Here is a 57,671-nt window from a genome sequence, read left to right as displayed (position 1 = left end):
TCGGCGGATGGGCCAGAAACCAGGCGATCCTCGGCGCCTCCGAACACTGCATCGCCACCCATCCCTCAGACATGGCTGTCGCGCTGGCAGCACTCGATGCGCGGGTAAACATCCTGGGCCCCAACGGCAAGCGCACCATCCCGATCACCGAGTTCCATCGGCTGCCCGGAGACGACCCCACCCGCGACACAGTGCTTGAACACGGCGAACTGATCACCGCGATCGACCTGCCCTCGATCCCGATGGCGACCCGCTCGGCGTATCGAAAGGTGCGCGACCGGGCGTCGTACGCGTTCGCGCTGATCTCGGTCGCCGCCGCACTCGAAGTCGCCGAAGGCCCAGGCGGGCCGACTGTGACCGACGTCCGCCTCGCGTTCGGCGGCGTTGCGCATAAGCCCTGGCGCGCCACCCGTGCCGAGGCTGCCCTCCGCGGCAGCGCTACCACCGACGAGGCCTTCCGCGCGGCCGCCGAAGCCGAACTCGCCGACGCCGTTCCCCTTGAAAGCCCGCTCGGCGGCAACGGGTTCAAAGTTCCGCTGCTCATCGGCACGGTCACCACGACACTGCGCCGCCTCGCCAAGGAGGGGTCGTGACCTCGATCGATGCCGACGCCATGGGCACCTCCCTCCGCCGGGTTGAGGGCCCGGCCAAGGTGACGGGCAGCGCACGTTATGCCGCTGAGGCCCCCATCGCCTCACCCAGCGGGCCACCGTTGTATCTGCGCCCAGTGCAGGCGACCATCCCGTGTGGACGGATCACCCACATCGACACGTCGGCGGCGCTGGCACTGCCCGGCGTGGTTGACGTACTGACCCACGACAGCCTCTCCGCATCCGGATGGCCGCCGCTGATCAAAACGGATAATTCCGAACTCTTCGTGCTGCAGGACCGCGACGTGCGGTACCGCGGCCAGTACATCGCCGCAGTGCTGGCGGAAAGTCTCGAGGTCGCGCAAGAAGGCACTGACCTGGTCACCGTGACCTACACCGAGACCAGGCAGCACACGGCCTTCAGCGAACACGCCTCCGACGGCTACACGGCGAACGTACTGCCCACAGCGTTTCCCGCCAGCTCCGCCGCTGGCGACCCCACTGCTGCCTTGAGCGACGCTGCGGTCACGATACGGCGGACCTACACCACTCCGGTCGAGCACCACGGCCCGATGGAACCGCACACCACGAAGGCGCGCTGGGACGGCAACCGGGTCGAGGTGCACGAGTCCAGCCAAGGTGTCGGAGAGGCTCGGCGGTCGATCGCGCAGGTCTTCGGCCTGGAACCCGAGGCGGTGACGGTCCGGTCGTCGCATGTCGGCGGCGGATTCGGCACGAAGGGGTTCCTGCACGCGGGCACGATCCTCGCGGTTCTGGCGGCACGGCAAGTCCCCGGCCGATCGGTGTGCTTTGCCTTGTCGCGCCGGGAAATGTTCGAAACCGTCGGCTACCGGCCCGCCACCGTCCAGCACCTCGCCCTCGGCGCCAGCGCCGACGGCAGGCTCGTCGCGATCACCCATGACGTCGTGGCAACCAGCGCACGCTCGGGGGAATTCGCCGAGCCCGCCGCTGCGATCAGCCGCACGATGTACGCCGCGCCGCACCGGCGGACGAGCCACCGCCTCGTGCCACTGGACCGCAGCGTCCCAACCTACATGCGCGCCCCTGGCGAGGCTCCGGGCAGCTTCGCGGCCGAATGCGCCATGGACGAGCTCGCGCTGGAACTCAGCCTCGATCCCATCGAACTACGAGTGCGCAACGAGCCGTCCGTCCACCCCGAGTCCGGGCTCCCGTTCTCCAGCCGCGGCCTGGTGGCTTGCCTGCGCCAGGGCGCCGAGCGCTTCGGCTGGGCAGGGCGCGACCCCGCGCCGCGGTCCCGGCTGAGCGATGGATGGTGGCACGGCACCGGGGTCGCCGCGGCAACATACCCGACCAAGCGCTTTCCCGGTTCGACCGCGAACATCCGCTTCGAGCGAGGCCATTACCTGGTGGAGATCGGTGCTGCCGACATGGGGCAAGGCGCACGCACAGTGCTTACCCAAATCGCCGCGGACGCCCTCGGAACGGACGTCGAAAGGGTGACTGTCGCTATCGGAGACACCGATCTTCCGCCCGGGTCGCTGGGCGGGGGCTCATCCGGCACCACGTCGTGGGGATCAACCATCGTCGAGGCCGCCGGCCATTTCCGCGACAAGTGGGGCAATGACGCGGAGGACGGCGCCGAGGCCGACGCCATCGGGACCGAGAACCCATGGGACGGCAAGCTCGAAATGGACTCTTACGGCGCGCAGTTCGCCGAAGTCGCCGTGCACGCCGACACCGGGGAGATCCGGGTTCCGCGGCTGCTCGGGGTGTTCGCGGCCGGCAGGATCATCAACCCGGCACTGGCCCGCTCGCAACTGTGCGGGGGCATGATCTGGGGGTTGTCCATGGCCCTGCACGAGGAAAGTGTCGTGGATCCGCGGTTCGGTCACGTAGTCAACCACGACTTCGCCAGCTACCACATCGCCTCGCCCGCCGACATCGGCGTAATCGACGTGGAATGGATCGACGAGGACGATCCCTATGTCAACCCGATGGGCGCCAAGGGCGTCGGCGAGATCGGCATCGTCGGGGCAGCGGCGGCGATCGCCAACGCCGCCTTCCATGCGACCGGCGTCCGGATCCGCTCGCTGCCCATCACCATGGACGCATTCCTGTGATCGTAAGCGTTTCGTCAAACGGCAGAAATCCCCCGGCTGACCGGCGAACAAAACTCCGCACACTCTCGCGGAGGGTCTGCGGTTTCGGCTGGTCCCAGGCGTGTCCCGGAGCGGCCCAGAAACGGGGTCGCTCCGAGAAGTCGCACCTCAGATCGCCAGGGTCTTCCGGAGGACGTGGCTGGCCGAACGACACAGGAACTTCCGGTTCGTCGCCCGCCGTCGCCGCTCGTCATCCTTCGCCCCTCAACGCATCTCCGGGTTCAGCGTGGTCGTCGAGGATCGATCTGAAAAACCTCGAACCTCCGCGGCCAGCTGGCGGGTGAGTCGCTGGCCCGGTCGGCCGCCCACCGTCATCGCGATCTTCTCCACCATTCCATGCAGCAGCGGAGTCCGTCGCGCGTGCGGCGAGGTGAGCCCAGTGGCCTGTTCGGCGAAGGTCTGCTTCGAACATTCTCGCTGCCGCAGAAGAATCGCCGTGCCTGCAGGCAGATCACCGTCTTCTGACCCCTGCCACCGGGCCTGACAGGTATCGGCTGTGAACCCGTTCTGACCTGTCACCGCAGCCGGCGCAGGCAGCGTCGGGCGCGAGAACGCTCGCCAGCAGTCGCATAGCTGCCAGAGCCTGAATACTCCCCCACAGACGGCCGGATAGGACCCCGCTGGTGGCCACTGGGTTCCTCTGAACGGCCAGGTATCTCTCTTGTGGACAGTCCAGGACGTCGTGCGGCGAAGCAGCGCGACGTGAAGAGCAGCAAGGAGACCGTGGCGATCCTCCAGACCTACGACCTCACGGGGAGGTACCGCGCGACAGACCGCCGTCGCGGCGCAAGGAAACATCTGCGTATCGCGCACGCAAAGCTGTCGGAGATCGGGTTGGAAGCGTTCACCCGGGGAAGTGGCCGTGGCCGCTCCAAACCCACCTATGACCGCCTGACCAGGCAGGAGATGCATATCGCGCGCCAGGTAGCGGCGGGCGACATCGAACGAGGTGGTCACGCACTTGTTCCTCAGCCTGCGCTCGGTAGACGCCCACCTTCGCGACATCTTCGCCAAGCTCACGCCGCACCGACCTCGACGTCCTCGCACGCCAGATGCCCTTGGTACGCAGGCGGCTCCTACGCAGGTCTCACGGACGCGAGCCGTCCTCCGCCACCAGCACGATGGTCGTAGTTCGACCACACCGATTGCACGAGGGTCTCCGCTCCGGAGGCTCTCCTCAGGAGAGGACCTCCCATGTTCGCCACCCCTTCCGCCCAGGCCGTCGACACGGCCGCTGGCCCCGCCTCGTGGGCGGACCGCATCGGACGCACCCTCCTGGCGCTCTGCGCGGCCTCCACCCTCGTCGCGTTCGCGGACGGCATCACCCGCATCGGCGACGCGCCCGCGGAGTACGTGCTGACGGAGTTCTGGCGGACGACCGCATACCTGGTGTTCGCGGGGCTGTGGGCGTTCCTCGCGGTCGCGCCGCGCACGCAGCGGGGCATGTGGGAGCTGCTCTTGCTGCACAAGACCTTGGTGACCGTGCAGGCCATCGCCTACATCGACCTGCCCTACGCCGTACGGACGGCATGGATCGACGGGCTCCTCGTAGTGGCGACGGTCGTGGCCTACGTCCTGTGCCGCGGCTGGTACGCGTGGCGGCGGCCCGAGGCACCGCAGGTCGCCCTCGACGCCTGAGCCGACCACTCCCCCGCACTGATCCGACCGGAGATCACCAAGCCCACGTCCCCATTGCCTGCCCGGACCATCCCGGTGGCGGCATCCGCCACGGTCGTCGGCCGGTTCGCCATGCTGGCAGCAACTCCGCTTGCCTTCTCCCGCGCGACGAGCACGGCTGTGGTGGTGGAGCGTCGCGCTCACCTTGCCGAACGGGCCTGACCGGAGCGCGTGCGTGTCACAGCGGCATGTCCCGGAGCTGGCGGCGCGAGGCGATCCCGAGCTTGCGGTAAATGTTGCCCAGGTGCGTCTCGATAGTGCGGGGGCTGAGGAACAGCATTCCGGCCACCTCCTTCGACGTCGCCCCGGTCGCCACCTTCCTGGCGATCATCCGCTCCTGAGCGGTGAGGCCGCCGAGCGGATCGGTGCTGGCGGCGCGGGCGCGCTCCCCGGTGGCGAGCAGCTCGCGGGATGCCCGGTCGGCGAAGGCGTTCGCGCCGATGGCGGTCAGGAGCTGGTGGGCGGCGCGGAGTTCGACCCTGGCCTCGGCACGCCGGCGATTCCGGCGCAGCCACTCGCCGTAGAGCAGCCGGGATCGCGCGTAGTACACGCGCACCTCGCTGCGGGACAGTTCGTCCACCGCCTCCCGGTAGTGCGCCTCGGCGGACGGGCCATCATCGAGCAGGGCCCGCGCGAGCAGGTGCGCCCCGACGGCCCACGGGGTGGGGCACGCGGCGGCGATCGCCGCGAGCCGATCCAGCGAGCCGGTGGCGGCCTCCGGCCGCCCGGCGCGGGCCGCGGCCTCGACGAACTCGTGGTCAATCTGCCAGAGGGTGTGGTTGCCGACGCTGCGCTGCTCGAGTGCCACCTCGCACGCCTCGATGGCGGCCTCGTAGTCGCCAAGCCCGTTGCGGACCACCGCGGTGGCGTACGGCTCGTTGAGCAGATCGCTGCGGCCGGTGCGCCGACCCAGCATCGCCCGCAGTTCGTCGTACCGGACGCTGTCGCCACGCCACGCGAACAGGATCAGCTCGGCGTATCCGAGACTGATCACCCCGGTGGCCTCGTCGATAGCCAGTCCCTCCTCGACGGCGGCCTCCGCCGCGTCGAACCGGCCGAGCGCGGCCTGGGCGATGGCGTGCATCCGCAGCGCCTGCGCCAGCACGGGCACCGCACCCTGGCGGCGGGCCAGCTCGACTTGCCGGGAGGACAACGCGCTCATCGCCTCGCTGTCACACAGGTCCAAGGCCATCATGCAAGCGAAATCCAACCACCACGGGCTTGTGGTCTCCGCCGCGGCCGCCTCGGCGAACGCCGCCACCGCGCGGCGCATCGCGGGGATCACCTGCCCGACGGGCAGCAGGATCTGGTCGAGCTCCGCGTCCAGGAGCAGGTCGACCGGCCGTGGTGGTTCCCGGTCCGGAGCTCGCGCCCGCATACTCCTGGCCAGGCCCCGGAGACGACCGGGCCGTCGCTCGAAAATCATCGAGGAGGAGAAGGCCTCCAGGTAGGTCTCGCGAGCAGCGTCGACATCGAGGTCATCGGCCGCCTCGGTGAGGGCGGCAGCGGCTTCCGTGCTGCGCGCGGTGAGATACTCGGAGGAGGCGCGCAGCAACCGCACCTGTGCGCGGTCGGCCGGATCGGTCGTTCGCCGCTCGGCCTGCTCGATCAGGTCCCGGGCGGCGGCCAGCTCACCGGCCCGGAGCATCCCGCGGGCCGCCAGGAGCAGTCGCTGCGTCCGACGCCGGGTTTCGGGCGTGATGTGCGCGGCACGTTGGAGCATCGCCGCCGCCGCGGCGTGGCCACCGCGAACCACGGCCCGGTCGGCCGATGCCTCCAGCTCCGCCGCGACGTCCTCGTCGACATCGACGACAGCGTGGGCGCGGTGCCAGGCGCGCCGATCGGGATCGCTCCCGGCGTCCGTCGCCTCCGCGAGAGCAGCGTGGACGACCCGGCGCGTCGCGGGGCTCGTCCCCCCGTAGGCCGCGGACCGCACCAGGGGGTGACGGAACCGCAGTCTGGGTCCGAGGACGACGAGCCCGGCGTCCTCCGCGACGGCCAAATCGGCGGCATCGAGCCCGAGACCGGTCGCCGCACGACGCAGCAGGCCGACGTCGCCGACCGGCTCCGCCGCGGCCAGCTCGACCACGGACCGAGCCGATCGCGGCAACCGGTCGAGACGCCCGACATACCGCTCCACCAGCAACTCGACGACATCATCGCGTGGTCCGGCGTGCTCTGCGGCGCCCAGCCCGAGCGGCCCGGCATCCCGGGCGAACTCGACAAGGGCCAGTGGGTTGCCGTCGGCCTCGGCCACGATCCGCTCGACGATCTCCTCGTCCAGTCCGGCCCGGGCCGTCGCACGCAGCAGCGCGGCCGCGGCCGGATCGCCCAACCGCGGCAACGACAGCTGGGGCAGCCTCGCGAGACCCGGGACCGAGCCCGCCTCGCGCGCGACGAACAGGGCCGCGACGGGCTCCGCCGCGATCCGGCGGGCGACGAACGTCAGCACCTGCATCGACGCCGAGTCCAGCCACTGCGAGTCGTCCACCACGCAGCACACCGGCCGGTCCCCTGCCGCGTCCGCCAGCAGCCCCAGAACCGCGAGCCCCGCCAGCATCACGTCCACCGGCGCGGCCGAGCCGGGTCCCGCGGACAAGCCGAACACGGCTTCCAGCGCTCTGCGCTGCGGCTCCGGAAGGTCGGCGCGCCGGTCGAGGACGGGCGCGCAGAGCTGGTGCACCCCGGCGTACGGGATGTCGCTCTCGAACTCGGTGCCGGTCGCTCGCAGCACCAGCCAGTCGTCCAGCCCGTCGACCGCTGCGTTGACGAATACCGACTTGCCGGCACCGGCGCCCCCGAGCACCAGCAGGGCTCCGCCCTCGCCACGGGCCGCCGCTCCGGTCAGCCGCGCGATCCGGGCAAGCTCGTCCAGCCGGCCGACCAGCTGCTGCATGTCCGACACATCCGATCCGCGTTCACCGGGTGATCAAGGCGGAATCATTCCACAGCGCGACCGCGCGCCTACGCACCCCGGTACCTGCGTAGTTCTCCCGGACGCGGCCCTTGCCCGCGTCGCGACATCGTTTCCGTCAACGACAGACGCACTTCGATCACCTGATTGACGAGGACAACGATGAAGAGCAACGGCCAGGCCACCGGAGACCACCGGCACCCGGCGCACGCGGCCACGACCGTCACCGAGATCGTCCTGCCCGGCGAGGTCGAGACGGACGGTCTGCAGGTCCGCACCCGCGAGTTCCCGGCACCCGCCGCGGGCCAGGTACTCCTGGCGATGGAAGCGACGGGGATCTCGTTCGCCGAGCAGCAGATGCGGCGCGGGAAGTACCCCAACCAGCCGGCGTTCCCCTTCGTCCCCGGATACGACGTGGTCGGCACCGTGACCGCGACCGGGCCGGGAGTCGACACCGCCCTGACCGGGTCCCGGTTCGCCGCCGTCACCAAGATCGGGGGCTGGGCGAGCCACCAGCTGATCGACGCCGCGGACCTGGTGGCGGTGCCCGACGGCCTGGACCCGGCCGCCGCGGAGACGGTGGTGGTCAACGGCATCACCGCGTGGCAGATGCTGCACCGCTCGGCGAAGGTGCGTCCCGGGTCGGTGATCGTCGTGCTCGGCGCCAACGGTGGCGTCGGGTCCACGCTCGTGCAGCTGGCCCGCCACGCGGGGATCACCGTGATCGGCACAGCCGCGCCGCGCCACCATGACGCCGTGCGCGAGCTGGGCGCGACGCCGGTCGCCTCCCGCGATCCCGAGATGTACCGACGCATCCGCGAACTCGCCCCGGACGGCGTCGACGCGGTTTTCGACCACATGGCCGGGGTCACGCTCGCGGACTCATGGAAGTTGCTGCGCCGCGGCGGAGCGCTGGTGGTGTACGGGACGGCGGCGACCAAAGACGACGGGAACAACTCCCAGCTGCCGTTCCTGAAGCTGTTCGCGCGGCTGGGGCTGTGGCAGGCCGCGCCCAACGGCCGGAGCGCGACGTTCTACAACTTCTGGGCGGGCCGGAGCCGGAGCCCCGGCACGTTCCGCACACGGCTGCACGAGGACCTCACCCAGGTGCTGAAGCTGGTGGTCGACGGCGTCCTCGTCCCGCAGATCGCCGCCGAGTTCCCGCTGACCGAGGCCGCGGCCGCGATGGCGCACGCCGAGTCGGGGACCGTCCGCGGCAAGGTCGTCCTGCGGCCGGCGGCGGGGCGGCCCTGACCGGCTCCGTTGCTCATCAGTCCCTCCCGACCACGTCTTTCCCCGCCCCATCCCCGCCACGGAGGCAACCGCCATGACCAGCACCGGCCTGCCCGCACCGGCCGCCCCCGAGACCACCGCCGTCACGATCGCCAGGAGCCCCGGAGAGGTCGACAGCCGCGTCACCTACGTCAGCTTCGCGGCCGCGTACATCCTCGGCCACGGGACCGCCGCGGTGTCCAAGGGTCCCGACCCGCTCGTCGCGATGCCGGGGTGGGTGCCTTTGGCCGTCCTCGGCACCGGGCTGGTGGTCGGCAGCGTCAACGCCGGCATCGCCGCCACCCGCGCCCGGCGTGGCGCCCCCGCACCCGACGCCCGCAGCGGGCAACTGCTCGGCATCTCGTGGATCAGTGCGTTCGTCGGGGTATTCCTGGCCGTCACCGGCCTCACCACCAGCCTGGGCATGCCGCAGCTACAGGACATCCTGTGGCCCACCGTCGCGGGATTCGTCGTCGGGCTCCTCTACCTGGGCGAAGGTGCCGCGCGTCGCAACCTCCTGCATTACGGCCTGGGGACCTGGCTCACCCTCATCTCGACGGCCGCGCTGTTCCTGGGCGTCCCGGCGCTGCTCTGGGTCCTCGCCGTCGCCGGTGGCGGCGGGTTCGCCGTCGCGGCCTTCCTGGAACGCCGCCGCCTCGCCACGCCCGCAATCCGCAACCGACGTCCGGCTTCCTGAGCCGGGAACGATCACGACCGACAGGAGAGAATCACATGATCTACCACGGCAACCGCGTCAAGATGAAGGACGGCGTCTCCCCCGAGGAAGCACGCGCAGCGCTCGAGATGATGCAGAGGTCGGCCAGCGAGATCCCAGTCGTCAAGTCCTGTGTCGTCGGCCAGGACATCGGCGTCGACTGGGACTTCGGAGCCGTGTTCGTCCTAGAGGACCTCGATGCCTACTGGGAGTACCTCACCCACCCCGCCCACGCCGCCGTCGAACGCGCCGGCCTCCCCCTGATGGCCAAGTTCGAGTCCTTCGACATCACCGACGACCTGGACCCCGGCTTCCAGGCCAAAGTCGCCGAACTGCAGCGACGCCATTACGAGACCGACCCCGAAGTGACGGCCATGGTGGCCTCCTTGCCGGTCAATCTCGGCAGCAGCGCGCTCTCCGGCACCGACCAGGCCTAGGCCGGGCCTCGGACAGCACATTTCAGTGTCCGTCCGGGACCACTCGCGTTTCCCGGTGAGCGAACCGACGCCGGCTCGCCCTCGCCCTTGTGCCTGCGCAGCCAGCGGCGCCTCCGTCGCCAATGCTGACTCCTCGAGAGGAACGACATCGTGACCGAGATGGAGCCCCGCCCGGGTCAGGCGCTCGTACGCACGGAAGCCTTCGGCGTCTCCATTGCCGCGTGGCCGTTGCCGCAAGGCAGGCGATGCGACCGGTCCCCGTTCCGTTTCGAGCCCGGCTACGACGTGGTCGGTGTCGTCGAGGCCGTCATGGAGACCGGCGGTGAGCGGGAGGCAGCACCGGTCCGCCCCGGTCAGCGCGTCGCCGCGCTGACCGGGGTCGGCGGCTGGCCGGACCGGGTCGTGCTCGCGACGGCCGACCTCGTCCCCGTTCCCGATGGGATCAGCGCTGAGGAGGCCGAGGCCGTCCTGGCCAACGGAGTGATCGCGCGAAGAATGCTCGCGGTGGCCGCTCTGGCACCCGGCGACGTCGTCGTGGTGCTGGGCGCCGACGGCGGCGTCGCATCGCTGCTCGTCCAGATGGCCCGCCGGGCGGGAGCCGAGGTCATCGGGGAGGCACCGAAACGCCACCTCCCCTTCGTGCGCGAACTCGGCGCCGTCCCGGTCGACCGCGACGGCGACCTCGCCGCAACAGTGCACGCGATCGCGCCTCGCGGCGCCGGCGCCGTGTTCGGCCACCTTGCCGGCCCAGCGATCGGGCAATCCTGGTCCTTGCTGCGCAAGGGCGGCATCGTCGTGTCGTCCGGTCACGATGGCAGAGGCGAGGCCAGGTCGCCGATGCCGACGCTGTTCGCCCGGATCACGGCCGGACGCCTGCTGCCCGACGGTCGCCACGGCGCCATGTTCGCCGGACGCCGACGAGATCCGCGCCAGTTCCACGCCGAACTGCGCGACGATCTCGATGCCGTGTTCGAACAGGTACGACGCGGAGAGTTCACCGCCCACATCGCGAGGGCCTTCCCGCTCTCCCAGTCCGCGGACGCGCTCCGCTACGCCCGGTCCGGAGTCGCCGCCGGGCAGATCGTCCTGGTCCCGGACGAGGCGTGAGTCCGGGGTCGGGTGCGCATCCGGCCCGCCAGGCTGGGGAATGAACCCCCGGCAGCCAGGCGGCGGCCGATACCGATGGCGCCGGTCAGGCCGGCGAGGCTGGCTCCTTCGCAGGCCTGCTCCCAGAAACCACGAGGGCACGCCGGAGCGCCCTGTCGGCGTCAAACCCCCTGCGCCGGCCGACGGAGGCTTTCTCGTGTTCGGACACGCCGTCGAACCTACCCCATTTGGTACCGATCGGTACTGAACGGAGTAGGGTCTTATTCAGTACCGATCGGTATTTAACTATTTGGAGGTCAGCAGCATGGGACAGTTCGTGGACAAGACGGCGGTCGTGACCGGCGGAAGCAGCGGGATCGGCCTCGCCGTGGCCAAGCGCCTCGCCGCCGAGGGCGCGCACGTCTTCATCACCGGCAGACGCAAAGCGGAGTTGGACGCGGCCGTCGAGGTCATCGGCGCGGCCACCGCGGTGCCGGGCGACATCTCGGACCCTGCCGACCTGGACCGGCTCTACGCCGAGGTCCGCGCCAGGGGCAAGGGCGTGGACACCCTGTTCGCGAACGCCGCGACGGCATCGTTCGTGACGCTCGAGCAGAGCACCGAGGAGGACTTCGACCGGATTTTCGGCGTCAACGTCAGGGGCACGCTGTTCACCGTGCAGAAGGCGCTGCCGCTGCTCAACGAGGGCTCCTCGGTGATCGTGAACTGCTCCACCCGCGCCGACGACGGCGTCGAGGCGTTCGGGGCCTACGCGGCCTCCAAGGCCGCCCTGCGCTCCTACACCCGGACCTGGGCCAACGAACTCAAAGGGCGGGGCATCCGGGTCAACGCGATCTCGCCGGGCACGATCGACACCCCCGGGATCGCCGGCATTGTCGGCGAGGAGAACGCCGAGGCGGCCAAGGCGGGCTTCGCGGCCCTGGTTCCGATCGGACGGATGGGAACCGCGGACGAGGTCGCCGCCGCGGTGGCCTTCCTCGCTTCGGAGCAGAGCAGCTTCATCCTCGGCGCCAACATCTACGTCGACGGCGGCGAGAAGCAACTCTGAAACACCACCGCGGTGCGCACAAGTTCGCCGCCGCTCAGGCCCCCACCTGACAAGCGACCTGCCGCTCGCGGGATCGGCCGAACTCTCTGCCGACGGTGCCGCGTCCGGGGGTTCGACCCGAGCCTGCCGCTGACTGCACCGTACCGGGCGAAGTCAGCCGAGCTGGATATCACGATGCGCACCGTGCAGGACTGGGTCGCCACCTTCCATCGCCGCGGCGATGGAAGGTGGGCTCGGCGGTGGGTGCACACGACTTTGGCGGTGATGGTCGAGCACACCGAGTAGCCAAAGCCGTCCCAGACGATGGTGATCGACCGAGCCAGTGCGCGGGTCGTTGCCCGTTTCGGACCGAAGCGGCGGGGTGCCAAGCCGCGCAGGGGCATTCCGCGTGCTCCTGACCACCCGGCCACCACCGTGTGGTCAGGAGTCACCGTCGGAAACGCCGAACCGTTTGACGGCGTATGGCTTCGCATAACCAGCACCGCATCCAGCACCTGCCGCGTCGCCGCAGACCCGCCGCCGTGAAGACTGGGCTCGCCGGCGAAAGCCCGCTCGTGCGGGAGGACTTCGTATTGCTGGGCGAGGGCGCGTTCACGGTTGTCGAATGAAGTCCCCAATTCAGGAAACAGCCGCGCTCAGCAGTGATTCGGGAACCAGCGCTGACCGATGTGACGAGGTTGTGGACGAGCCGGTCGCCGCTGATGTCCCGCTTGGGGCCGGCGAGGTGTCCGCTGTGTTCCAGTCCAGCGATTCCGTGGACGCTCGGTCAGGAGGGCGCCGGTCTCGCGCGCGGCGTGTTGACCGCTGACCACCTGCACCATGCCAAGGAAGGTGTGGGGTTTCCAAAAGTGTGCCACCGGTTTCACGCGGCTCGCTCGTACTCGTCGATCAGGCCTCCGGGAATCCAGCGTCGCCCAATTCGCTGAGAGCTGCGGTCTCACCGCGGGGTGGGTCGGCCGGCGCCTGTTGCAGTCCGGGACGTACTCGGCGAGCACGGCTCGCAGATGCCCCTCGTTGAGGATCAACATACGGTCGGCGAGTTCGGTTCTGGGTGTGAGCACGAACCGCTCGACTTAGCAGTTCGCCCGTGGACAGCATGGCGGGAATCCGTATCGCCTCGATACCCACATCTCCCAGGACGGCATCGAAGGAGACCGCGAACTGGCCAGCCCGGTCGCGGATAAGAAATCTGAACTCGTCGACTCGATCGCCTGGATCCATCACGAGTTTGCGGGTCTGCTGAGTGATCCATCTGCCGTCCGGTTCGTTGTCGTGCCGAGGATGCGGACGTAGCGGCTGCCGACCTCCAGCACGAAGAACACGTACGTCCGTTTGAGGGGAGCGCGCAGTCGACGTGGAAAAGTCGCAGGCCAGCATCGTCGAGGCCTGCGCAGGAACTGCCGCCACGTCGTGTCGGCATGCCAGGCCGGGGCCGGAGCCGGCGACACAACCCGGCATTTGCGAGCCCGAGACGAGCCCGAGACCACCGCCACACGACGACAGCAGCCGACACACCACGACACCGCCGAAGCCCCGCGACCACACGAAAGGGTCTTGTCCGACATCACTCGACACCACCCGACAGCTCAAACCGTGGACTCTTAACCAGCGGGTTCGGGGTTCGAGTCCCTGATGGCGCACAGTTCTGAATCGAAGCCCATCTGCAGGGTTCCTTCATCACGGGGATCTTGCCGGTGGGCTTTGATCATGAGTGGGACCGGCGTGGGGCCGAATGCGGCCGCACCCGTCGATGTTGCTTCTTAGCCACCCTTCCCCGGCTGCGGCGTCCCTTTCCTCGTCTGCGCTGTTCTCTCCTCCCTCGTTCTCGCAACGCGATCGCGGTGTCGCGGGCGGCCTCCAACACCAGCGCCGCGGTTGCCTCGGCAGCGCGGTGAGCCAGACAAGGCAGCACGCTCGTGTAAGTGTCCGCGGTGAGCACAATGCTGGAGTGCCCGAGCATCGCCTGCACGACCTTCAGATCGTTGCCCGCAGCCAACGACAAGCTCGCCGCGCCATGCCGCAGATCGTGCAACCGGACCGGCGGCAAACCCGCCTCTACCAACAATCTCGTGAACGTGTGCGTCACATATCCCGGGCTCAACGGCCCGCCGTCCCGGTTGGCGAACAGGAACCCGACCGGCCCACCACCGTCACCGTGCCGCCGCTGCGACCGAAGCACCCGCAACGCCGCCGCCAGGCCATGATCCAACGCCACCGTGCGCACGCTCGCCTCGGTCTTCGGCGGACACACCACCGTGCGGCCACCGCGGTCCTGGACCTGGTGCGACACCTGCACCACTCCGGCGTCGAGGTCGAGATCGCACCACCGCAGCCCCGCCACCTCACCACGCCGCAACCCGAGCAACGCCACCGCCAGATACAGCACGTACAACGGGTGACCGCGAGCATGCTCCAGGAATTCGGCCGTCTGTTTCGCCGTCCACACCGCCACCGGCGGACGCTCCCCGGTAGCTCGCCAATGCGCCACCCGCGCATCCGTCCACACCACCGCGCGCGGCCGCCGTCCCGAGGGCAACTCCACCAGATGCGCGGGATTTCGCTCGATCAACCCGACCCGGATCGCGCCGTTCAACGCCGCATGCAGCGTGCCGCGGATCCTCACGAACGTCGCCGGCGACAACGGCCGCTGTCGCGTCGCGTTCGCCCGGACGAGCCCGACGAACATCGCCTGAACCCGCGCCACCGTCAATGACCGCAACGGCACGCTCCCCAGACACGGCTTCAGATAGTCGTTCACCTGCTGCGTGTACAGCCGACGCGTGTTGAAACTCAAGCTCTGCCTCATCTCCAGCCAAATGTCCAACCACTGCCCCACCGTCACCGCACCCCGCCCCGGAACCACATCCGCCCCCAGCAGATACGCCCTGGCCTGCTCGGCAGCGGCACGGGACCGCAAACCGCCGCGGCGCACCCGATGCCGACGACCGTCCCGGCCACACGGCAACTCCAGCGAGAAATACCAACTCCCATGGCCCCGCTCCCCCAACCGAGGACAACGCCCGCCACCCGCTTCACTTCGCGTCTTGCAGCCGCACCGCTTGTACACCGCCGCTCGCCTCATCACGACCTCCTTGCCGGACACCCCAGCGTGCGCCTCCGTCTCTTCAACCACCACACGCTGCTCGCGGGGATAGCCTGGGCGAATAACCAGCGCCCCCAGACGCCGCCGCAGAGTCAAAGTCACCGTCGAAGCGATCGTCGACATCACCGACGAGAACGCACTCGAACAAGCCGCCATCGCCGACATCGAAACAACACAGTTCTCCGTTTCGCCCGGCAGCGACCTCACTGTCGCGCAGGTCCGGCAGCAAGAGCAGGACCACATCCGCGGCGACGCCGTCGCCGCCGTGCAATGGTTCATCGACTCCGGCGCGGTGATCGACGATCACCCCGGCATCGAATTCGCCGAAGCCACCGAGTCCGCCATCGAGATCGACGAACACGACATACCACTCTCGGTCTGGCCGCAGTTCGCAGAACTCTTCCCCCTGTGCACCTGCGGCGCGGACACCTGCGACCAGTGCAGCGGCTTCCAAGTGACACCACGAACAGCAGCAGCCCTGTGGACTGCTGCCGGTCTCCTCGCCGACCATGCCTACGACGATGTGCTCGAACACGGCGACCAGCACGCGGACGACGCCGGCAGTTGGTTGGTGTTCGACGAATTCCCGCGGATCACCTGGCGACAGAACGTCGTCTGGCGACGACAGGCCGCGCGCTCCTTCGACGACCTCAGCAGCGACCTGGCCGCCGGCGACTGGCCCGAACCCCGTTGCCCAGCCGAAGAAATGGCGCTGCACCTCATCCTGCGCTACGCGGAATCCGCCGTCGACGACGACTGGGCCAGCCTCACCGGACGCTACGCGGACCTGCCGGAGCACAAGGACGACCACAACTGGAACATGCTCACCGAAATACTCTTCCAAGACACCGACATACTCGCGCTGTTCAGCAAACGACTCGACGGCATCGAAGACCCCGCCACCGACCAAAACCGAAAACTCGGCATCGGCGACTACCGGCCCCAAGCCTGGTTCGAATGGTTCCTCAACATGGAACCGCGGGACACTGGACGACCCTTCCGCCGCTGAACGGGATGAACGCCAGACTACCGTCGAACTTGCTCATCATCCCCGGCATGTGCTCAGCCCGCATACAGAATCGCGGTCTTTACTTGTACACGGAATCCGCATCAGGTCCTGTCCCGATGGCTGCCTGGCCGTCGTAGCCGTTCCCCGCCGGTTTCGACCGCTTGGCGGTGTCCACGTACCCGCTGAAGTCGGTCAGGTGCGAGACCGCGAGCGCGCGGACCCCGGCGCGCTGGGCGACGGAGCCGACTTCTCCCACCAGGGTGCAGGCCTCCTGCATGTGATTTTTCACCACGGCGGACGTCCCGGCCTTGGCACGGCCGACAACGGCACCGCATCGGCGATGTCTCGAGCTTGCGCTCGCGAACCCGGCGCGCGTGCGCAAGCCTGCGCTGGGTTAACGCGTTCCGTCCTCGCAAGAGGGCTACGGCCACATCGCCGCGCACTAGCAACACAATCATGGTGGGGTTGACCCCAACATCCTGGCGCAAGCGGCGTGTCGTCAGCACAGACTCGACCGGCACTATCGCCAACGGCGTCGTTGGCCGACACCCCATTCCGGCTGCCCTGGCCGGCCTCCTTCAGGTCGCAGATGACGCGGTACTTGTCCAGGAAGCCTCCATTGTCACCGGTATGCGGATGCTCCACGAGCACGCCGGCCTCATCGTCGAACCATCAGCGGCACTCGGGGTCGCGGCGATCATCGAAAACCCCGGGGGGCTTCGTCGGCCGTGGCCGGCGACGGGGTGTTCGCGTAGCGGCTGACGAACTCGCGGATCTCACAGGCGACGAGGTCGGGAGACTCGTATGGGGCGAGATGTCCTGCGTCCGACAGGAAGACCAGCCGGCCTCCGGGCATCGCATGGACGTCGGCGATCAACTTGTCCTGCGGGGCGATGGTGTCTCTGCCGCCGATGACGTAGCACGTCGGCACGGCGATCTCGGGCAACTCCTCGAACATGCTCGTGTAAGCACCGCCGCCGGTTCCGAGCCAGCTGTGCCAGAACTGCTCGGTGACCGCGCTGGTCATCGTGTGTACGACGTCGGTCGTCTTGCTCGGCTCCAGCGAGATGGCCCCGATGGCCTGCGTGATGGCTTCGACGTCACGGAAGGACTTGTGGAACCCTTCGATGACTGGATCGCCCGCCTCGGTACCGCCCGCGTTCCACGGCATGAGCGCCATGACCGCGGACACCTGACCGGGCCGGTCGAGAGCGATCCGCACGCTGAGCGCGCCGCCGAAGGAGAGACCGACGAGGGCGAAGCGTTCGAGGCCGAGCTGATCACAAGCGTCGATCACCGGTTCGGCGATCCGGGCGAGGCTTGATCCGTCGGCGGGCGCGTGGACTGAGCCCGCGTGGCCCGGCAGGTCCATGAGAACGAGGCGATAGCCGTCGAGCAGGGGTGCCACCTCGGACCAGCAGTTGAGCGAGCACCCGAGTCCGGGCAGCAGAACGATCGAGTCCGGTCCGTTTCCCCGCTCCTCGTAATGCATGCCGTTGGTCGTCGTCGGCATGAGATTCCTCCGTATGTCACGTGATCCGGGATGTCGGCGGCCGCCGTTACGCCAGCGACAGGCTCGAGCGAAGTGCGGCGAGCAGATCCGCCACCTCGGAGAGCCCGGTAGCAGTGCCGAAGACATAGAAGTCCGGGCGAACCAGCACGGCCACGACGCCGGATTCCTTGAGCCAGCCGCTCAGCGCCTCGCCCTCTTCCCGGACCCCCTCGACGCCGACCACCACGGACCGCAGTCCGATCGCGCGCTCGAGTTCCGAGACGGCCTCGGTCGTCGCCGCGTCCAGTTCGACCAAGCTGAAGAGAGTGAACCCGCTGCCGAGGACGTCGTCGGACCGCTCGGTCTTCCCGTTGCCCGTACGCAGAAAAGGCTGTACGGCCAAGTGACCGGCCAGCGGTTGTCCGTCTTGGAAGCCTGCGCCGACAGGCGGCTCGAACGGCGGCGGAAGCTCGGTCGCCGACCGCATCTCCGCACGATGCCGCGCAGCACGAACGGGGTCGGTCTCGCAGACGACGGTCCCTACCCGGACCGACTCTTCGATGTAGGCGATGACCTGTGGCCTTCTCGAGAGCGTGTACAAGTCCAGCAGGTCCGGACCCGCGGCGCCGGTCAGCACGAGATCGAGCATCCAGCTGAGGGTCGCGGCGTCCCGGATGCCAGAACTCATGCCTTGTCCGAGGAACGGCGGCATGACGTGGGCGGCGTCGCCGGCGAGCAGCACCGACCGGTGGCGGAACGTATCGGCCACGATGGACCGGAACTGGTAGACCGTCCGCCGGATCACCTCCCCCTCGTGCGGGCCGATCCAGGGCCTGAGCAGTTCCCAGACGCGTTCGGGCTGCACCATCTCGGCGGGATCGTCGTCCTCGAGGAGCATGAACTCCCAGCGGAAGTACCGGTCGGCCACCCGGCCGAGGTGGTTCGGCCGCGCGGGGTCGAGCACCTGGCCGGTGTCCGGGATGTCCAGGGCCGGGGCGCCAGGCCTTGGCCGGACGTCGACGACCAGCCAGTCGCCCCGGAACCCGAGTTCTCTCGCCGGAGTTTCGCAGAGCGTCCGCACCGCGCTGTTGGCGCCGTCCGCCCCGACCGCGTAGCGAGCGGTGACCACGCGTCCGTCCGCCAGCGTAGCCACCACGTGGTCGGCCTCCTGGCGCAGGCAGACCAGCTCCGCGCCGAACCGGACGTCCACAGTGGACGCTCTGCGGACCGCCGCGTCCAGTGCATCCTCGAGTTCCGGTTGGTAGAAGTGGTACGAGGCGTCCCAGCCGGAGGGAGCGCTCCATCCCCTTGGCAGACGGGAAATCACGCCTCCGTCGGGATCGAGGAATTCGTATACCCGCGCTGGTTCGGCGATGCGCCGCACCTCGTCGGCGATGCCCAAAGATTGAAAGACGCGCATGATTTCGTGATCGAAGTGTCCGGCCCGAGGCGTCTCGTAGCGCCCGACCCGGCGTTCGCACACCAGCACGCGGTGCCCTGACGACCCCAGCAGCGCAGCGAGGGTCTGGCCGACCGGGCCGTACCCGACGACGAGGACATCCGCGTCCGGCGCGGCCGTGGACGCGCGGGGTTCATCGGCAAGCTTCATGTGTCCCAACCCTTCCCTTGCACAGCGGCGTGCAGGCGTCGGAAGATCACCTCAGGCGGCGTCGATGTCCAGTACGATCCGGCCGCGAGCGCGGCTGGCCGCGTGGAGCATCCGCCACGCGTCGGCGGCCTGCTCCAGAGGGAAGGAGCGATTCACCGGGACGGACAGCTTCCCGGACTCGGCGAGCGCAGCCACTTCCGTCAGCTCGTCGGCGTTCGCGCGTGCCCACACCAATTGGCCGCCCTGATCGGGAGCGGTGATGTCGGCCACGGAGGCGACCCGCGCGGGATACTTCAAGACCTTCCGCGAGACGGCCACCGCGTCCCCGCCGTAGAAGTCGAGCGCCGCGTCGACGCCCGCCGGCGCCAGTTCGCGCACCCGCTCGGCCAGTCCTTCTCCGTAGCTGACCGGTGTGGCGCCGAGTTCGCGCAGGTAGTCGTGGTTGCGCTCGCTGGCGGTGCCGATGACGTTTGCGCCCCGGTCGGCGGCGATCTGCACGGCGAGCGTGCCGACGCCGCCTGCGGCCCCGTGGATCAGGACGGTGTCGTTCTCGCCGATGTTGATGCGTTTGATGGCTTGGTAAGCCGTCAGCCCGTTCAGCGGCAGACAGGCCGCGTGCAGCCAGTCCCAGGACGCCGGCTTGCGTGCCAGCGTGCGGGCCGGGGCGGAAACCAATTCGGCGTAGGTGCCGTTCTGCGCCCAGTCCTTGACGACGAAGCCGATCACCTCGTCGCCGATCTCGAACTCGGTGGCGCCGAAACCGCGAGCCTCGACGACGCCGGACATCTCGAAGCCCGGGATGAGAGGGAAGTGGGTCACCATGATGCCGTCGAGAGTGCCGACGGCGATCTTTTCGTCGCCCGGGTTCACTCCGGCTGCCTTGACCCGGACGAGGAACTCCCCGGGCGCGACGGCCGGTGTCGGCTGTTCCGTGAGTTCCAGGTCGTCCGCGCCGCCGTGCCGCGGGAGTGCGATCGCTTTCATGGCCACCTCGATGATCTTGTCGGGAGTCGGATGTGTGATCGCCTGCGTCACGTGCGGCCGAGCTGGGCGCGGAACCAGTCGCAGACGAATTCCGTGCGCTCGGCAGAGTGGTTGTACATGGTGTGCTCGCCGTCGTCCCAAACCCGCAGGGTGGGATGCGCCGACAGGTCGAGGAACACCTTCTGCTGGTCGAGGCTGACCAGCGGGTCGTTGCCGCCGTGCAGCACGAGCATCGCCGCGCTTGTGCGCTCGGCCGCCGGGTCGAGCCACAGGGTGCGGAAGACGGCTGCGGCTTCGTCGTCGGTGTCGACGCCCAGGAGCGCCCGCGATTGTTCGCGTGCAGTCCGGAACGGCAGCGGCTCCGGCTTCGCGCTGGCCCCGTTGACGCAGCACGCGCCGAAACGGCTGTCGTGCACCGCGGCACGGGCGGCGAGCAGTCCGCCGAAGCTGTTGCCCCACACCCCGAACCGGCCGTCGTAGCCGGTACGGGCACGCACGGCGTCGAGGACAGTGCTGAAAACTCGGTCGACGTTCCCGTCGAGGTGGAGTCCGCCGGCCATGCGCGAATCACCCTGGCCCGGTGCCTCGAGCAGAAGAGCGGACAGTCCCCGTCGGGCCAGTGCTTCGGCCTGCTGGTGAAAGGCCGGGCCCCAACCGCTTTGCCCGCCGACAATGACCACTGCGGGGCCAGGACGATCGCCGGTGCGGCTGACGAACCAGGCGGTGCAGTGGCTCTGCCGGAACGGGATCGACAGCCGTTCCACGCGCAACTCGGTGTCGAGTTCGGCCGCGGCCTCGTAGGCCCGGATGAGCTGGGCGTAGAGCGCGCGTTTGGCCGGGCGGTCGGTGTTGAAGGCCATCTGCGCGAAGATCAGGCAGGCTGTTGCCCGGCGGTAGCACGCGGCCGCAGTCTCGACATCACCGCGGCCGGCGGCCGCCTCCGCGCGGGCCGACTGCGCCTCGGCCAGCCGAGCCGCGACTTCGTGCCACGGTTCCGAAACGGCCGCGTTGGCCAGGCGGACGGCGTCCCCGTGGTCCATGCCGTAATCGAGCATCCGGGACATCGGCATGGCACGCAGCAGCGCGGCCCGGAGCTTGACCGGGTCCTCCGCCGATACGGGAGCGTCCATCAGCGCGCGGCTTCGCCGGCGAATCGCGGTCGGCTTCCGCCCTCTTGCCCTGTCGCGCCCCGGGCTCGCAACGGAACGACCGGCACCGCCTCGGTGACGGTGTTGCGCAGCTCGCCGAGACCTTCGACCGCCGCGACGACCTCGTCGCCCGGCCGCAGCCAGGGGTAGGCCGCCGAGCCGTGAGTGCGGGACAGTTCCAGGATGCAGCCGGTTCCGCAGGTGCCGGAGCCGATCACATCGCCGGGCCGCACTTCGGCACCGCGGGAGGCGTAGGCGATCATCTCGCCGAACGACCAGTGGATGTTTGACCACACGGCGCGGGAGTAGGGGGCATCGTTGACCGTGCAGGACATTTCGAGACGATATCCGTTGCCCTCGCGGAAATCGGCGATCTCGTCCGGGGTCACGAAGTACGGGCCGAGGCTCGTCGCGGTGTCCTTGCCTTTCACCGGTCCCATCGACAGCTTCATCTCGCGCTGCTGAACGTCCCGGCCGCTCCAGTCGTTGAGCACGCAGTAACCGGCGATGGCGTGTTCGGCGTCCTTGGCGGTCAGGTCGCGGCCGCCGCGCCCCACCACCGCGGCGACCTCCAACTCGAAGTCGAAACGCTCCGCGCCCGGCGTCATCGCCACCGGCCCGCAGCCCGTCACGGCGTAGGGATTGGAGAAGTAGAAGACGGGCAGCTCATACCAGTCCGGGTCCATCTCGAGGCCCCGCCAGGCGCGGCCTGCCCGGACATGCTGTTCGAAAGCATAGAAGTCGCGGACTGTCGGAGGCGTCGCGATCGGCGACAGGGCAACGATGTCCGGCAGCGGCACGGCCGTGCCGCTGCGCAGCGCGGTCCGTCCAGCCGCGAGCAACTCGCCCTCGCCTGCCTCGATGAGAGGCAACAGGTCCGCCACGCCGTCCACGACCCGGACCAGGTCGCCGTCCACGACGCCGACGCGTGCGGACATCCCGTCCGCGTAGCGAACGAACTTCACTGCCTTGCCTCCTTGGTTTCGGCGGCATCGGCCGCCATCGCTTGTTCACGCGTCCAGGCGCGGTAACTCTCCTCGGTGAAACCCGTCGCGCCGTGGCGCTCGACCGAAGTCCGGATGGCGTCCAGAAGCTCCTCGGGATCGGTCTCGATGTCGATGTGCTCGACGAAGGGCTGTCGTGCCACGAGCCCGGTCTGCCAGTAGACCTCACACCGGTTGCCCTCGGGGTCGTAGAAGTAGACGCCGATGGCATTGCCGTGCGAGACGATCATGTCGAGCCGGACGTCGTGTTCCCGGAAACGTCGATGGAAGCCGAGAATGTCCTCGAAGCGCGCGCACCGGAACGACACCTGCTGGATAAGTTTGACTCCGACCGGCGCGTCCCGGCCCTCGGCTAGGAGCAGTTCGTGATGCTCGGTGTCCGGCCGGGCGGACAGGAACCAGATGCCGAGCCGTTCGTCATGGTCGGTGACCGTCAGTCCGAGCACGCCGGCGTAGAACGCCAGCTGCCGGCTCACGTCGTGACAGCGCAGGCCGACATGGCCGAGTTCCGCGATGGACGGCGCTGGAGTCGTCACGCCGCTCCTTCAAGGCAGTGTTCTGCAGAACAGATCATGTTCTGCATGGTAGGCATGATCTCGCGCCTCGTCAACGGCGATGTTCTGCCGAACAGTAAATGTTCTGCTCATCAGAACCACGACAAGGCGGGCACATCGACGGAATGGCGGCTGCGGACTGACTCGCGAGATCCGCCGAGACACCGAGGGGGCCTCCGGCTATTCTGGCAGCCGAAATGCAGTTCAATCACCAGAACAGCCACGCCGAACTGGCGACGGCGAGATGGAGGGGTTGTGGCAGTTCCGGCCGCCTACCCGGTGGAAGCGATCGACAACGCCGCGCGGATCCTGCTGATGCTGGTGGATAACCCGTCGTTGCGAGTTGCCGACGTGTCCGCCGAACTCGGGGTGGCCAGGTCGACCGCTCATCGGATGCTGACCACCCTGCAGGCTCGCGACCTGCTCCGCCAGGACGCCCAGACCAAGAGCTACGGACCTGGGCCCGCCCTGGCCAGGCTCGGCATCGCCGTGATCGGGGCAGGCGCCCTCCGCGACGAAGCGCGTCTCCTGCTGGAAAAGCTCGTCGACGACACCTCCGAAACCGCGCATCTGCTCGTGCTGGAAGGCACGGAGACCGTCTTCGTCGAAGGCGTGGAGAGCCGGCAGGTAATCCGTGCCGGGCTGCGTACCGGGCAGCGAGGCCCGGCGCACGCGTCTGCCGCGGGGAAGGCTCTGCTCGCCGAGCTTTCCCGCGAAGAGCTGCGGCGCCGCTATCCGGGCGCCCGGCTGCGAGGCGGAACTGAGCGCGCGGTGAGCACCCGCCGGGCACTCGAGGCCGAACTCGAGAAGGTAAGAGAGACCGGCTACGCCACCAACATGGAAGAAAGCGAATGGGACCTCTGCGCGGTGGCCGCCACGGTACGGAACCGGCAGGGCGTGGCCTGCGGTGCGCTGTCTGTATCCGGCCCGGCGAGGCGGGCTGGCGCCAAACTCGCCCTCCTCAGCGCCGCTGTCGTCGCCGCGGCCACCGAACTCGGCGCGCGCCTCGGTTAGGGCACAGACTGAGCACACCCACGGGTGAAGTCAACATGAAACGGCCGCTGAGAAAATAGAGCGAGCCGTGAGAGCGGCACCGCCTAAGGGACAGTCGTTCTGCACGTCTCCCCCGAGGCAGCAGCCAGCGGCCCTCTCGCGCTCGTGCGCACAGGTGACGTCATCAGCCTCGACGTCGCTGCCCGCCGCATCGACGTCGAACTCAGCGACGAGGAGCTGGCCGCGCGACACCCCAATGCCAGCACGATCGCAGGGTTCGCAAACCCGCGACGCGGCTGGGAGCGACTCTACATCGATCACGTCACGCAGGCCGACACGGGCGCGGACCTCGACTTCCTCGTGGGCTCGAGCGGTTCAGAGGTCAGCCGCGAGTCGCATTGAGCAGCGACCCGCGCCACCTCCCCCGGCACCAGCCGTCGATCCTGGATCCCCGAGGGGCCAATGCATCGGCACCACTCAGGCCCGGCGTCGCCTCTCATCGAGGTCCGCGGCCACAGGAAGCAGGGTGCGGGGTTCGGGCACTCCGGCCGCCGCGGCCTGAACTCGTTCATCGCCACCGTCTTGCCGCGCGTTCTCCGTCCGCGGACCGGCGATCAAGCTCGTCCGCGAACAGCCGTCGACGGACCGCGTAGCGCGGCCGGGCCGGGACTGCTCGCCGGTGTTGTCTCCGCGCTGGCCGTGAGTGCACCGGCCGGGGTCGGCACGCAGGCACGCGCTGCCGCCGCTGACACGGAGTCCGGCGTCGTCGAAGGCGGTGGTCCAGGAGCGAGCGACGGCGGCCTGCGCGGCGGTGAGCGGGATCAGGCCACTGCAGACCGCGTCTTTGAGCTTGTTCTCGACCGCGTCCTTGGGGTTGGGGATCTTCCCCGGCTCGACCCAGAGGTTGCGCGGGTCGTCAGGCGCGCCGCCGAGTTCGAGGGAGACGAGGTGGTCGTATTCGCCGGTTTCGCCGGACGGCAGGACGTACGCCTTCGCCGTGGTGTCCTTCATGCGGCCGGTCTTGCCGGTGGGCGGCCGCACGGTTTGGTCCAGCCGCTCTTGCACACCGTGCTGGCGATATTCGCTTGGGAGACTTGCGGATTCACCGCTCCGGGGGTGCAGGACGGGTCGGGCGTCGGTTGCCCGTTGCGGTTGCCGAGGCGGCACGAGCCCGTCCGCGGAAGCGGCGTGGAGAAGCTTCCGACCGACAGCGCGGCACTGTCGGCGGCCGGGGCCGATGCCTTGCCGCTGCTGGGTTGCTGCCCTGTCGCGTGACTGGGCGTGCACGCGGAGCACGCCACGATCCCCGCGGCGACGACCCCGGCAAGACCTACCGCCCGAAGCGGACGCAAACCCTTCTTCAGCACATTCTTCCCTTCACAGCAGCAATAATCACGCGCACCCGGGATCCGGGCGGCGCACAGCCTCTCCGCTGCCGCGGGACGTCAGCGGCAGCGAAACGCGCTGTAACGCGGAAATCCCCCACGCACAGAGGCCGCGTGTGCCGCTGTGGCCGAACATTTCCGACGTTGCGGCATCAACTACACCCAGCCGAGGCGGCAGAGGCGGCTGCAGCGACGATGCGCAGCACGCTCGGTCCCGGCGGCTGCCTGTGCCATAGGCCGAGACGAAGCCATCGTTCCTGGAACCAGAGCTTGTGCCGAACCAGAGGCGCACCAGGGCTCCTGGCTCAAGTCGGGATCTGGTACGTCATCATCGAACGCGCCCCTGTCTGCCGCACCAGCTTCCGCTCTTGCAACGATCTCCGTGTGCGGTTGGGTTCGTGTCGCGTTTGGCATGGCCGATTTCGGAGAGCCAGGTTCGCGACACATGGTGCTCCTGCGCGGCGATTACGCCAAGGGTTCGGCCCGGTGAAGGTCGTGGTGTTGGTGCCGGTGCTGCAGGGGTGTCCTGCCGAAGGCACGTTTGAAGGCTGTGATGAAGGCGCTTTCCGAGGTGTAGCCGAGCTGTGCTGACAGTGCGCCTACTGGTGTGTCGTGGTGGGTGAGTTCGTATGCCGCGATCCGCATGCGCCACTCAGTCAGGTACGCAAGTGGCGGGACGCCGGCGACGGCGCGGAATCGCGCGGCGAAACCGGTGCGGGACATCGCGGCGAGGCGGGCGAGTTCGTCGAGCCGCCACGTGTGGGCCGGGTTCTCGTGCAGGGCCTGCGCGGCCGGGGCCAGCCGCGGGTCTGCGAGGATCCGTAGCCGGCCTGCGGGCAGGGCGTTCGGCTGCGCCAGGTATGCACGCAGGATATGGACGAGGAGCAACTGCGCGAGCTGATCCCGAGTGAAGCTGCGACCGGGCCGGTCGTGGCCCATTTCCGTGTCCAGTTCCCGCAGCAGCCAGTCGAGAGCCGACGCCTGCGGGTGCGCTGCCGAAATGTGCATTAGCGGCGGCAATGCCTGCACCAGCAGTGCCTCACCACCCGGTTCGACCGTCACTTCTCCGCCTATGCCGGAGAATTCGTCCGCTGTTCCGATGCGATGGTCGGGCACCGTCATCGTTTCGGCATCGATCGGCAGCACGTCGGCATCGGTGCGCAGGACGAAGGGATGAGCCCCGTTCACCGCGATCGCCTCGCCGGACCGCAATTCGCCTGACTGCCCGCCGGAGGTAAAGGTGCAACTCCCGCGCCGTACGGCGATGATCTTGAGCCGGCCGCGGGCCGGGAAGCGCAGCGCCCACCGGCCACTCGCCGACAGCTTTCCGGTGAGGTGGCAGCGAGCCCCGGCGAGGGCGAGGACCTGCGACAGCGGGTCGGGATGCCGGTCGGCGAGCATATCTGTACTTTCGCGCGAAAAACGTGGACGCCAGACTATTCATCGTACACGTTGCCGGGTGCACGCTGGGGTTATGAACCTTGCTTCGTACCGCACTCTCGGCCGGACCGGTCTTCGGATCAGCCCGCTGATCCTCGGCACGCTGACCTTCGACGAGCCCGGCTGGGGCTGCGATCAAGACACCGCGCTGCGCCTGCTGCACCGCTACGTCGACGCCGGGGGAAACACCCTCGACACAGCCAACGGCTACGCGGGCGGCCGTGCGGAACAGACCATCGCGAAGTTCCTCCGGACCAACCCGTCGCTGCGGGAAGGGCTGGTGCTCGCCACGAAGTTCGCCGGCAACCTGCACCCCGGCGACCCCAACGGAGGCGGCACCGGCCGCAAAGCGATCCTGCGGCAACTCGACGCGTCACTCACCCGGCTGGGCACCGATCACGTGGACCTGTACTGGCAGCACTACTTCGACCAGCACACACCGATCGAGGAGACAATCGGCACCCTGCAGGACCTCATCACCGCAGGCAAAATCCGCTACTACGGCCTGTCCGACACCCCCGCGTGGGCCGTCGCCCGCGCGGCGAGCCTCGCCGAAGCCCGGGGCTGGGCCCCGGTCACGGCGATCCAGGTGGAGTACTCGCTGCTGCAGCGGACCGTCGAGGGCGAGCTGTTCGGCGCTGCCCGGGCCCTGGGCATCGGCGTGACGCCATGGGGCCCGCTCGCTGGCGGAGCGCTGTCCGGGAAACACACCCGAACCAGTGCCGCCGAGTCAGGCCGCGCGGACTGGGCGAGCACACGCGCACGGCTGACCGAGAACACCTTCACCCTGCTCGACGTACTGCACGAAATCGCTGCCGAGCAACAGGTTCCGATGCCCGCCGTCGCTCTCGGCTGGGTCAACCACCGCCCGGAAGTGACCGCGACCATCATCGGCTGCCGGACGCTCGACCAACTGGAGAACAACCTGGCATCCCTCACCGTGACACTCTCCGCGGAACAGCTCGCCACGCTGGACACCTTGACCGCTCCGTCCTTGCCCTTCCCCTTCGCTTTCCTCGACAACAGCGCGGCTGACCTCGCCCAAGGCGGCGCGACGATCAACGGGATCCCGTCCCGAAACTGGCAACCGTCCCACTGACCAGCACCAGCCACCGTTCACCACCGACGCCACCCGCGGCGCAGACGGGCCGTCCTCGAACAACAGATCATCGTCAACCAGGAACGGCATCCCCTCCGGGATCACCGACCGTTACTCGACGTCCCGGTACTGCCACCCCGCGACGACAAAGACTCAAGATCACGAGCGGCCACAGCAGAAACATCACACGACACGGCGCAAAGCCCAAACCCCCGGACCGCCGGCGTCTTCAGGCAGGCACCAACCGCCATTGCGGCTGGGTCGGCGAAGCACCGCACGTACTCACGAGCGTACTCGGGCCGAACGCGCGTTACGGCCACCGTTCCTCACGGTAGTCCAGGTGATCCGAGGGACCGCTCATCCCGGGCCGCGACGGCGGACGGCACAGGGCGGATCTTCGCGGATCGGTCCCGTAACACGCACCGCGTCCCGTGCGACTGCTCCAGAACAGTCCGAGCGACTGGAGAACGAGATGACCAATACCCGCCTCATCGCCGGTGTCAGCGCGTCGGTGCTCNGGTGCTCGCCCTCGCGTCCACCGCGACGGTCACTTACGTCGCCACCCGACCGTCGGGCATGTCGCTCGGGGTCCCGTCGTCGTTGATCGCACCGCCCACGAAGACGTTCATGCTGACCGGCATCCTCACGATCGAGAGCGACTCATCGGATGTGAGGACGAACGACACCGGAGCGGCGGACAGCGACTGCCAAGGAACGGGCGGGTACTCCGACCTCACACCAGGCACAGCCGTCAAGGTGTCCGACGGGGCCGGCCACGTGATCGCAACGGGTTCGATCACCAGCGGCACCGCCCAAACCAGCTACGTCTACGACCACAACGTCGTGACCGGATGCCAACTCGGATTCACCGTCAACGACGTCCCCGACGGACTCCCGTCCTACGTACTGACAATCTCCCACCGCGGAGACCAATACCTGACAGCCGATCGGGCGCACGCGCCGATCTCGCTCACCATCGGCGGCTAAACAGACGGTTGAGACGGCGGCCTCGTCCGGTAGTTGGCTGCAGCGGCTGGTGCAGATGCCTCGGGCTCGGGCGAGAGTTGGGCCGCGCGGACAACGACGGCCCTGCCAGCGGCCGTTCAGAAGCCGGTCGACACTGCTGGTCTTGGAGTAAGGGGCGGTGACCGCATCTGGTTCACCTCCCCCTCAGGGTTGCCGCGTGGTGTTCCTGCTAATGCTGGCCGGCATGGGAGTCGCAACCCTGTACCAGCACTGGCAGGGCTAGCACCGCAATCACAGGCGGCGGGCTGTTCCTTGACCGAGGAACGGTCCGCCGCTTTCTGCTCCTGTTCCGCCTCCTCACTGTAGGCCCGGCCCCTAGGCAAACAGGGGAAGAGGGTCAGGCCATTCGTGTGATTTCGTCGACCCAGCTTGACCCAACGCTTTTCCTTGCTGTTCGGGCACCTTCACGCCGCCCATGACGCGCTCGCGGCTACGCCCGCGTGGGCGGCGAGACGGTCGTCACCTGGCAGTTGCCGCTCGGCGAGGGAGAGACGGGTTCCGCGGATCGCTTCAACTGATCGGCCGGTAATCACTGACTAGGAGACGGAGGTACGCGGACCTCTCGCGCGCGGAGCGTGCCCTCGAGTCCTCGATTCCCATTCTCACGGACATTACGGCGTCCCACCAGGTCGTGATGCCACCGCAGCACGATATCCGAGCTGACCACAAGCCGAAGCCAACGCAACACCGCTCGAGACAGCGGTGCCAGCAAACGCGGACAAGAACAACCTCTCCTCAGGCTCAAGCCGCGGGCACTGGTCGCCGAGCTCGAATGACACGATCAGCCGCCGGACCGGCCACGAGTGTCTGAGCTCCCCGGCGTCCCAGGCCAGCTGCGCGGTGGGAGCGCATCCGAGGGATCGGTCCGCCGATGGCGTGGTGTCTGGCAGGGCTAGGCAGTGTCAGCGCGCAACTGGGCGCGCTGTTCGCGAATGGTGTTGACCAGCGACCAGGTGAGCAAGGGTTCGACTGCGAGCGCCCGACGCGCCTCGGCGAGTGTCGGCAGGGCTTCGGCAGACAGAGCGTCCAAGGTGGCCTCGTCCAGGTCGTCGTCGAAGATTTCCAGGATGGCGGCGCACAGGTGGCAGAATCCGGCGGCTTCGCGGCAGGTCCGGACAAGCTCGGCGTCGTCGGCGGCCTCGGTGCGTGCACACAACGCCGCAGCCAGTGCGTCGAGCCGCTCGATCAGGTCGTTGTCGTCGGGATGGGTGAGGTCGCCGACGGTGTTGAGGGTGACGATGACCTGCGATGCCAATTCCCCCGGCGGATGCTGGTGCACGGTGAAGGTGAATGCACGTAGTTTCGCCGCGACGTCGGCCGCGATGATCATGCGGGTGACGTGCGCGAGCTGCGGGTACGACCGGAACATGCCGCCCGGGAACGCTTCGCTGCCCGACATGTGGTCCAGCTCGATGTCCAGCAGCGTGGCCGCGGCTCGCTCCAGTTCCCGGGGGATCCCGGCCGAAAGGGCGTAGCACAGGCACGCATAGGGGCTGGGCAGGCCGATGAGGCGGTGGTCGAGCCAGTCGTGGGCTTCGGCGAGGGTGAACGGGTCCACGGTGATCATCGCGGTGAAGGCGCTGTCGAGGGCGTCGCGGACCGGTATGCCGCGCAGTTCGAAGGAGGCGAGCGCGTCGTCGGACACCGAGATCAGGAACACGCAGTTGTCGACGCCGAAGACGGTTTTGATCTCGTTAATGAATTCGTGTGCCTGAGCAGGGTCGGCGAATTTGTCCAGTTCGTCGATATGGATCTGCTCGATGTGTTTCAGCGGCAGCTCGTTGTCCCGGTCGCGCTCGGGTATCGGCCGATCGCGCCAGTCGTAATACCCGGAACGGGACACGTTCAGGGCCCGGCAGGCCACCGCGACGTCGATTCCGTCAGCGGCGAGTTCGTGGACCAGCGGGAACGTTACTTTGGGAGGATGTTCTCCCGCGCGAAGTATGCGGCGGCCCGTTTCAGGATCTCGTTTTCCAGTTCGAGCTGCCGGTTTTTGCGGCGCAGCTCGGCCAGTTCCTTCTTTTCCGCGCTGGAGAGCCGGGTGGCCGAACCGTGCTCGTCGGTGTCGGCCTGGGCCATCCAGTTGCGCAGGCAGGACTCGCTGATGCCCAGATCTTTCGCCAGCGCGGCGACCGGTTTGTCGCCCAACCGGGCCAGCTCGACGGCACGCTGACGGAACTCAGGCGGGTGTGGTGCAGGCACGAGAACATCCTCCCTGGTGACCGGCGGTCACCTCAGATGAGGTGTCCGGACAACCGGGGGAAGCTCAGACATTTGCGAGCCCGAGGCGAGCCCGAGACCTCCGCCACACGACAACACCGGCCGACACACCACGACACCGCAAGCACCTTGCGACCAGACGAAAAGGCCTCGTCCGACATCACTCGGCACCGCCCGACAGGTCAGACCGTGGACTCTTAACCAGCGGGTTCGGGGTTCGAGTCCCTCATGGCGCACCCTCACTCCCCAGGTCTTGAGTTTCATCGACCTGGGGATTTTGGTTTTCTGGAGGAGTTTCTTCCGGTTCTGGACTGTCCATTGTGGTCGTTGGCGAGCCCGAGGCGAGCCCGAGACTTCGCGCCGACTGACGCGGGATGATCGCCGCCGTTGCTTCCGCCGCCGCGAACGCCACCTGAGGCAGGACGGTCGTGTAGGTGTCGGACGTGACGGTGATCGAGGAGTGCCGCAGCATCCGTTGCACGACCTTCATCTCGACACCCGCCGCGAGCGCGAGAGTCGCCGCGCCGTGGCGCAGGTCGTGCAGCCGGATCGGCGGGAGCCCCGCTTGACGGGACAGCTCGTAGAACACGTCCGTGACGTGCGCCGGGTGCAGCGGCGAGCCGTCCCACTGGGTGAAGGCCAGGTCGTGTTCTTTCCACTGCGACCCGAGACGCGCCCGGTCCGCGTCCTGCACGGCCAGATGTTGTGCGAGCACCAACGCCGTGTCCTGGTCGATCGCGACCGCGTTCACCGACTCGTCCGTCTTCGGCGACGACTCGCCAGTCTCCCAGCCCCACTGCACGATCTGGTTCGAGATCCGCACCTCACCCGCGGCAAGCCCGATCTCCGAGCGCCGCAGTCCGCACGCCTCGCCCCGCCGCAAGCCGATGTGCGCGATCAAATGGAACAACGGATACAAGGGATGGTTGATCGCGACGTCGAGGAAACGACCGGTCTGCTCCGGGGTCCACACCATCACCGGGCACGGGATCGCCCCTGTCCGCTGCCACTGCAGCACCCGCTCCGGGGTCCATACCAACGTGTGCGGTTCCAAAAGTCGCTCACCGGCGCTCACCAGCGGCTTTACGCGGCTCGTTCGTATTCGTTGATCAGGCCCCAGAGAAGTCGCTGTCGCTTGATCCGCTGAGCGTTGAGGTCTGCCGCGGGGTAGGTGGGCCGAGGTGGGCGAAGCTGGCGAGAACGGTGCGGCCGTCGACCGTTGTAGTGCCGGACGTACTCGGCAAGCACGGCCCGCAGATGCCGCTCGTTGAGGATCAACATACGATCGGCGAGTTCGGATCTGGCTGTCAGCACGAACCGCTCGGCGTAGCAGTTGGCCCGTGGACAACGCGGCGGAATCCTTATCGTTTCGATGCCCACGTCCGCCAGGACGGCATCGAAGGCGGCCGCGAACTGGCCAGCCCGGTCGCGGATGAGAAAGCTGAACTCGTCAACTCGATCGCCGAGCGCCACCACGAGGTTGCGGATCTGCTGCGTGGTCCATCTACCGTCCGGGTTCGTGGTCGTGCCGAGGACGTGGACGTAGCGGCTGCCGACCTCCAGTACGAAGAACACGCAGATCCGCTTCAGGGTGAACGCGCAGTCGACGTGGAAGAAGTCGCAGGCCAGCATCGTCGAGGCCTGCGTGCGCAGGAACTGCCGCCAGGACGTGTCGGTGTGCCGGGCCGGCGCTGGAGGTATACGCGCACGCTTCAGAATCCGCCGTATCGTCGAGGCCCCGACCCGGTGGCCAAGCTTGAGCAGCTCACCCTGGATCCTCTTGTAGCCCCAGCTGTGGTTTTCTGTGGCCATCCGCTCGATCAGCCCGGCGATACCTTCGTCGACGGGTGGACGCCCGTGCCGGTGTGGATATGTCCACTTCGCGGCTACCAGCCGACGGTGCCAGCGCAGGATCGTTCCCGGGGTGACCAGCCGGTGTGTTCGCAGCGTCTTGGGCATCAGCCGGACCAGTGCGGCGAACACAGCCCGGTCGGCCCAGTCGAGGCGAGGTTTCGGGTTGCTTCGGCGCAGTACGGCGACCTCGTGGCGCAGCACCAGCAACTCGATGTTCTTGGACGCCGACGAACGACCGAACAACACCAACAGACCCAGCAGCCGGAGGAAGATCAGATAGAGCAGACGCAGCGACATGCCCGGCGATCATGCCCTACCCGCCGAAAGAGCAATTGCCGCTGGTCAGAATGCATGATCAGACTTCTGGAACCCCGCAGCCCCATTCGTCGAGCGGCTTGCACTGAACGGGCTTCGAGAGCCGGAATAGATTGGCCACGCCTCAGGACTCCTTGTTCTGGGTGATGGGTTCAGCAGCCGCGGCCGCCGCGGACAGCTCGGATTCGGCCACCACCAGCGGGCGGACCGAGTTCGTCAAGACTCGTACTCCTCCGTCCGACGACGATGGTCGCGGGGCGGCGGCATGCGAGTCCATCTCACGATTCCACACACCGGAACCTCGCCGCTTCGACCTTGGAACAGGCGTGCCAACGTGGCCTTGGCAAGGGCTGTCACCGACCCCTACCACGCTCACCGCACCGTGGAACCGACGAGTTGGCGGTCTCCCGTCCATCGGCCCAGGACATCTACCGACGCCTCGAAGCACCACAAGCCACCGAGATCCAACGACTACTGAAACGCACACAACCCACAACCCACGCTGCCCAGCACAAATGAATGAGAACCCGCCGACCGTCAGATTGTCGGTGACGGCCGCGAACCGGTCGTCGCGCGGCGCGGCGGTGGAGGCCACAGGTCCTCCAGCTCGATGATCAGGTTGCCGGTCTCGCCGACCAGGGCGGACGGAAGACGCCTCACCGATCGGGCCCCAGCGTTCCCGAACACTTCGCCCGGGCCGGCCCGCTCCTGCAAAACCGGGGAACTCGATCGGGTAATCGGCCGGTACGGCAAGATGTCCTGGTCAACCTGACGACGACGGAACGAACCAGGAGTACCGGTGCGACGCAAGCCGCTGCATGAAGTACGCGACGCCAACTTGCGACGTGCGATCACCGCTCGCGCCAGGGAAAACGACCCCTCGCTGCACTACGAGTCCCTCGTAGTGCAGCGAGGAAATTCCCGTCAGGTGATCGGCTTTCCGCCCGTCGAGTGCGGGCCCGGAGCCCCGGCCACGGCAGCCCAGTGGGCACGCGCACTGCGCTTGCGCCCGTCCGGAGGAAAACATGCCGCGGACGTAACCTACCGGGGGATCATCGACGGCTGCGAGGTCGTCATCTACTCCAGTTTCGAAGGCATCAGGCTCGGCAAAGGGAAGACGGCCGCAGGCTGGCTTCGAGCTCCTCGGCCGGAAAGCCGGAACAACTTTCCCGTCGTCGTCGCCAGGCGTGCCTCCCTGCTGGACGAGACGCACATCATCCCGATGAACCAGACTCCGACCGGAAAACACGCCGCAGCGGACTCCCTGCGCCCGTCGACCGGCACGCGGCGACCGTTGGACGGGTGCTTTCGCGGAGATCTGCTGGCCTGAACGCACCGAGTTCCGCACCTGCTGAGCCCGGACGGATTCAGCGGGCGCTGGCCGAGCGGCTGCACCCAGTCCACGCGGCGACATCCGTACGCATTGGCGGCCGCGTTCGAACGCGCGGGAATCGTCCTCATTTCGCGGAAACAGGCCAGCAAACGCGGTTGGATCAACAAGGCGGGCCGATTGAGCGATTTCCTGCAAGCCGCGTCCGACTAACTGCGGCCGACGAGGCCTCGACCCTCCTAGAATGCACCACGCGAGAGTTTTGCTCGTGTCGGAAATGCGGTACCAAATCAGCTCAGACCGCGTTTCCCGAGAGTGCGGAACAGCCGGGTCTTGGCTTCGGCCTCTTGGAGCATCCAGTACGCGCGATCGCGCCAGACAGCTGCCGAGACAGCGACGCCCATGCCAGTGAATCGGCCCTGGCCGCAGGCGGAGCTGGTCCGGGCCAGTCGCGGGCCTTCGCGCCGTCAGCGCTGAAGCCGGTCTTCCCACCAGTCGTGCAGGGGGTCGTTCCGGCGAGCAACATAACGAGCCCTGTCCCGGACGTCTCTGAGCATCGCGCCTGTTTCTTCGGGCGGAAGCCCGGCTGCAGCTTCGAAGTCCCTGAGGAGCTCCGGGGTGCCGACCGGCTCGGCCAGACCTAAGCTCTTCATGACGCGACGGGCTTTCCGATCATCGGTCGCGGCGGAAATGGACCGATGGTGTGCAGTCGCGGCGGTCGCGGCTTCGCCGTCGTCGACGTCCGCCGCCAGTTCGACGTACATGTCGTATTCCGCCTCGATCAGCCAGAGAACCTCGGCCACCAGGGCTTGCCCGCCTCCGCCGTGCGCGCGCCGCACGATCGGCAGGTCGCCGGCGAGTTCGATGCTGCCGCATTCCTTCGCGGCCGGTACCACCATGAGGTACTTGAGCTCGAGCACCTCCTCGATGTCGCGTGAGCGTCCGGTGGCCGCGAGGTTGATCGCGATGCAAGCGTCGAGCAACAGCGGAGACGGCACGGATCACTCCACGCCGTCGAGGAGGTCGAGCACCTGCATCTCTCCGTCGTCCCCTACATCCGTGGTGGAGGTCAAGCGCTCGAACTCCTCACGCGCGCCGACGATGTCGGTCCCGAGATAGCGGGCGAACTGCGACTCGGTGATGTCTCCGTCGACGAACAGCTGCGTCGCAAGCGTGCGGTAGTGATACGGCAGCCGGGAGCCGTTGTCGGGAAGGTTCGGCAACCGCAGTCGCTCCGCCGCGGCTCGCGGCTGGAAGTTGTTGTCCTTCAGCCGATCCCAGGTCGCCGGGCGCACCAGCGCAAGGTCTTCCAGGCGAAGGCAGAGCGCTTGAGCCGATACCCGGTAGGCGTGCGCGAGCTGGACGATGGTCGCCGGAGTCGGCTTTCCTCCGTTGTCCCGGCTGAGTTCGTGGAAACGACGGGTAATGCCGTTGCGGGGCATCAAAAAGTTCCCGGCGAAGGCCTCGGCGAACCGTTCGGTGTCCGGGATCCTGCCCCGTGCGCCGATCGGGGTGACTTCGCTGCGGTCGCGCGAGGAGAGGTAGTGGGCGTATTCGTGCGCCATCGTCCATCGCCGTCGTTCGGCTGGGTGGTTGCGGTTGACACCGACGCAACCGCCGAGCGGATCGACGTAGATGAACAGCCCGGCGATCTTCGAGGGCAGGTCGAGGAAGAACACCCGGAGCCCGACTTCGACTTCGAGCATCTCCCGGAGCTGCTGGATCGGCCCGTCGCCGAGCCCGAGCCGGTTGCGTTCCTCCGTCGCGAGGTCCTCGCCGGCACGGTCGGGCGCGAGATAGTCCAGCGATCTGCTCGCGGGCTGTCGGCCGGGCAGTCTCGATCCGGATCGCCGCAGCAGATCGACGTAGTTGTCGGCCAGTTCCTCCAGCTCGGACACGGCGGTCTCGAGCTGTTCGCTCTTGTCGGGCCCGGTGGTGAACGCCGTACGGAACTTGGCTCGGATCGACGCCGGCGGCGCGGTCGGGCGCAGCAGGGTGGCGACGTCGCGCCCATAGGCGTTCGCGAGTTTGACCAGTTCCGGCGGACTGACCGACCGGGTGCCCTTTTCCATCGCGATGAGTGTCGGCCTGCTCACGCCCAGCTCGGCTGCCGCCTGTGCCTGGGTGAGGTTCGCCGCCTCGCGGGCACCCCGAATCCGCGAGGCGAGCGCCTGGGCCGATTCGGTCTGTTCCATCGTCTTTCCCGTCGTCACGAAGCCAATTCCTGCCCGCTGAACCAGTCTCCGACCGGCACGTCCATCGAGGCCAAAACCTTAGGCCACTCGCGGACGTAGGCGCCGAACAGCCTCAGCAGACGGTCCCGGGGCACGAACTCCGCAGCTCCGGCGATCTCCGGGAACTCCTCCACGAAGCCGCTCCACGGATCCTGCTCGGCCAGCCGCGACTCGATCCGGGAAGCCTGCCACAGCATCGCGGCCAGCTCCGGCGTCGTCCGGTCCGGAATCCGCCGGAATCGCTTCCCCTCGTCGAGTTTCGGATACCGCGAAGCTGTCACCGCCTGCCGCCGCAGCAAGCACGAGGTGCAGGTGCCGCAGGGCGGATGCCCGCTGATCCGGGACGCGAATCCCGTGTCGCAGGACACGCTGCACGCGATAGCGTGCTCGTATTCCGGCGGCACAGCCGACACCGCCTCGGCCTTGGTCAGGCCGAGCAACGGCGTTTCCACTGCGAAATCCTGACCGGTGAGGGTCCCGGCCAGCCGGGCCATCGCCTGCACCGTCCGCGGATGCGCGGACCGCGTCGCCTGCGATCCGACCTGGGACCGCAAGTAGGGCAGGTTGATCGCGCCGATCCCGTTCTCGAGGAACCACAGCCGTCCCTTTCCGAGCGTGATCGCCACCGCGATGCCCGCGGCGAGAAAGAGCAGACCGCGCGAGCGTTGGGAATTCTCCTGCTTCGCCCCAGGAGCTCGGGTCCTGGACTGGGTGAGGTTGACCCGGAAACTGGCCGCTGGCAGGACCTCGCGGGACACGCCGCGGAGTCGGGACAGGACGCGCTCCTGGACCCCAGCCATGTCGTTGTTCGTGCGCACGCTGACCGGCAGCAGCGGCGGCCCGCCCAGGCGGAGAGCCAGCCCCGCGGACGAGTCGAGGCCGCCGGAGAACAACACCGGCTCGATGTCATCCGGCAAGGTGCTCACCAGGTATCCCTGGCCTCCGGTGAGCCTGTCGCGATCCGACTCGCTGAACGAGACGGACCATTCGTCGTCGGTAAGCCATGCGAGCAGTTCCGCCAGGTCGGTCCGCACGGACTCCCAGCGTTCCCGGCAGCGCACCGGGATCGTCAGGTCGATCTGCCGCGCCCAGTTTTCCCCGCGTTCGAACCCCGCGTAGCGCGGTCGGACCACGCTGCGGTCGACGGCGTAAACGGCGGCCGCGACTTCCAGCAAGTCCGCCGCGAGCGGGTCAAGTTGACGGGACAGCACGTCGGGGACGCCTTGTCCGTCCAGCCGAGCGTCCACCCCGAACTCGATGCGTCTCGCCGCCCGGTCAGACGACGAGCGAAAGGCGATAACGCTTCGCGAGACGGCGCTCACAGCTCATCCAAAGCAGTGCCGAGCAGTTCGTCGAGCGGTTTGGCAGCGGTTCTGCGGTTCGGAGCCCTTAGTCCGATGCCGGTCGGATGCGCCAACCACCGGATCGCCAGCTCCTTCATAGGGGTGGAGTCAACCACCCTGCGCAGCGCAGTCTGCAGTTCCCCCGCCGTGAAGTGCCCCTTGCCGACAAGAGCAGGCACGTCGTGGTCGATGCCAGCCGCCACGATCCGGCCGATCATCTGGCGCGCCAGCAGCTGAGCGGCCTGGGCCGGAGAGACCAACTGCATCGAGTTCTGCAACCGGACCGCAAGTGCCTGGATCGAATCCGACAGCATCCGGTCGACCACGGTCGCCGACGGCTTGGGGCGGGCCACCACCGCAGAGTCGACGGCGACGGCTGCGAACACCTGTTGCGCAGCCGCTGCGAAGTCAGGCACCCCGCCGGACGCTCGGATGGTCTTGGCGACAGCGGAAGCTGCGCTGTCTTCGATCTCGATGTCCGATGCACCCGACTTCAGCAGGTTGGCAAGTTTGCGCCACTTCGCTGCCGCGTGCCAGGCGATGTAGTCACCATCAGGCACGTGCACCTCCCTGACTTATTGACATCGATAGTCGCTCAAGACCTTGATGGATGTCAATAAGTAAATCAGTGAAAGGTGGTCTCGCCAGCCACGATGACTCGCCCGCCCAAAACTGTCAGTCGGGGGCCGTACAGTCCGCAACGACCCGTACACCTGGAGTCAGGTGTCCTGGCGACGAAGGCGAGAGTTGAACCCTTGCCTGGACCACGCGATCACCGACGAAAGAGGCGCTGTTGGCCTTGAGCCTTGGCCGTTGCTACGCGTGCGGCTGCCCCAAGCAGTCATGAAGATGAACGGCGACCTCCCCGTCGCCACGGCCAGGATCGCCCACATCCGCGCGGCGAGGCCGGACGGCCTGCACTACGACGACCAGATGACCGACGACGACCGCCACGCGTTTCGCAAATTGATCCTGCTGTGCACCTCTCACCACGGGAGTGTCGACGGGTCCGGAGACCGGAAGCGCCTACTCCGTCGAAGAGCTCACCAGCTGGAAGACCGAACGCGTAGGCGCTCTCGCCACCGACCTGAGCGCCCTGGCCGAGAACGGCCCCGTTCGGCAGCGTCAACGCCGTGTACCGCTGGCTGACCTGGGGAACCATGCAGTTCGGATCCCTGGTCGGCGGCCTCGCGGCGGAAATCGCCGGCGTCCGGGTCGTGCTGCTGGCCAGCGGAATTGTCGCGTCCGCGGCCGCGCTGCTGGTGCCGCGTTCGCGTGATCCTCAAGTCGAGGCTCCGAACACCTCCGAAGAACCCGCGGGAGAGCCTCGATGACACTCGACGCGCCGCCGACCGCTGTTCCGTACTTCGCGCAATGGGAATCTCCGAAATTGGTGGGGCCCATAATTCGCGGCGAGATGTCCGTGGAGGACGATCCGCGCCGGGCCGGCTCCGGAGCCGACAGCCCGCAGGAGTACGCCTTCTGGAGCTGGCGCGCCTGCGGCATGGCGTGTTTGAAGGGCATCCTCGCCGCCTGGCACGGCGTATCCGCGACCACGATCGGCCTCGGCCGAGAGGTTCTCGCCGCAGGCGGGTACCGGCGCAGCTCGGACGGCCTCGACGGACTCATCTACGCGCCTTTCGTGGATTACGCGCGCACTCGCTGGTCGCTCGACTCGCGAGTCGAGCCCCGGCTGGACGTCCACGAACTGCATCACGCCGTCCAGGAAGCCACTGGGCCATGGCCTCGGTCAGCCCGAAGATCCGCCGCCCCGGCGAAACACCCGCGAGCAAGAGCGGTCACCTCGTCCTCGTCCACGCGGCCACTCCCGGCGCCCTGGTCTTCCACAACCCCTCCGGCGACACGCCGGAGAGCCAGCGCTCGGCCGCGGTGCGGGTGAACGACTTCACCCGCTTCTACGCCGAGCGAGCCATCCCTTTCACCTCGCCCAGAACACGCTGACCACCACAGGGACGGGGAAACTCATACGCGTCGCGGTCATCGTCAGCAAACGGCCCCAGGAAGCCGCCGTCACCCGGATTTCCGGGGACAACATCTGCCGCGCTCTCGCCATGCTCGGCCACGAACCGGTCATAGTCGAAGCGTCGGCCCGAGCGTGGACAGCACACGGCCAACGCCTCACTCTCGAACCCGGACGCGGCCTGGCTTCCTGCCAGGCCGCCTTCCCCTGGTGCCTCATCTCCAGATGACTGCTGGCAGCCCTCGACATCCCTACACCGGCCCGACAAAACGTCAAGCGGGACGGAAAAATTGCGTCACTTTCCCGGCGATGCCATTCGGGCGAGGTGTAGCACCAGCGCAGCGGCGGAGCTCGACTGCTCGGCTATGCGCGAAGAAGCTGAGCCAGTTTTTCGGTCTCGCAAGCAAGAATGACCATTCTGCGCGCGCTGCGGTAGCCGAGTGCGAGATTCACGTTGACCATGTACGAGTTCGCTGCTGTCGTCGAGGTCATGACTTGCTCGACTTCGGGCCGCTCGGTCTGCAGCCACCGCAGCATGGCAGCCTTCGCGCAGAAACCCAGCGAGTGCCCGCGATGCTGGGCGAGCACGGCGATGTCGCCTTGGTAGGCGAAGTTCTTGCGATGCGGGTAGACCTGCAGCTCCGTGAAGCCAACGACCTCGTCGGAATCTTGTCTCACGATCGCGACTACGCGGTGATCGATTTCGCGGTGCCGGCGGTCTGCTTCGGACTCGCGGACACGCTCGGCGGTCCAGGCCGGAAATCGGAATGCGGAACGGCCGAACGGGCTGTCCGCGATCGCTCTCCGCGCCTCGGCGTAGGAGGCCAGCAGTTCGTCCGGAGCGAGGCCGCACCAGGAGACCAGTCGGTAGCCGATCGGTGGCTCGACTTCCCACACGGAACGGTCGACGGTGCTGATCGACAGCATCTGGAGCACTGTCGTGCTGACCGCTTCGAAGCCGCGCGCGGTTCCGAAAGACGCACCGGCACCCCCCTCGGTGATGTTCCAGCATTCCACGACTGTGCGTCCGCGTACCCGCAGCTCCGGCGTTATCGTGCGGAGGACTGCCGTTCCGATGCCGCCGCGGCGGGCCCGGGGGTGCACGGTCAGCTCGAGGAGGCCCAGATGACTGTTCTCGGCCTCGGGGAAGTACGAGGAAGCGAGGCCGACGACGTGGTTGCCCCGACGCACTGCCCAGCGCAGGACCTGGCCAAGACCCGGTTGCGGGTTCTTGAGCCTGCCGACGGCTTCGTCGAACGTCAGTACTGGGGCTTCCGGATTGTCGAGTCGGCTGCTGGACGCGATCACCTCGTAAACATCCTCGAGCGTCAGACGGTCTGAATTCGCCGGATCGATCGGTTCGACCATCGCGTGAGAGGTCATCAAGCCCTGCCGTGAGTTTCTGTAGAATCGCGGATGATTTCTGTTCAGCTGTGCACTTGCCCTCTGTCATGGCGATGTCGCCGTCGAGCGAGGAGGGATGCCTGTGCGACTGTGCGAGGGAGATCGTCAGCAAGGCGATCATTACCAGGCCGAAACTGGGCAACCCCATCACAACGATGATCGCAGTGTGCAGGGCGATGCCCAAGACCACGGAAAACACGCGCATTTTGTGCGTGCCGAGGGCACATGCGGCCAGCACCAGCTGAATGCCGATTACCGACCAGGTGAGCGAACCGATGATCCAAGGCGATTCCAGCAGCGGGCTGAGCGATCGCCGCGCGCTGGGCGGCAGGCCGTTGACCGGGTCGAAGAATACATAGTAAATCGCGCTGCCGTGCGACCAGGCTTCGTCCATCAGCTTCGACAGTGTCACGCTGGCGTAGATGATGCAGATTTGCAGACGAACGGTCATCACTGTGGCGAGCGCGAACCCACGCCAGGGCGGAGCGAGCGGCCTCGAAGGTGCTGTCCACTGCCAGCGACGGCCATCGCCGAGGCACAGCGGGATCGCGAGCAACGTGGCGATCTTCGCGACGCTGTCTCCGCCATCGGGCACGGACATGCTGACCGCGAGCCCGAATGAGACGTACCAATGCGGAACGCAAGTCCACTTAGGCCGGTATCCGGACGCAACGACGGCAAGGACGACGACCGCCGTGATTTCAGCGGCACCGAAGCTGCCGGTGACGCGGTTGCTGATGCACCAGGGGGAAAGCGACCTGATTCCGTCGCAGTGCGCGCCGCCGTCCTTGCCGGAGACATCTCCAAAAAGGCCAGCGGTCGGGGTAAACAGCAGTTCGGTAAGCGTGGCAACCGCAAGCAGGGTCCGGCCGATCGCAAGAGGAAGCCCTCGAGGGTCGTAACGGCCGGCTGCATCCAGCGTCGACCGGGCCGCCCTGGTCAACCACCGCATTGCAGGTCTACCAAAGCGATTCGGTCGATGACTCGTGGGATACCGCGCAGCGTCGACAGTGTGACGCGTGCAGGGCTGGCCGCTGAAACCGCGATCTTGCCGCACCACGTCCGGTTTTTCGAGAAATTCTTCATGCGGACGTAGCGGCCGGCATCGAAGGCTGGCTGACAACTGGAAGGGGTCTGCGCATGACAGCCCTGCCAGTACTGCTCCGGAACCAGGCTCGCCAGTTGAGTGAGCTCGTACTGCTGTGTGTCGCCTGACCGGTCCAGTCCGCCGAGACGGTCGGTAAACTTCGCGCGACTCTGTTCCACGAAGCCGATTGCGTTCGGCTTCGTGGTATCGTCGATGACTTTGTATCCCACAAAGACGTCGTCACGGGAAAGTCCGGTGAAGAAAGACCACCCTTGTGGCCACAATAGTGAATACGAGTGAAGTCGCTCGCTCAGCCAGCCCGTCGACGAGCCGGAGACGGCTCCGGAGAGGCTAGTGAAAACCAAGGTGAGAAGCAAGGTGGTCGCTGCAGCCACGAAACTCTTGCCGCTAGCGTCCAGCGCGGTATTGCGACTTAATCTTCTCCGCATTCGGCGTGCCGTCGAATCAGCTCACAAAACCGTCTCTACACCTACGGCAGCGGGTTTGCTATCCGAGTTCGGACTGGCGGAGCCCGACGCGGTGAAGAAGAACGCGAAGGCGACGGCGACGGCGATCGCTAGGCCAGCAAGAAAAGACCTCTTCATAGAAATTCCCTCCCTCGTTTAACCACGCTCGCTGAGCGTGATCAGCGACTTCCTATAGCACTCGGCCTACTCGATCTCTACCCAACTGCTACCCCTTCGCTGAAGGCCGATGGGTGCTGCGGTCCGGCCGCTTGCGACGTCGGCCGGGCCGCCATGCGGAGCGGTTGCTCCATCTGGCTGATCATGGGAACTGGACCGCATCGCTCGGTGCAGTACAGTTCGAGCTGGCTTCGCTGCTGGCTCGCTCGGTGCAGGACAAGCCGGCGGGCGGGCGCGGCCGGACATCTCGCACCGGCCGTCGGGGCCGAACCTGTCAGTTCTCAGCCGGAAACCGTTCGACGTTGACGACCATGTGGGTAGGCTTGCGAGCTGGACTCGGTACCGGTACTCGCGCTCGCGGGTGCGTTCGGTAGGCGGTCAGTAGAGCGAGAGGGGAAAGTGGCAGTCGAATTCTTGGCACTCGGGCCACTCGAAGTGCGTCACGCAGGACAGGCGATAGCCATCAATGGCATGCGGCAGCAGAAGCTCCTTGCGCTCCTGTTGCTGAACGTTAACAGCACCGTCTCGGTGGACTGGCTCGTTGACGAACTCTGGGAGGCGCCGCCCAAGTCGGTTCGCCAGCAGATTCACAACGCGGTGGCCGGCGTGCGCCGGACACTGTCCGGCTACCCTGGATTGCAGATTTCGACAAGCCCTGCCGGGTACCTGCTCGAGGCCGAGCGCAGCGCGATCGATTTGCACGTTTTCAGCGATCGCATCAAGAACGTCGAACGCATCGACCCGATGGGCTGCCTCGACAACTCTGTCGCCGAATTGAGAGAAGCGCTGGCTTTATGGCGGGGGCGGGTCCTGCTCGGCATAACGAGCCCTGCCATCGACGCGATAGCGACCAACATGGAGGAGCGGCGGCTTGTCGCTCGCGAGCGCTTGGCGGCGCTCCGGCTGGCTTCCGGCGAGTTCGCCACCGTCGTCGGCGAACTGAGGGAGATGGTCTCTCAGTATCCGTTGCGAGAGTCTCTGCGTTACAACCTCATGCTGGCGCTCTACAAGGCAGGCTGGCAGGCGGACGCGCTCGAGGTGTTCGACCATGCGCGCCGCGAACTCGCCGAAGAACTCGGCGCTGATCCCGGCCCGCAGTTGCGGGCCTTGCACGCGGATATCCTGCAGGGAGCCCGAGATATCGGCGTTCTGGTCAACGGCGAGATCAGAACGCTCGAAGCGCCCGGCACGCACTCCTCAGCACTGGCCGCCGAGCGGCCGGCACAGTGCTATCTGCCCAACGACACTCGGGACTTTTTCGGCCGGTCGGACGAGCTCACCGACCTTCTGGCGGACATCGAAGTCTCGTCGCCGACAGCGCTGTCGATCTCCGCGATCGGCGGGATGGGCGGAGTCGGCAAAACGGCTCTCGCGGTACATCTCGCACACCGCGTGCTGGCGGATTACCCGGACGGGCAGTTCTTCATCGATCTCCACGGTTTCACGCTCGGCGTCGAACCGCTGACGCCTGCGGAAGCACTGGATTCGCTCCTGCGGGACAGCGGTGTCGCGGGCGAACTGGTGCCGCCGGCGCTGGAGGGGCGGGTGGCCCGATGGCGGGCCCATATGGCCGGCAAACGCGCGATTGTCGTTCTTGACAACGCAGTCAACGTGGAGCAGGTGCGCCCGCTGCTCCCGGGGACGGCTGGCATCCTGGTCGTCATCACCAGCCGCCGCAAGCTCGCCGCGCTGGAAGGAATGACGTCCATCGACTTGGACGTGCTGCCCCATTCGGACGCGATCGAGGTGTTCCGGCTGGTCGCGGGGAAACGGCGGACGGAGGCCGAGGCGGAGGCGATCTCCAACGTGGTGCGTCTTTGCGGCCGCTTGCCGCTGGCGCTGCGCATCGCTGGTTCCCGGTTTCGCGAACGTCCCGCGTGGACCGTCGCCGATTTGGTAATTCGGCTGGAGGGGCAGGCGCGGCGCGGCAAGTTTCTCGAAGTCGAGGGCTGCAGCGTCGCGGACGTGCTGCGGGTCTCTTATCGCTACCTCCGGCCGTTGGGGAAGCGCGTCTTCCGCATGCTTGGCCTGCACCCCGGCGCTGATTTCGACAAATACGCGGCGGCCGCACTCGCCGGTATCTCCGCGGAAGAAGCGGAGGAGACACTCGAGGCACTGCTGGACGACAACTTGGTCCGGCAGGATGTGCCGGGGCGGTACTACTTCCATGATCTTGTTCGTGACTGCGCCCATGAACTGTGCGTAGACGTCGACAGCCGTGAGGACCGAGACCTGGCGCAGCGCGCGCTTCTCGACTACTACGTGCACGCCGCATTTGCTCACTGCGAGCCGCTCAGCCGAATCGAATTAGGGATGCCGCAAGCGGAACGACCCGCCTTCTGGACAGACGCCGAGGTGCAGGCCTCGACATCGGCCGGCGGGTTCGAATACGAGTTCGGCAATATCGTGTCATCGGCCCAGTTTGCGGCCGAGCGAAACTGGCACCGGACTGCGTGGCAGCTCGCCTGCATGGTCCAGCCGTATCTGCGAAGCCGCAACTACGACGGTAACTCGCGAAAGTTGTGCGAACTGGGCGTCGCCTCAGCGCGCTCGGACGGCAGCGAGCTGGCCGAGTCGATCTGTCTGCAGGGATTGGCGGCCGTGCACCGGGAGCGCGGCTCGACGGCCGAAGCGCACCAGCACTTGAACAGGGCGCTGCGTCTCAGCCGCGCGAGCGGGGACGAGGCCGTCCACATGGAGCAGTTGACCAATCTGGGTGCGCTCTTCTCGAATGAAGACCGGCTGCAAGCTTCCCTCGACGCTTACCTCGCGGCCGAGGAGAAAGCGGCACAGCTGAAGAACATCGACATGTTGCGCACCATCCGCAACAACCTCGGCGTGGCATGCCGAGACCTCGGCAGGTTCGACGAGGCTCTGGACTACCTGCACGCAGCTCTGGAACTGGAGCGCAGCCGGACGAATTCGATCCGCGGGACCGCTGTCCCGCTGTGGAACATCGCCTCGATCGCCCACTTCAGGAGGGAGCACCACAAGGCTGACGAGCTCTTCTCGCGGGTGTACGAGGACAGCGTGCGCGGCGGCTTCAGCCATGGCGAGGCCCTCGGACTCGTCGGCATGAGTGCGACGCGACGCTCGCTAGGCAAGGTGGAGGATTCCATCGACTTCGGCAGGCAAGCCCTTGCGTTGGCGAGGAGGTTCGCTTTTCGGCGAGTGGAATGCGAGGCTCTCAGCACGATCGGCGAGGCATGGTTTTCCTCGGGCGCGACAGCTAGTTCCTCCGAGGTGTTCGATCAGGCGATGAGCTATTCGCGCGAATACTCGTTTTCCCGCTTTATAGCGCGTGCGTTTGAGGGTTTCGCCCATATCGCTTACGCTCGCGGCGATATGGCGACGGCCGAGCGGCACTGGCGTGACGCGCTCGACACCTACCCTGCGAACATGCACGAACGAGCATACGCTCGTTTCCACCTTGACTCGTTGGGCAGAGCCGAGGCGGGAGACTGTTTCAGGTGTGGTTTCCACTACGACGCCGCGTAGGTCCGCACGGCGTTGTTCGCGCCGGATGCGGCAACGCGGAGACCAGGTTCAGTCCTCGATGTGCGCGAGCAGGAGGAAAAGCGCGACGACGTCGCCAAGATCCGGAGGAACGGGTGCTCCAGGATGATCGTGGGCTGCACGATACCCGTATGGCGCGAAGGCTTCCGACGACCGAGTGGGTCAGCTTCGCCGCCGACGCTGAGAACGCGCACTGATCCGGGTCAAGCGTGCCGCCGACGGCTCTTGCCGTGCAAAATGCCTCTCCACGCCGAAGTTCCGTTGAGACAACGCTCGACCGGACTGCTCGGCCTGGTCGAGTAGCTGCGGAGTGCCGGACCGGTAGCGGGATCTGGCAACGTTCTCCCGATCCGTCCGAACGACGGCCGCGGGAACGTGCGTTGTGCAGCGATCCCGCGCCGAGTCCGGCTTCCGTGCATGGGGAGGATGAGCGGTTACATGGTCTGGATGAATCGATGATGGGCAAGCCGTCTGACACGGATTCGGAAAGAAGCGAAACGACACACGTCCGAGAACCTGACCCGATGCGGCACGGGCAGTTCACGGTAGTCATGGCCCGGAAACCGGCACCGGCGTCGACCACCGTCTCGATTCCCCTGCACCTGCTGACGCCGTCGGATTCGCCGCGCTTAGCAGGCGAATCCGACGAGCACGTGCACGCTCTCGCGGCGCTGGATCGCCCGTTGCCTCCGATCGTCGTGCATCGGACGACGATGCGCGTGGTCGACGGGATGCACAGGCTCAAGGCAGCGGCACTCCGCCACCAGGACCGGATCGGCGTCGTGTTCTTCGACGGGAACTCGGACGAGGCGTTTATCGAGGCTGTCCGCCGCAACGCCCACCATGGGCTGCCGCTGAGCCGAGCCGACCGCACTGCGGCCGTGGTCAGGATCCTCGAGACCCATTCTCATTGGTCGAACGCGGCGATCGCGGCGACGGCGGGTGTCTCCGACAAGACGGTGGCCACGATACGCGCGCGTTCGACTTCGAAGATTCCGAGGTCGAACGGCCGTGTAGGACACGACGGCCGGGTACGGCCGGTCAATCCGGCGCTGGGACGGCGGCGCGCCGCCGAGTTCCTCGGGCGGAATCCGGACGCGACGCTGCGCGAGATCGCCCGGACCGCCGGGATAGCCATCGGCACTGCGAAGGACGTCCGCGAACGACTCCGCAACGGCCAGGACCCGTTGCCGCCAAGGGTCCGGAAGATCGACGACGAGCCTCGCTGGCTGGCACCGCCGGGCATGTTCGGCCGGGGCGACCCGTCGTCCGCCGCGAGAGCGGCTGGGACCTTCGACGACCTGGTCGCTGTCTTGAAACGAGATCCCTCGTTGCGGTTGAGCGAGTCCGGTCGCGTACTCCTCCGGTTGCTCGACGCCCACGCTTCCCACGACGATGACTGGGAACGACTCGTCGAGAGCATTCCCGCCCATTGCACCCGCGCGATCGCCGACGCGGCTCAACGCTGTGTGAACTCCTGGCGGCGCATTGCCGCACTGCTCGAATCCCGAACCTTCGAGCAGTCCGCGTCCGGTCGCTGAGGGGTGCAGAGAGAACAAGTGCTGGGGGGCCTCCGTTGCACAAGCGGAGGCCCCCAGCTTCTTCTCGGACGTCTTGCCGCGTCAGAGAACGCGCGCAGGGTCGGGAATCCGTGCAGCCGCCTTCAACGACGTCGGATAGGCGTAGGCGTCCGGTTCGGCCACAACCTCGGTGATGCTGGCCAGCGCCCGCTCCATCTCCTCGCGGCCGATACCGGACACGATGTCTCGCATCCAGGTGCGCAGCCAGTCGAGCACCTCGTCCGTCTCGACCAGGCCGAACTTGAGGGCTAGGCCACGGAGATGGATCTCGTCTGGCTGCCGCGCCCGGGAAACAGCGCCCAGATAGAGTCCGGGGAAAGTACGGCTCAGCGAACTGTCTGGAATCGTGTGCTGGTGCACGTACGTATCAACCCAGTCCGGGTCGCGGAGCGTCGCACGAGCGCCGTCCCGGCAGGCTTCGAAGACTTCGGTCCAGTCGCCGGTGTCTGCCAGCAACTGGTCGATGGCGTATTCGACCAGGCTGTGTGCCCAGCCGCGGCGGCTGTCGCGCTCTCCGGCGTCCGGGCGGCGCCAACCCGCTTGTTCAGCGGTGGTCCAGAACGTCTCGTACCGCCGGGCGACTTGGCCCATCCGCACATACGCCCATCCGCGCCTCCGGCGTTCCCCGGACCACCGGGTCCCGTAGTGGACGACCGCGTCACCCACCATGTGCGTGACGATCAGCTGGTCACGAGCGGACTCGTGGCGGTACCAGCTGTGCTCGTACGCCCAGTCGTGGCAGTTCAGGATATCCGGCAACATCAGCTCGAGCACCCGCTCGCCCGCGCGGAGATCCACGCTCCGCACGACTTCGGACCGAGTGGCTGTCTCGACATGGCCCAGGATATACATCGAATCCCTCTCCCTCGGATTGCGGAACTCAGGAAAACTCCAGCGTGCCCTCACGCCGCCCTGAGTCCAGGAACAGCTTCAGCAACAAAGCGCCTACCCCCAACCAAGCCAATCCGCTGCCTGCGGCGAGTCCCGCGTCCGCCAGGAGCGGAACGCCGACCTCGCCACGGGCCAGCCGACGGAGCGCATCGAGTCCGTAGGTCGGTGGCAGAAGATGAGCCAGCCAGCGCACAGGCAAGGGCCAGAAGCCCACCGGAACGACGGCCCCGCATACGGCGGAGGTGACAGCCGAGACGACCGCACCCATGAGGTTGCGCAGCTCCGGGCGGTTGAGCACGACGACCGCCATGGCGAACGCGAAGAGGTAGCTGGAAAGGCAGCTCACCACCAGAGCGCCGAACGCGAGCACTCCGGTCAAGACTGTCCACCGCACACCGAACAGCGGGCCGAGGACGAAGAGCGAAACCGAGGAAGTCGCGAGCGAACTCGGGATCCACTGCACGCTGCGTCCCAGGAAGACGGGCACCCAGCTCACCGGAGCCACGATCAGGAGCGGGAGCGTTCCGGCCCGCCGTTCCCACGCCGTCGACGCGCAGACCAGCATCAGTTCCGTCACCAGCACGGTCATCGCCGCGCCGACGAGCAAGTATTCCTGCTGCTCGCGAGAATCGAGCAGGCGGCCGATGAGCGCGTAGAAGGCCACCTGCGCCAAAATCCGAGTCAACCAGCCACAAGTCCACGTGACAGGCGTGTACATCGCCTTGAAGTCCGCGAAGGCGTTCGCCGAGCCCGCCCGGCCCACCCGCAACCAGGCCGCGGCAGTGGAGATCAAAGTCGTCATTTCTCCTCAGCTTCCGAACGAAATCGTTCCGGTTGTCCGGGCACGGTTGAGCACCACCGCGAGCAGGCCTCGGCCGAGAAGACCGCCGGCCGCACCCAACAGCACGATCACGAGGATCCGGAGCAACGGTGCCCGCGGCGCCTCGGACAACAGGCTTTCCCGGAGCAGATCAGAGCTCCAGGAAAGGAACACCGCGTGACTCAGCGGTTGCAGGAAGCCGGGGAGCAGCGCGACGGGCACCAGGACGCCCCCCAGTATGTAGAACGGGAAACTCAGCGAGTTCTGGAAGATACGTGCCGACCGGGACAATACGAACAACGAACTCATGACACCGGCCCAGCCGCTCATGGCGAAGACGGTGGCGATCAGCGCGAAGACGAAGACCGTGGGCGAACCCAAGGTGAGTGTCACTCCGAACGCGAACTTCGCGACGCACCACGACTCCGCCAGTCCTAGCAGGCTCACCGACGTCACGACCGCGATGCGACCGGTCAGCAAAGGCCAGAGGCTGGTTGGCGCGGCGATGAGCGCCTCGAGTGTGCCGTTTTCCCGTTCGACGTCGATCATGTCGCCTGCGATGAGCAACGACATGCCCCACAGCGCGATAAGCGCGGGTGCCAGCACTGCGTTCGCCTCCAGGTCCGGGCGCGCACCGTGGTGCACGATCGCCAGGAAGATCACCGTCATGAGCGGCGTCGTCGCTAGAGCCATCAGGTCGCCTGGTGATCGTCGCAGCAGGCGAAGCTGGAAAACTGCGCCGTTCAGCGCCGCATGCATCAGTGGACCTTCATTCCGCGGTCACCGATGAGGTGGAGGTAGACCTCTTCGAGATCAGGCACGGTGTTGCGCACCCTGGTCACGCCGGCCTGCACGAGAGACAGCAGGATCTCGCCCGCGGTGGCCTGGTCGTCGGCGTGGAACCGCAAGTACCCGTCGGGAAGCTCCTCGACCAAGCGCACCCCGGCCAGGCGGGAAATCCGCTCGCGCACCTGCTGGGGAACCTGCCAGGCATCCACCCGTTCGCACCGGGACACGAGGGATCCCAACGCGGACGGCGGTTCGGTGGCGATGAGCCTGCCGTTGTCGATGAACGAGACCTGGTCACAGACCTGCTCCGCCTCGGCCATGTCGTGCGTCGTGATGAGAATCGTCTTGCCGGCCCGGCGGAGCTGCTCGACGAGCGTCCGAAAGTCGCGTGCGCCCACGGGGTCGATGCCGTCGGTCGGCTCGTCGAGCAACACCACCGGCGGGTCGCCAATCAGGCCGCGTGCCAGATGGACCCGCTGCTTCATCCCCCGAGAGAAGCCTTCGACCCGATCGTGCTGCCGCGCGGTCATGCCGAATCGGCCGATGAGCTCGTCGAGCCGAGTGTTCAGCGCCTGGCCCCGCAGGCCGTACAGCGCACCCCAGTGCTGGAGGTTCTGCCGGACGGTGAGCCGTCCGTAGAGGCCGCGGTCGCCGCCGAAGACGATCCCGATCCGGGCACGGACCGCACGGGCTTCGGACACGACGTCGTGCCCGCACACCCGGACTTCCCCGCTCGTGGGCAGCAGGATCGTGGAGATGATCTTGCACAACGTGGTCTTGCCCGCGCCGTTCGGCCCGAGAAGGCCACGTACTTCGCCGTACCCGACGCTCAGCGCGACGTCGTCCAGTGCCACGGAAACCTTCCTCGTCCCGTCCGCCGTTTTCGCCCGTCCCGTGAACGTGCGGGTGAGCCCGCGGATTTCGATACACGAATTGCTCGCCACAATCGACACCTTTGTTTCCCGATCCGGAAGTCCGGCGTTCCGTCGGTCGATCTTGACGGCTCCTCCGCGGCCATGCAACAGTCGTCCAGGTTTGCCCGTCACCCTGCGAAGGAGAGCAGTGAGGCTTACGGTTGCTCTGAGCTATGAAAGATTCGACGAAACATTGGCCGCACACTTCGACGGCGTCGGGCTCATCCGCGGCGAATATGTATTCCGAGCGGAAGGCTGCTATCCAGCGCAAGAATCGGTGCGCAAGTTCCTGGAGCCGTATTTGCGCGCCGTCGCGGCGACCGCGGCACCACGCCGCGTGTGGTACCGGACGATGGAGGTCGACACCGCGGAAGCCAATGTGCTCGAGGGCGTCGAAGCGGTTCTCGTCGAGGAAGACCGCTTGCTCGGTCTCCGCGGAATCCGCCGTTCGCGCACTTACCCGGAAGCGTTCAGGGCCGAGCTGAGAGGGGTGGCGACGGCCCGCGCGGCAGGAGCCGACGTCGGGGTGATCATCCCGTTCGTCACCTACGCCGAAGAACTCGAGTGGGCAGTAGCGGAGATCGACCGCCACGCATCGGGTACCCCGGTCGCGACGATGCTGGAGACGCCAGCCGCGCTCGTCGAGCTCGACCGGCTCCTTGGCACCGGGATCAGCCGGGTGGTCATCGGGTGCAACGACCTGTCGTCGCTGCTGCTGGCTCGATCCCGGTCAGTGCGCGGCCCGGTTGAGCCGGCTTCGCCGCTTCTTCGCGCGATCGAGCTGGCCAGGCGCGAAACCTCGCGAATCGGCGCCGAGCTCGCCGTCGCCGGATACCTCAGCCCCGAGCTCATCTCTGCTTGCCGCACGCTGGGGGTCGACGAGTGCGTCGTGCATTATTCCGACCTGCCGAAGGTGTTCGGCCCTCAGTGGAACGACCTGCCCGATCTCGGGCTGCTGGCCGCGACCAAGGCCAGGACCCGGGCCGCCATCGCGGAATTCAACGCGCGGAACGGTTTCGAGCAGCGAGTGTACTGACCACACCGAGCAGTTCCTGAGCCGTTTCCTCGACCTCCTCCATCGGCCCGATCCCCAAGCTCACCCTGATGAAAGTCGGGGCGTCCGGCTGGTTGAGGAAGCCGGAGCGGTAGCTGCGCGCGCTGGTCACGTCCCAGCCAAAGCCGGCGCGGATGTCCAAGCGCAGGCGACGGTCACGGCACCGGGCCGCCCACTGGTTCACAATCGAGGTGTAATCGCGTTCTGGTTCGACGGCCGTGCGAAGGAAGACCAGGCTGCCGGGCCCTGTCTGACGCGCCAAGCCGGCGAACGCGTCGAGGCGGCCGGCTGCCGCGAAGTCAGTGTTCGCGATTTCCAGGCGCGTCCCGTCGAGACACTCGACGAATCGCCGGTTGCGTTCGGCGTGCAGTGCCATTCGCGCTGCCAGTGACCGGATCTCCGCCGCGCGCAGGAAATGGAACGCTTTGGACTGGAGCTGTTGCCCCGTCCGCCTGGCATACGCACGGACTGCTTCGATCGTTTCGCCGCTGCCGTAGACGACGCCCGCACTGCAATCGTGTGTCGCATACTTGATCGCACTTTCCACGACCAGCAGCCGCTCAGCGCAGGTCGCCCGAGCAAGCTGGCGGAAGTCGACGGCGTGGCTGAGGATCGAGTTGTCGACGACAACCACCGGTGACGGAGAGCCTCCGAAGACCGGCACGGTGCATACCGGCGCGTTCAACGCCGTTTCGACGAGCACAGCCGCGCATTGGTACCGTTGCAGGGCCGTGTCCAGTTGATCCGGCTGCGATAGATCGACGCGAACGACGGTGATCCCGGCCGGGGCCAGTACGGTGTCCAGCAGTTCGCCCGTCTCGAAGTACGACCGCCGGTCGACGATCACAGTGTCACCGGGCCGGAGCACCGCGGACAGTGCGACGTGGACAGCGGACATCCCCGAGTTCACCAGCACGGAACTGTCGGATCGGAAGGCCTCCGCGAACACCTGCTCGAGCCGCCGTCGATCACCGTGTTCGTAGGTGTCCCAGAAGGTCCCGCCGGATGTGCCGGCCCGCTGGGCTGCGGCGGCGTCCCAGAATTCCTCCATGGTGAGGTAGCTGTCCGCTACCTCAGCTCGTCCGGCCAGCCAGGATCCGAAGGCGCGCTTCAGTTTGGTGTAGGCGGCCAGCGCCGGATACCAATTGTGCCGACCGGGCTCCGCCGCGGTCAGCCGATTCGCATCGTCGGTGAACGCTTTCACGTGCGGGCAGGCATTCGCGGCGCGGACCTCGTCTGTCAACGCGCTCGTGAGATCCCTGAGGTAGGACCATTCGGCGGGGAGCCCGAGCATCACAGGTCCACGACGATGAGCTCGTAGGGGAACGGCATCCCGGGCACCCGGCCCAGATCCCCGGCGTGTGCGACTGTCCCGTGGCCGCCCAGCAGTTCGCACCACGCCTCTAACGTCCGGTGTTCGGTGGTGCAGTCGACGTCAAACTCGTTCAGGCAGGTGTTGAAGAAGATGTCCGCGAACTCGTGCAGGTGATCGCTCACAGTTTCGCTCACGCAGTTCTCGACCACGACCCATCGTCGAGCACCCAGCTCGCGCGCCTGATCGAGCAGTTCGGGTGCGGATTTCTCGTGGTGCAGCACCGTGACCATCAGGACGGTGTCGGCGACCGGCCGCACGGTCAGGAGCTCTTCGAACGGCGACACGGGGAGCCGCGGTGGTTCCGGGTACGCTCCCCTGCGTTCCCAGCAGCTGATATCCCGGCATCCGAGTTCTCGCAGCGCTGCTGCGACCGTGGCGTCGCCGGCCAGCAGATCGACGACGCGGCCGCGTACATGCGGTCGGATCGCCGCAGCGACCGCTGCGGATCGCTGCTCCGCGAACACGCGGTTCCATGTGTCTCGGACACCGGACTCGCGAAGCAACCGGCGCCCGGTCTTCGACGAAGGCCCCTCCTCGGCCAATGCGGCACCGATCGACGTGGCGAGTTCGGCGGCCTCGGCTCGATGGAGATCGCGCTCGAATACCAGGGCCATCCGGCCGGCGAAGTCCCCGGCCACGGTTTTCGGATCCCAGGTGACTGTCACGGAAGGCGCTCCTTCAGATATTCGGATTGGTGGAATGCCAGGGATGTCAGCAATCTCTGCTGTTCGAAGTCGGTCAGCCGGAAGCCCGCCGACTCCATCGCGCGGACGAGTTCGAAACCGAGGCGAAGGGAGTGGCAGCGGGGATCAACGAGCGCGGTCAGCAGGTGACCGAACGACCCCGGAGAAGGTCTTGGGGAGTAGCCGGCGGTCGCACGCTCCCGCGCCTGGTCGCAGAAGCACGCGAACCGCTTCGCCTCGTCGAACGGATCCGTCGCCGGTGCGTCCGCGAGAAAATCCCGGGCCAGTGCCGCGACCTCCGGGAAGCCCAGGCCGACAGATTGGGCGGTGTCGACGGTGAGTGCGACCGAGAGGCGGAGGATCGCAGTGACGACGGCACTGTGGCGCGAGCTCTCGTCACCCGGCGGCACGTAGGCGCGCAGATCGGCGATCTCACGCCAAGACGGGCGACGGTCCATGGCCACGACTTCGTCGATGCCCATCGGCGCAAACAGTGCGGCGATGTCCCGTCTGGCTTCTGCGAAGTCGTCCGGGGTGTGGAGGAGCGACAGGCAGCGCCCGGACACGCGGGACAGCCAGCGCAGAGTTCCCGGCGCCCGTTCGAATGGGACGCTAGCGCCCTTCGCGTCGTGCAGTGTCCGGCTCGCGTCGCGGCCGTCCCGCCGGCCGAGTACGACCGCCAGGGACGAATCCATCGCAGCCAGCCGGGCGGTGAGCAGTACTCCGTACTGGCGCCCGGACTCGGAGGTTTTCGATCGGGTGCCGGCATAGAGCGTCGAAAGGTGTTCCTCGTCCAATTGGAGCGACCGACACGCTACCGGAAAGAACCCTCGTGCCTGGAGCTCTTCGCCGAGCGCGGGCACGAGGCCGAGCCGCACCGCGTCGGGCAGCAGGACAGCGAGTGCGTGGTCGGCTGAAGGCATGGGCACCTCGGGAATCGTCGGAGTGGCTGAGCAGGTCTCACCTGGCGTCGTCCAGCCGCAGTCCGGCGGCAACGACGGTGTTCGAACTGTGCATCGCGCCGGAGCGCACGAGCTTGGCGTCACTGGCGTGCCGGTAGCGCAGGATGAGGTCCTGGTCGCGATAACCCCCGATCGCCGGGTCGACAAGCCGCGCCCAGTCCGCGTAGTGCACCGTCCAGGCTTCAAGCGGGATCTCGGTGAACTTGGCGACCGTCGCGGCCGGGTAGTTGCCGGCGATGCGGCACGCCACCTTTTCCGCGTTCGCGGTGCGCCATATGTGCGTGATGAGCTCGCGGACTGCACTGTGCGCCGAGTTGAACCTGGGGTCGCTCCGAGCGGACCCTAAGGTCAGACCGGTCAGGTCGTTGAGGCCGACCAGCAGGCACCCGGCTCCGGCACTCAGGAAGTCCGCCACCGTGAGCGCCGCGGAAGGCACCTCGACCATCACGCCGACGGGGTTCGCGATGCCTCTGCCGCGGATCACGGAGAGCACCTCGCCGAATTCCTCGGCGTCGCGGACGAACGGGACGACAAACCCCAGGTTGGGCGCGCCGTGCGCCACCTCCGCGACGGCGTCCAACTCAGCGGTGAACTCGTCTGGGAATCGACGGTACCGTCGCGCTCCCCGCATTCCGAGCAGCGGATTGTCGTCGTGGACTACATTGGCATTCGCCTGGAGGACATTGACGTCGCGGGCTTCGAGATCGGTGAAGCGATACCAAACCTGTCGGGTTCCGGCCGCGTCGACCACCAACCGGAGATATTCGTGCAAGGCCGCCGCACAGGAGGCGTCCTGCCAGGCCTTGCCGCACCGCCGGACCACGTACTCGCTCCGCACGAGACCGATGCCGCGGCACGAAGCGAGCACACGCCGGTCCGGGTTCTCGCCGCTGAGGGCCAGCCACGCTTTCGCTCCGAACAGACTCGCTGACGACACAAATCCCCCCTCGAATGCCGAACCAATGCGAATTCTTTCACGCCGGAAAAGACGAAAATCCAATGCGATCGACATTCACACGAGGCGGCAAAAGTGTCAAACTTGGTTGAACTTGTTGAACAATGCTTGCGCCAGAACGGAGACGCTGCTAGCGTTCATCGCATCGAAGCGGTGATCACGGAATCCTGCCGGACTCCCGCTCGGACATTCCCAGCACCAATCAGGATCGCTCCCTGCTTCATCGGAGCACACACCATTGTGCGACCGGATTCGGTGCGGACGTGGTTTCCGCCTGCCGGCGGAGAAACTTTCACGATTGAAGGGAGGGAAACAATGTCGCGCAACGCTATCGCCAACCTTCGCCCGAAGCTGGTTGTGAAGGGCAAGGGCAAGTAGCCCGCCGGGCGCGCGGCCCTGCGGGGCCGCGCGCCCCCTTCTTCCGGAACCCGAAAGGTCTGGTCATGTTCACAGCGAAGACCCTGGGCGAGGCCAGGGTTACGGCGGACAGCGATCTCGGTCTGGACAGCTTCACCGTCTGCGTGACGGTGCCATCGTCGTCCCGGGACGAGCCTGGCGACCGGATCGGCGTCACGCACATGCTCGAGCACCTCGTAATGAGTGCTCCTGCCGACAGTCGCCGGCGCAGCTTCTGCGACTGGGTCAGCGAAGTCGGCGGCCAGGCCAACGCCATGACCACCAAAGAGACCGTGGTCTACTGGGCACGGACCCACCCGATTCGGCGATCGACTGTGTACTGCGGCTGACCCGGGCGATCGCGGATCCCGCCTTTCCCGACGACCTCTGCGCTTCCGAACGACGGGTCGTCCTCCAAGAACTGCTCAGCGCGGCAGCGGATCCCGCCGACGTCGCGACGGAACGCTTCTACGCCCAGCTTTTCGACGGTCACGAACTTGGCCGGCCGGTAGGGGGCACCGCTGACGATTTCCCGGATTTCACCCCACGCGAACTGCTCTCTTGGCACCGGCGGGGG

53 protein-coding genes and 1 pseudogene (2 of these 54 running past the window's edge) are annotated in these 57,671 nt (G+C 67.2%); 23 read left to right on the top strand and 31 right to left on the bottom strand.

The features are described 5' to 3' along the window. The 3 genes from A4R44_RS17100 to A4R44_RS17090 form a co-directional block, all read left to right on the top strand. Positions 1-593 carry the 3' portion of a xanthine dehydrogenase family protein subunit M gene (locus tag A4R44_RS17100; protein WP_067581161.1) on the top strand. Its footprint begins 421 nt before the window's first position, so the window shows 593 of its 1,014 coding nt (coding positions 422-1,014); its start codon lies beyond the left edge, outside the window; its stop codon occupies positions 591-593. Next, the gene (locus A4R44_RS17095; RefSeq protein WP_338080304.1) at positions 590-2,692 is read left to right on the top strand and encodes a xanthine dehydrogenase family protein molybdopterin-binding subunit; all 2,103 of its coding nucleotides are present in this window, start codon (positions 590-592) and stop codon (positions 2,690-2,692) included. The genes A4R44_RS17100 and A4R44_RS17095 overlap by 4 nt, the downstream gene beginning before the upstream one ends. A 1,233-nt stretch (positions 2,693-3,925) precedes the next feature. Then, a complete protein-coding gene (locus tag A4R44_RS17090) occupies positions 3,926-4,369 on the top strand; it encodes a hypothetical protein (RefSeq protein WP_067581159.1) in 444 nt (147 codons plus the stop codon). 217 nt (positions 4,370-4,586) lie between these two features. Here A4R44_RS17090 and A4R44_RS17085 read toward each other — a convergent pair whose 3' ends face one another. Continuing rightward, positions 4,587-7,304: a LuxR family transcriptional regulator gene (locus tag A4R44_RS17085; protein WP_067581291.1), complete on the bottom strand. Its 2,718-nt coding sequence runs from the start codon at positions 7,302-7,304 to the stop codon at positions 4,587-4,589. 180 nt (positions 7,305-7,484) lie between these two features. Between A4R44_RS17085 and A4R44_RS17080 the strand changes: the two genes are divergently transcribed. The 6 genes from A4R44_RS17080 to A4R44_RS47970 all read left to right on the top strand — a co-directional run bounded on the left by A4R44_RS17080 (position 7,485) and on the right by A4R44_RS47970 (position 12,509). Continuing rightward, positions 7,485-8,576, top strand: coding sequence for a medium chain dehydrogenase/reductase family protein (locus A4R44_RS17080; protein WP_067581157.1), 1,092 nt, complete (start codon positions 7,485-7,487; stop codon positions 8,574-8,576). A gap of 73 nt (positions 8,577-8,649) precedes the next feature. Beyond that, entirely contained in the window at positions 8,650-9,291 is a 642-nt protein-coding gene (locus A4R44_RS17075; protein WP_067581155.1) for an ABC transporter permease, read from the top strand. Positions 9,292-9,326: 35 nt separating this feature from the next. Then, positions 9,327-9,746, top strand: a complete 420-nt coding sequence (locus A4R44_RS17070; protein WP_067581154.1) for a Dabb family protein — start codon at positions 9,327-9,329, stop codon at positions 9,744-9,746. Between the two features lie 159 nt (positions 9,747-9,905). Continuing rightward, positions 9,906-10,853: a zinc-binding dehydrogenase gene (locus A4R44_RS17065; RefSeq protein WP_095213410.1), complete on the top strand. Its 948-nt coding sequence runs from the start codon at positions 9,906-9,908 to the stop codon at positions 10,851-10,853. A 304-nt stretch (positions 10,854-11,157) separates the two neighbouring features. Beyond that, the gene (locus tag A4R44_RS17060) at positions 11,158-11,901 is read left to right on the top strand and encodes an SDR family NAD(P)-dependent oxidoreductase (RefSeq protein ID WP_067581150.1); all 744 of its coding nucleotides are present in this window, start codon (positions 11,158-11,160) and stop codon (positions 11,899-11,901) included. A gap of 461 nt (positions 11,902-12,362) precedes the next feature. Beyond that, positions 12,363-12,509 (top strand): hypothetical protein, encoded by a 147-nt coding sequence (locus A4R44_RS47970; protein WP_157904905.1) that lies wholly within the window; start codon positions 12,363-12,365, stop codon positions 12,507-12,509. A 1,097-nt stretch (positions 12,510-13,606) separates the two neighbouring features. Here the strand turns inward: A4R44_RS47970 and A4R44_RS17055 are convergent. Together A4R44_RS17055 and A4R44_RS49030 are read right to left on the bottom strand one after the other, a co-directional pair. Continuing rightward, on the bottom strand, positions 13,607-14,983 hold the full coding sequence (locus A4R44_RS17055; protein ID WP_255366112.1) for a site-specific integrase: 1,377 nt from the start codon (positions 14,981-14,983) through the stop codon (positions 13,607-13,609). A 43-nt stretch (positions 14,984-15,026) separates the two neighbouring features. Next, a complete protein-coding gene (locus A4R44_RS49030) occupies positions 15,027-15,365 on the bottom strand; it encodes a hypothetical protein (protein WP_161269377.1) in 339 nt (112 codons plus the stop codon). 93 nt (positions 15,366-15,458) lie between these two features. On the opposite strand from A4R44_RS49030, the gene A4R44_RS17050 reads away from it, so the two are divergent. Then, entirely contained in the window at positions 15,459-16,013 is a 555-nt protein-coding gene (locus tag A4R44_RS17050; RefSeq protein ID WP_161269378.1) for a hypothetical protein, read from the top strand. Positions 16,014-16,092: 79 nt separating this feature from the next. Here A4R44_RS17050 and A4R44_RS17045 read toward each other — a convergent pair whose 3' ends face one another. Next, on the bottom strand, positions 16,093-16,269 hold the full coding sequence (locus A4R44_RS17045; RefSeq protein ID WP_157904903.1) for a hypothetical protein: 177 nt from the start codon (positions 16,267-16,269) through the stop codon (positions 16,093-16,095). Between the two features lie 200 nt (positions 16,270-16,469). Here A4R44_RS17045 and A4R44_RS45755 point away from each other — a divergent pair, with 200 nt between their 5' ends. After that, positions 16,470-16,775 carry a pyridoxal-phosphate dependent enzyme gene (locus tag A4R44_RS45755; RefSeq protein ID WP_093576286.1) on the top strand — a complete coding sequence of 102 codons (306 nt, stop codon included), beginning with the start codon at positions 16,470-16,472 and terminating at the stop codon, positions 16,773-16,775. On the opposite strand, the gene A4R44_RS17040 is transcribed toward A4R44_RS45755, so the two are convergent. From A4R44_RS17040 to A4R44_RS17015, 6 genes are read right to left on the bottom strand one after another with little or no spacing between them, the layout of a single operon-like run. Beyond that, positions 16,711-17,526 (bottom strand): alpha/beta fold hydrolase, encoded by an 816-nt coding sequence (locus A4R44_RS17040; protein ID WP_067581144.1) that lies wholly within the window; start codon positions 17,524-17,526, stop codon positions 16,711-16,713. The genes A4R44_RS45755 and A4R44_RS17040 overlap by 65 nt on opposite strands. Before the next feature lie 46 nt (positions 17,527-17,572). Continuing rightward, entirely contained in the window at positions 17,573-19,114 is a 1,542-nt protein-coding gene (locus A4R44_RS17035) for a bifunctional 3-(3-hydroxy-phenyl)propionate/3-hydroxycinnamic acid hydroxylase (protein WP_067581143.1), read from the bottom strand. A 51-nt stretch (positions 19,115-19,165) separates the two neighbouring features. Continuing rightward, positions 19,166-20,149, bottom strand: coding sequence for an NADP-dependent oxidoreductase (locus tag A4R44_RS17030; RefSeq protein WP_338081126.1), 984 nt, complete (start codon positions 20,147-20,149; stop codon positions 19,166-19,168). Continuing rightward, positions 20,146-21,228: an alpha/beta hydrolase gene (locus A4R44_RS17025; RefSeq protein WP_067581141.1), complete on the bottom strand. Its 1,083-nt coding sequence runs from the start codon at positions 21,226-21,228 to the stop codon at positions 20,146-20,148. The genes A4R44_RS17030 and A4R44_RS17025 overlap by 4 nt, the downstream gene beginning before the upstream one ends. Next, positions 21,228-22,211 carry a fumarylacetoacetate hydrolase family protein gene (locus A4R44_RS17020; protein ID WP_067581139.1) on the bottom strand — a complete coding sequence of 328 codons (984 nt, stop codon included), beginning with the start codon at positions 22,209-22,211 and terminating at the stop codon, positions 21,228-21,230. Before A4R44_RS17020 ends, A4R44_RS17025 begins: the two co-directional genes overlap by 1 nt. Next, a complete protein-coding gene (locus A4R44_RS17015) occupies positions 22,208-22,786 on the bottom strand; it encodes a VOC family protein (RefSeq protein WP_067581137.1) in 579 nt (192 codons plus the stop codon). Before A4R44_RS17015 ends, A4R44_RS17020 begins: the two co-directional genes overlap by 4 nt. Before the next feature lie 273 nt (positions 22,787-23,059). Here A4R44_RS17015 and A4R44_RS17010 point away from each other — a divergent pair, with 273 nt between their 5' ends. Continuing rightward, on the top strand, positions 23,060-23,818 hold the full coding sequence (locus tag A4R44_RS17010; RefSeq protein WP_067581135.1) for an IclR family transcriptional regulator: 759 nt from the start codon (positions 23,060-23,062) through the stop codon (positions 23,816-23,818). 99 nt (positions 23,819-23,917) lie between these two features. Continuing rightward, positions 23,918-24,199, top strand: a complete 282-nt coding sequence (locus A4R44_RS17005) for a dihydroxy-acid dehydratase (protein ID WP_198545323.1) — start codon at positions 23,918-23,920, stop codon at positions 24,197-24,199. 75 nt (positions 24,200-24,274) lie between these two features. Here A4R44_RS17005 and A4R44_RS49025 read toward each other — a convergent pair whose 3' ends face one another. Together A4R44_RS49025 and A4R44_RS16995 are read right to left on the bottom strand one after the other, a co-directional pair. After that, positions 24,275-24,808, bottom strand: a complete 534-nt coding sequence (locus A4R44_RS49025) for a hypothetical protein (RefSeq protein ID WP_198545325.1) — start codon at positions 24,806-24,808, stop codon at positions 24,275-24,277. 839 nt (positions 24,809-25,647) lie between these two features. Further along, entirely contained in the window at positions 25,648-26,583 is a 936-nt protein-coding gene (locus tag A4R44_RS16995) for an AraC family transcriptional regulator (protein ID WP_067581129.1), read from the bottom strand. A gap of 73 nt (positions 26,584-26,656) precedes the next feature. Here A4R44_RS16995 and A4R44_RS16990 point away from each other — a divergent pair, with 73 nt between their 5' ends. Then, on the top strand, positions 26,657-27,721 hold the full coding sequence (locus A4R44_RS16990; RefSeq protein ID WP_067581127.1) for an aldo/keto reductase: 1,065 nt from the start codon (positions 26,657-26,659) through the stop codon (positions 27,719-27,721). A 519-nt stretch (positions 27,722-28,240) separates the two neighbouring features. Further along, positions 28,241-28,708, top strand: a complete 468-nt coding sequence (locus A4R44_RS16985; protein WP_067581125.1) for a hypothetical protein — start codon at positions 28,241-28,243, stop codon at positions 28,706-28,708. 931 nt (positions 28,709-29,639) lie between these two features. Here A4R44_RS16985 and A4R44_RS16980 read toward each other — a convergent pair. From A4R44_RS16980 to A4R44_RS50365, 4 genes are all read right to left on the bottom strand, one after another. Then, complete coding sequence (locus A4R44_RS16980) at positions 29,640-30,611, bottom strand: hypothetical protein (protein ID WP_067581123.1); 972 nt, start codon at positions 30,609-30,611, stop codon at positions 29,640-29,642. 47 nt (positions 30,612-30,658) lie between these two features. Then, complete coding sequence (locus tag A4R44_RS16975; RefSeq protein WP_067581121.1) at positions 30,659-30,949, bottom strand: transposase; 291 nt, start codon at positions 30,947-30,949, stop codon at positions 30,659-30,661. 244 nt (positions 30,950-31,193) lie between these two features. Next, the gene (locus A4R44_RS16970; protein ID WP_157904901.1) at positions 31,194-31,985 is read right to left on the bottom strand and encodes a site-specific integrase; all 792 of its coding nucleotides are present in this window, start codon (positions 31,983-31,985) and stop codon (positions 31,194-31,196) included. Positions 31,986-32,050: 65 nt separating this feature from the next. Further along, on the bottom strand, positions 32,051-33,118 hold the full coding sequence (locus A4R44_RS50365) for an integrase core domain-containing protein (protein WP_067581117.1): 1,068 nt from the start codon (positions 33,116-33,118) through the stop codon (positions 32,051-32,053). Between the two features lie 817 nt (positions 33,119-33,935). Here A4R44_RS50365 and A4R44_RS16960 point away from each other — a divergent pair. Next, complete coding sequence (locus tag A4R44_RS16960; RefSeq protein WP_157904900.1) at positions 33,936-34,466, top strand: hypothetical protein; 531 nt, start codon at positions 33,936-33,938, stop codon at positions 34,464-34,466. Between the two features lie 467 nt (positions 34,467-34,933). Here the strand turns inward: A4R44_RS16960 and A4R44_RS16955 are convergent, their stop codons facing one another. The 4 genes from A4R44_RS16955 to A4R44_RS16940 form a co-directional block, all read right to left on the bottom strand. Then, the gene (locus A4R44_RS16955; protein ID WP_067581113.1) at positions 34,934-35,464 is read right to left on the bottom strand and encodes a hypothetical protein; all 531 of its coding nucleotides are present in this window, start codon (positions 35,462-35,464) and stop codon (positions 34,934-34,936) included. A gap of 3 nt (positions 35,465-35,467) precedes the next feature. Beyond that, entirely contained in the window at positions 35,468-36,661 is a 1,194-nt protein-coding gene (locus A4R44_RS16950) for an ImmA/IrrE family metallo-endopeptidase (protein ID WP_143132589.1), read from the bottom strand. Between the two features lie 14 nt (positions 36,662-36,675). Continuing rightward, positions 36,676-37,947 (bottom strand): 7-cyano-7-deazaguanine synthase, encoded by a 1,272-nt coding sequence (locus tag A4R44_RS16945; RefSeq protein ID WP_067581111.1) that lies wholly within the window; start codon positions 37,945-37,947, stop codon positions 36,676-36,678. 71 nt (positions 37,948-38,018) lie between these two features. Continuing rightward, positions 38,019-38,603 carry a hypothetical protein gene (locus A4R44_RS16940; protein ID WP_067581109.1) on the bottom strand — a complete coding sequence of 195 codons (585 nt, stop codon included), beginning with the start codon at positions 38,601-38,603 and terminating at the stop codon, positions 38,019-38,021. Positions 38,604-39,176: 573 nt separating this feature from the next. On the opposite strand from A4R44_RS16940, the gene A4R44_RS16935 reads away from it, so the two are divergent. Together A4R44_RS16935 and A4R44_RS45750 are read left to right on the top strand one after the other, a co-directional pair. After that, positions 39,177-39,377, top strand: a complete 201-nt coding sequence (locus A4R44_RS16935; protein ID WP_067581107.1) for a hypothetical protein — start codon at positions 39,177-39,179, stop codon at positions 39,375-39,377. A gap of 406 nt (positions 39,378-39,783) precedes the next feature. Beyond that, positions 39,784-40,005, top strand: a complete 222-nt coding sequence (locus tag A4R44_RS45750; RefSeq protein WP_093576304.1) for a hypothetical protein — start codon at positions 39,784-39,786, stop codon at positions 40,003-40,005. A gap of 382 nt (positions 40,006-40,387) precedes the next feature. Here A4R44_RS45750 and A4R44_RS16925 read toward each other — a convergent pair whose 3' ends face one another. The 3 genes and pseudogenes from A4R44_RS16925 to A4R44_RS16915 all read right to left on the bottom strand — a co-directional run bounded on the left by A4R44_RS16925 (position 40,388) and on the right by A4R44_RS16915 (position 42,910). Next, complete coding sequence (locus A4R44_RS16925) at positions 40,388-41,407, bottom strand: GNAT family N-acetyltransferase (protein ID WP_095213391.1); 1,020 nt, start codon at positions 41,405-41,407, stop codon at positions 40,388-40,390. Positions 41,408-41,537: 130 nt separating this feature from the next. Beyond that, positions 41,538-42,380: pseudogene (locus A4R44_RS52400) on the bottom strand (sporulation-delaying protein SdpB family protein); the annotation flags it as partial. After that, complete coding sequence (locus A4R44_RS16915) at positions 42,368-42,910, bottom strand: hypothetical protein (RefSeq protein WP_143132591.1); 543 nt, start codon at positions 42,908-42,910, stop codon at positions 42,368-42,370. The pseudogene A4R44_RS52400 and the gene A4R44_RS16915, both read right to left, overlap by 13 nt. Positions 42,911-43,558: 648 nt before the next feature. On the opposite strand from A4R44_RS16915, the gene A4R44_RS16910 reads away from it, so the two are divergent. Next, a complete protein-coding gene (locus tag A4R44_RS16910) occupies positions 43,559-46,657 on the top strand; it encodes a BTAD domain-containing putative transcriptional regulator (RefSeq protein ID WP_157904899.1) in 3,099 nt (1,032 codons plus the stop codon). A 542-nt stretch (positions 46,658-47,199) separates the two neighbouring features. Next, a complete protein-coding gene (locus tag A4R44_RS16905) occupies positions 47,200-48,216 on the top strand; it encodes a ParB N-terminal domain-containing protein (RefSeq protein WP_157904898.1) in 1,017 nt (338 codons plus the stop codon). 81 nt (positions 48,217-48,297) lie between these two features. Here A4R44_RS16905 and A4R44_RS16900 read toward each other — a convergent pair whose 3' ends face one another. From A4R44_RS16900 to A4R44_RS16885, 4 genes are read right to left on the bottom strand one after another with little or no spacing between them, the layout of a single operon-like run. Next, positions 48,298-49,107, bottom strand: a complete 810-nt coding sequence (locus tag A4R44_RS16900) for a hypothetical protein (protein ID WP_067581097.1) — start codon at positions 49,105-49,107, stop codon at positions 48,298-48,300. 28 nt (positions 49,108-49,135) lie between these two features. Next, positions 49,136-49,948 carry an ABC transporter permease gene (locus A4R44_RS16895; RefSeq protein ID WP_067581095.1) on the bottom strand — a complete coding sequence of 271 codons (813 nt, stop codon included), beginning with the start codon at positions 49,946-49,948 and terminating at the stop codon, positions 49,136-49,138. 6 nt (positions 49,949-49,954) lie between these two features. Beyond that, the gene (locus A4R44_RS16890; RefSeq protein ID WP_067581093.1) at positions 49,955-50,725 is read right to left on the bottom strand and encodes an ABC transporter permease; all 771 of its coding nucleotides are present in this window, start codon (positions 50,723-50,725) and stop codon (positions 49,955-49,957) included. After that, the gene (locus A4R44_RS16885) at positions 50,725-51,609 is read right to left on the bottom strand and encodes an ABC transporter ATP-binding protein (RefSeq protein WP_198545306.1); all 885 of its coding nucleotides are present in this window, start codon (positions 51,607-51,609) and stop codon (positions 50,725-50,727) included. The genes A4R44_RS16890 and A4R44_RS16885 overlap by 1 nt, the downstream gene beginning before the upstream one ends. On the opposite strand from A4R44_RS16885, the gene A4R44_RS16880 reads away from it, so the two are divergent. Next, positions 51,512-52,705, top strand: a complete 1,194-nt coding sequence (locus tag A4R44_RS16880; RefSeq protein ID WP_232791637.1) for a putative PEP-binding protein — start codon at positions 51,512-51,514, stop codon at positions 52,703-52,705. The genes A4R44_RS16885 and A4R44_RS16880 overlap by 98 nt on opposite strands. Here A4R44_RS16880 and A4R44_RS16875 read toward each other — a convergent pair. The 4 genes from A4R44_RS16875 to A4R44_RS16860 form a co-directional block, all read right to left on the bottom strand. Continuing rightward, positions 52,668-53,774 (bottom strand): PLP-dependent transferase, encoded by a 1,107-nt coding sequence (locus tag A4R44_RS16875; protein WP_232791643.1) that lies wholly within the window; start codon positions 53,772-53,774, stop codon positions 52,668-52,670. The genes A4R44_RS16880 and A4R44_RS16875 overlap by 38 nt on opposite strands. 242 nt (positions 53,775-54,016) lie before the next feature. Continuing rightward, positions 54,017-54,763, bottom strand: a complete 747-nt coding sequence (locus tag A4R44_RS16870; RefSeq protein ID WP_093576310.1) for a hypothetical protein — start codon at positions 54,761-54,763, stop codon at positions 54,017-54,019. After that, a complete protein-coding gene (locus A4R44_RS16865; protein ID WP_067581088.1) occupies positions 54,760-55,704 on the bottom strand; it encodes a nucleoside-diphosphate kinase in 945 nt (314 codons plus the stop codon). The genes A4R44_RS16870 and A4R44_RS16865 overlap by 4 nt, the downstream gene beginning before the upstream one ends. Before the next feature lie 37 nt (positions 55,705-55,741). Further along, positions 55,742-56,680, bottom strand: coding sequence for a putative PEP-binding protein (locus A4R44_RS16860; RefSeq protein ID WP_067581087.1), 939 nt, complete (start codon positions 56,678-56,680; stop codon positions 55,742-55,744). Between the two features lie 461 nt (positions 56,681-57,141). Here A4R44_RS16860 and A4R44_RS16855 point away from each other — a divergent pair, with 461 nt between their 5' ends. Next, a complete protein-coding gene (locus tag A4R44_RS16855; RefSeq protein WP_067581085.1) occupies positions 57,142-57,444 on the top strand; it encodes an insulinase family protein in 303 nt (100 codons plus the stop codon). Next, positions 57,330-57,671, top strand: the start of a protein-coding gene (locus A4R44_RS16850) for a M16 family metallopeptidase (RefSeq protein WP_369805904.1). 690 nt of this gene lie beyond the right edge of the window; the window shows 342 of its 1,032 coding nt (coding positions 1-342); it begins with the start codon at positions 57,330-57,332; the stop codon falls past the right edge of the window. The genes A4R44_RS16855 and A4R44_RS16850 overlap by 115 nt, the downstream gene beginning before the upstream one ends.

The sequence above is a fragment of the Amycolatopsis sp. M39 genome (genome assembly GCF_001651785.1).
GTDB classification, from domain to species: Bacteria; Actinomycetota; Actinomycetes; order Mycobacteriales; family Pseudonocardiaceae; genus Amycolatopsis; species Amycolatopsis rubida.
Note: the sequence above shows the minus strand (reverse complement) of the source record. Positions and strands in the feature narration are given on the sequence as shown.

Bases quoted from the DNA above. Each gene is read 5' to 3' on its own strand.
- A4R44_RS17090 (WP_067581159.1), top strand. From the start codon at position 3,926: ATGTTCGCCACCCCTTCCGCCCAGGCCGTCGACACGGCCGCTGGCCCC.
- A4R44_RS17085 (WP_067581291.1), bottom strand. From the start codon at position 7,304: ATGCAGCAGCTGGTCGGCCGGCTGGACGAGCTTGCCCGGATCGCGCGG.
- A4R44_RS17080 (WP_067581157.1), top strand. From the start codon at position 7,485: ATGAAGAGCAACGGCCAGGCCACCGGAGACCACCGGCACCCGGCGCAC.
- A4R44_RS17075 (WP_067581155.1), top strand. From the start codon at position 8,650: ATGACCAGCACCGGCCTGCCCGCACCGGCCGCCCCCGAGACCACCGCC.
- A4R44_RS17070 (WP_067581154.1), top strand. From the start codon at position 9,327: ATGATCTACCACGGCAACCGCGTCAAGATGAAGGACGGCGTCTCCCCC.
- A4R44_RS17065 (WP_095213410.1), top strand. From the start codon at position 9,906: ATGGAGCCCCGCCCGGGTCAGGCGCTCGTACGCACGGAAGCCTTCGGC.
- A4R44_RS17060 (WP_067581150.1), top strand. From the start codon at position 11,158: ATGGGACAGTTCGTGGACAAGACGGCGGTCGTGACCGGCGGAAGCAGC.
- A4R44_RS47970 (WP_157904905.1), top strand. From the start codon at position 12,363: ATGGCTTCGCATAACCAGCACCGCATCCAGCACCTGCCGCGTCGCCGC.
- A4R44_RS17055 (WP_255366112.1), bottom strand. From the start codon at position 14,983: ATGAGGCGAGCGGCGGTGTACAAGCGGTGCGGCTGCAAGACGCGAAGT.
- A4R44_RS45755 (WP_093576286.1), top strand. From the start codon at position 16,470: ATGGTGGGGTTGACCCCAACATCCTGGCGCAAGCGGCGTGTCGTCAGC.
- A4R44_RS17040 (WP_067581144.1), bottom strand. From the start codon at position 17,526: ATGCCGACGACGACCAACGGCATGCATTACGAGGAGCGGGGAAACGGA.
- A4R44_RS17035 (WP_067581143.1), bottom strand. From the start codon at position 19,114: ATGAAGCTTGCCGATGAACCCCGCGCGTCCACGGCCGCGCCGGACGCG.
- A4R44_RS17025 (WP_067581141.1), bottom strand. From the start codon at position 21,228: ATGGACGCTCCCGTATCGGCGGAGGACCCGGTCAAGCTCCGGGCCGCG.
- A4R44_RS49025 (WP_198545325.1), bottom strand. From the start codon at position 24,808: ATGAAGGACACCACGGCGAAGGCGTACGTCCTGCCGTCCGGCGAAACC.
- A4R44_RS16995 (WP_067581129.1), bottom strand. From the start codon at position 26,583: ATGCTCGCCGACCGGCATCCCGACCCGCTGTCGCAGGTCCTCGCCCTC.
- A4R44_RS16990 (WP_067581127.1), top strand. From the start codon at position 26,657: ATGAACCTTGCTTCGTACCGCACTCTCGGCCGGACCGGTCTTCGGATC.
- A4R44_RS50365 (WP_067581117.1), bottom strand. From the start codon at position 33,118: ATGTCGCTGCGTCTGCTCTATCTGATCTTCCTCCGGCTGCTGGGTCTG.
- A4R44_RS16950 (WP_143132589.1), bottom strand. From the start codon at position 36,661: ATGGAACAGACCGAATCGGCCCAGGCGCTCGCCTCGCGGATTCGGGGT.
- A4R44_RS45750 (WP_093576304.1), top strand. From the start codon at position 39,784: ATGGCCTCGGTCAGCCCGAAGATCCGCCGCCCCGGCGAAACACCCGCG.
- A4R44_RS16925 (WP_095213391.1), bottom strand. From the start codon at position 41,407: ATGACCTCTCACGCGATGGTCGAACCGATCGATCCGGCGAATTCAGAC.
- A4R44_RS16905 (WP_157904898.1), top strand. From the start codon at position 47,200: ATGCGGCACGGGCAGTTCACGGTAGTCATGGCCCGGAAACCGGCACCG.
- A4R44_RS16900 (WP_067581097.1), bottom strand. From the start codon at position 49,107: ATGTATATCCTGGGCCATGTCGAGACAGCCACTCGGTCCGAAGTCGTG.
- A4R44_RS16895 (WP_067581095.1), bottom strand. From the start codon at position 49,948: ATGACGACTTTGATCTCCACTGCCGCGGCCTGGTTGCGGGTGGGCCGG.
- A4R44_RS16890 (WP_067581093.1), bottom strand. From the start codon at position 50,725: ATGCATGCGGCGCTGAACGGCGCAGTTTTCCAGCTTCGCCTGCTGCGA.
- A4R44_RS16880 (WP_232791637.1), top strand. From the start codon at position 51,512: ATGATCTTGCACAACGTGGTCTTGCCCGCGCCGTTCGGCCCGAGAAGG.
- A4R44_RS16875 (WP_232791643.1), bottom strand. From the start codon at position 53,774: ATGGAGGAATTCTGGGACGCCGCCGCAGCCCAGCGGGCCGGCACATCC.
- A4R44_RS16865 (WP_067581088.1), bottom strand. From the start codon at position 55,704: ATGCCTTCAGCCGACCACGCACTCGCTGTCCTGCTGCCCGACGCGGTG.
- A4R44_RS16855 (WP_067581085.1), top strand. From the start codon at position 57,142: ATGTTCACAGCGAAGACCCTGGGCGAGGCCAGGGTTACGGCGGACAGC.